The following is a 56508-nucleotide window of genomic DNA, read 5'->3' as shown; positions in this document are numbered from 1 at the left end:
ATCCTAAAGGTCTGTATAAGAAAGCACGTGCCGGAGAAATCCCGAACTTCACAGGTATTAGTTCAGTGTACGAAGCGCCTCTGAGCCCTGAGATTGATCTACCTGCAGGTGAGAAGACACTCGATGAATTGGTCGAACTGTGTATTGATGCGTTGGAGAAGCGAAATATTTTAGCCAATTGAGATCGTTGGTACGACTAAGGCTGTTCACTTACTTATCGACTTATTCATGACTGATAAGTAGTGCAGCCTTAGTTTACCGAGACAAGAAACCTATCCTCTAGATTCTCTTTATTCCTCTTAATACTTCACTTCTTACACCGTCTATTTTAGCTCCGTCGAGTGTCTAGACGGTGTAATTTACGCTGCTTTTCACTTCTGTCTGTACTGTGAATTTCTGGCTCAATAGTGCAATCAGTTGATCGTAATACTGCGTGTTTGGCTTGTTACCGAGCAAGGTACAAAGCTCATTGCCTGTAGGGCTGAATCGGTAGTAAACCAGCTTCACGCCTTTTGATAATGGTGCCAGTGACATGCTCTTACCTTGATAGGTTAGGTGCAGGGCTGGATCGAAATCAATCTCTCCGGATTCTAATTCTGTGCCCAGAATAATCCCGAGCTCTATCAAGTGGAGCAAGCTGGAGTAGGGCAGGTTGTGCCCACCAAGGTTGATGGTGTTGGTGGTGTCCCTTTTGCCAAAGTTGAATAGCCCAGCATGAGATTTAAAGCCGAGTAAGAGCTTTCTGCTGTTATCGCTACCAAAACTGCAGCCTAATGAAGCTGCTCTTTGTAAGGTCAGTGCTTCCTTTGGCGTCATGTCTTTTAAGATTTGCAGTGCCTTCATCGACGTCGAGCCTGGGTTGGTGACTTCTCGTTTCAGTACTTGAGCCCATAGCCTCTGCATCGATGTATTGTGGATCTCTTGTGCCATGTCGAAGAAACGGTATAGCCAGTCCTGATCCGGGTCTCCAGCCGCTTCATCCTTACATGAAGAGTGCGCCAACTTTAGAATCTGTTCTAGGTTCTTTTGGCGAAGCTCTCTACGTTTTTTCTCTCGCAATAGTGCCCGTTCGATAAGCGTACTCTCAGCTTTATCCTTTGGCTTGGCACTATGACTAATTAAGGAATCGAGGCCGAAGCTTTGTGCGATGTGCAGCATTCTGCTGGCACTGTCGGCAATATGAGGCTTTTTCTCATGCTTATTCTGTGTGTCGCTAGCATGCTCAATGATCACTGGCTGTTTGGTTTTTGACATAAGAGTACCGTTAGGAGACGACTCAAAACCAATCGTAGTAAATAATTGCTCAGCCTAGCTTGTTAAAACGCTTGATAACTGAGCTACAATTTTTGATTGTAGAATAACTACTTATCAAAAAGCTCCGCCTTGTTCTCAAGGCTTTTTCCTACGCTATTTCTGAACACTTACTTATTGTGATTGGTATAACTGTCTAAAATGTAACTCTTTATCTTATTGGTGGCTAGATTTTGCGAGCATAGTTGAAGGTTTCAACAAAATTTTACTTTTGTTAATGATAATAAAATGTTAAATTTGTTGTAATTCTCAAGGAGGAGTTATGAATCAAGTCAATGATAACAAGCTGAAGAAACAGCTTAGTATAGGGTTATTACTCGCGATTTATGTCGCTGTTCTAGCTTACTTATCTAATTACATCGCGTAATTCAGAAGAAAATTATCGTTATTAAACTGTTATTGAATGATCACACTCGTTCAGTGACGGCAGCTCATCCTTGAGCCACCCTTCTAATGACTACATGTCGTCATACTCTTCAATCGCAGTACCTTCAATAAGATAACCGGTTTGCGCTAAGTCATGGCTGATTGACTCAGTTTTCAGCGTTCCGACCAAATAGATCACATCCCATAACTGCTGTATTGGTGCACCTTTCGGGAACTTCACGTAGATGATTTGGTTCGGTGGCGGCGGTGGCACGTGGATACATGCGCCAAAGTACGGTACCAGCAGAAACTCAGTGATCATATTCTCATCACCTTCCAATGGAATCACAAAGCCAGGAATCTTCACTGTGCTGCCATTCAGCTCTGGGCGAACAGCACCAAGTGTCGATTGTTGAGGTTTGTCCATACTATTGTGGTCAACCATCGGCATACCAAATGAATCTAGCTGAGCACGTTCTGATTCTGGAATCAAATCAATCCATTCAAGTGTTAATACCGATTCGTCATTCTGAGTGGTTTCAGCGTGAGCTGTACTGATAAATGGGAACAGAAGTAGCCCAAGTATCAGTAGGAATTTGCGTTGCATCGTAGGTTCCTATTTTAGATTCGAATCGTCATGCCATCAGACAATGACTGGCGGTAAGCCCTGAAAGCGGGAATAAAGCCGATAATGATTCCAGCAACTTGTACCAGCATAAGCAGTTTCCACTCATGCGGTGTGATTGCGGATATCGATATGTTGATACCATAACTTTGTTGCACAATAGGAGCAACCACTGCGATCAGCGCAAACAATACTGCAACACCTAATGTAATGCCAAGGAAGGTTAGCGCACTGGCTTCACTGATCAGTAAACCAAACACATGACGAGGTCTTGCGCCCATCGCACGTAGGATGGCCATCTCTCGGCGCCTTTCTTGCAAGCTAGTGAGTAGGCTACTGAGCATGCCCAATAAACCGGCGACGACAACAAACCCTGAAACAATCAGTAGTGCTTGTTCTGCTACAGCCATCATTCCCCACAATTCGTGAAGCGCAATGCCCGGCATAATGGCGCTTAAAGGTTCTTGGCGGTAGTTATTGATTTCTCGTTGCAGTGCGAAGGTTTGAATCTTCGAATTCAGCCCGAGCATCATCGCGGTAATCTGCTTCGGTTGGAAATCAAAAGTCTTTAAGGTTTCGGCATCCGGCGTATGTCCTAGGTTAGCACCTGACTCCCAGCCAACATGAATCGCTTCAATAGCCTCTAACGAAACGTGTACGGTTTTATCTACTGGTGTCCCGGTTGGCGCGAGTATTCCCACAATTTTGAAGGGCAGATTATCGTGACGGCTAAACGCAACATCACTGATACCGTGCGCAAGAATGATTTGATCACCGATTTTGTAATCGAGCTTCTTCGCAACATCGGCACCAATCACTACATCAAATAGCTGTTCAAATTCTTTACCTTGTTGGAAAGTAAGTAATTGCTTACTTCCATAGCGATAGTTTTCAAAGTAACTATGATTTGTACCCATCACACGGAAGCCTTTGTGTGAATCGCCCAATGATATTGGTATCGCCCACTTTACTGCGTTGTGCTGGCTAAATTCTTCATAGCTTTTCCAGTCGATGTTGTTGGTCGCATTACCGATTCTGAATACTGAGTAAAGCAGCAGGTTGACCTGACCAGAACGGCCACCAACGATAAGGTCAGTACCTGAAATCGTATTGGCGAAGCTGCTTTTTGCTTCGGTTCTAACGCGTTCTACGCCGAGCAAGAGAATGACAGATACCGCCACCGTGAGAATGGTGAGAATAGCCGTGGCTTTACGGTTGAGTACGCTTTTTAAGGCTAAGTGAGTAATTACTTTCATACGACAACCTTAGCTTGGTTAACGGTTTTTAAATCTATGGTTCGAGTAAATAATTTTTCTAGTGTTGGATCATGGCTAACAAAGATAAGAGTAGAACCTGCCTGGTTGGCTTGTTCTAACAACAGTTCGATAAAAGCTTCTCGGTTGTCATGATCCAAAGCCGAGGTTGGCTCGTCGGCAATAATGATTTTGGGTTGGCCGATCAAAGCACGAGCGGCAGCAACACGTTGTTGTTGACCGATGCTCAACTCAGTAACGGGCTTGTCCATTAAAGCTTGAGGTAGCTTTAATCGGAGTAACAACTCTCGAGCCGTCTCTTGTAAGCTTTTCTGGCTTTCAGCGACTTGCTGTTTACGAATCTGTGAAAACTGGCAAGGAAGCGTCACGTTATCGATAACTGATAGATAAGGAAGCAGGTTAAATTGTTGGAAAATATAACCAATATGATCGGCTCTGAATTTATCTCTTTGACGAGGTGTAAGCTGAGTGAGGTCTTGATCAAGGATAGAGACTTCTCCTTGCTCAGCTTGGTTGATTCCGGTCAGTAGCCCTAACAAAGTTGATTTTCCACAACCACTTGGCCCTTTAATAAAAAGGTGTTCTTGGGCTTGGATGTGAAGAGAGGGGATCTCTAGCGTTGGTGGTAATTCAGGCTTCCAACGAAAGCTGATATTTTCGAGTTTGACCACAAGTGATGAACTGTCAGAAGACATGCTAGCTCCAATAATTAAAGCGGTGTATCTACTGGACAGTAATTTGAAACATAAATTCCCAGGAACACACCGATTTGAACAGCCAAGTAAGCGATGACTTACCTGGCTGTTTATTTTACGTTTAATCCGATCTAGGAGTGATTAGAATCGGAAACTAATACGCTCTGCGTTAAGCACTTCTTGTACTTGAGCTGTGTCTGTTAGTAGGTTCACCGTCATTTTTTCAGTGTTGCTGAACTTAGAGAACCACTGAGTGCTAACTGTGTCTAGCTTAGCAACATCTGAACATTCATAGTGGTACTCAACAGTGAACTCACCGTGGCCACCTTCTGAGTGATCGTGGCCTTCATGATCGTGGTGGTCGTGACCTTCGTGGTCATCATGATCGTGCTCAGCGTGGTCATGGTCTTTGTGGTCATCATGATCGTGTTCAGCGTGTTCAGCGTGGTCATGGTCTTTGTGGTCGTCATGATCGTGTTCAGCGTGATCATGGTCTTTGTGGTCGCCATGACCGTGTTCCGCATGGTCATGGCCTTCATGGTCGTCATGACCGCCTTCTAAGGTGTTTGCTACTGACTTGAACTTCAGAGTACAACTCGCATTGTTAAAACTAAACAGCTCTTCTGGCTTGTTTAATTGTGCGATAGCCTGTTCAAACACTTTCTTCTGTTCTGCAGTTTTTGGAGCATGTTCAAACCCAACCACATCTGCGCCTGGAGCTGTTACTTCAACAAGCAATTCTTGCCCATCTTGCGCGATGTTTACTTCAACTTGGCCATGTACGTGTGCATCATGAGAGCGGAATTCTTCGTTAGCTAGAGCATTTGTAGAGACAGTCATGCCGATAACAACGGCTAAAAAAGTAGGTTTCATGTTTTTTCCTGAATAAAGGTTGATTAAAAAGTAGTGGTAATTAAGCGATATTTACAGGAGGTGAGCGTGCCAAATAAGCGAAATATAGCCGCTGTAGTGAAGTTACTGACTCTGTAATAGCGACAGTAAATTCCGAATGGAACTCTGGAATCTGTGGTAGTGAGTGCGCTGTGATGAACTGATTAAGCGAAAACAGCTCACAATGGTGTGAAGTGTGGTGCTCTGGTGCGATATCCACAATGTGTGTTGCGGCTAACACGCTTAACATGAGCATAAGCCCAAGCAAGAAGCCTGTTTTGCGTTTCACATTGTTGGGTGTGTTTTGCCACATCAGGATGATTAACCACAGAATTAAAAAAAGGATACTGTTATAATATAACAATATCCTTTGGTTAGGTCTCGAAAAAGACGCGAATATCTTATTAAAGGCTCGCTTTAATCAACTCAATGACTTGAGTGACTTCTGATTCGTTTAATGCACCTTCTTTTACAAACAAGATTTTACCTTGCTTGTCTTGAACGATAATCGCTGAGCTTTCTTCTTTTAGAGCCCATGTTGACGCAACGGCGCCGTCTTCATCTAGGACCATAGAAGACCATGGAAATTCTTCTTTGCTGCTTTCGGCAGAGGACTTAACAAAAGACCCAGTACCCCAAATCGCATCATCTTGGTTGATGATAGTGGTGGTTTGGTAGTTGTCTTCTGAGAATTTCGATGCGGTAATGGCTGCCATCAGTGGTGCGTTGAGCTCTTTAGAGCTGCTGCGGCCAGCGATAGCTTGAACGACGCGAACTTTACCTAGAAGATCATTGGTTGCCCAAGCTTGATATCCAGTATTTCCGTCGTTTAGAACAATCTCACCATAGTTACTCACATCGACGGCAGGCAGGGTAGCGCCTACTGATAGGTTGTGAGCATTGGCGAAGAGTGGAGAGGCTGCGGCTAGAAAAGCCAGTAGAGTTTTGTTTTTCATTATATTTTTGTTCCGCTTATTGGTTTGCACAGGAAGTATAATATGAAATTTGAAAAATGCCTCTTTAACTTTTTTATCGTACGACGTAGAAAGAAGTTGCAGGCTTGTTACCAAAAGGTATAATGCATCAATATCAAGATGAACAATAGATTATCTTGCTGTTTGCTAAAGGAATTAGCGATTAAATGTGCTTTGAACAGCGACGCTGTTCAGGTATGTGACTGTAGTACTCAAATGGAATTGAGGTTGTATTATGTTAAGAAAATTTTCTACTTACCGTCCACGTCAGGTGGCGCGTTTCGTTAAAGTCCTGTTCAAAGGCCAATTTGCTATTGAAGGTGTTGGAGAGTTTCGCTTCGACCAAGGCAAGGTGCTACTTCCTGAAGTTTCAGACAAACAAAAGCTCACTATTTTTAAAGAAGTTAACGGCACCATTGCAGCGTTGCCGGTGTAACTGAGCTTTATCGATTTGTCTTGCACCGAATAGATTAACAATGAAAAGGGCTTCCTGATGGAAGCCCTTTTTTTAATGGATGTTGTTCTAGCTTGTATGCCTAACGCACATTATTGCGGAGGGAAGCAGACACCCGTACCGCCCAACCCGCAATACCCATTCGGATTTTTAGCTAGGTATTGTTGGTGGTAGGTTTCTGCGAAAAAATATTTTCCAGCAGGCAGAACTTCCGTCGTGATCTCGTTGCCTAAAGATTCAGTCATTGCTCGTTGATATTCACGTTTAGAGTGCTCAGCGATAGATTGTTGTTCTTCACTGAAGGTGTAAATCGCAGAACGGTACTGAGTCCCTAAATCGTTGCCTTGGCGCATCCCTTGAGTTGGGTCATGACGCTCCCAAAAGGTTTCAAGTATTCGAGCTAGAGAGGTTTGTTCACTATCAAATATGACACGAACGACCTCGGTATGGCCGGTTTGCCCAGTACATACTTGTTCATAAGTGGGATTAACTGTGTATCCGCCAGCGTAACCAACGGATGTTGAAATAACGCCATCCAATTGCCAAAACAAACGCTCAGCTCCCCAGAAGCACCCCATACCAAACAGGACTTCTTGTTGAGAGCCCGTGGGTGCATCGAGCAGGTCGGTTTGATTGACGAAATGGCGCTCAGTGATTCGAATTGGGTCAGCATTTCCCGGTAGTGCGGTTGCTGCAGAAACCAGTTGTTGTTTGTTTAGCATGTTATATTCCTTTTCGCATACGTTTACCGCGCTGGCTTTTATTTAACGTGGGTTCATATTAACTGTTGGTCAATATTGAATAAGTCTTTAAATTAGACCGTGTTATTCCAGGATTTATTACAGACTCAATGCCTATTTAGCGGTATTATTTCTTTTCACTTATTAACGTATTGATAACTTCTTCACCAATTAAACATGATAAGAAAAACTTTACCAGTTCTGATTGGCACTCTATTGTCATCGACGCTCGCTTTCGCTGACGTTTCCCTTGAAATCAAAGGGCTAGATGGAGCGCTTGAGGATAATGTTGATGCTTATCTGAGTGCGATCCCTGAAGAAGAGTATTCGGTTTCACTAAGATTCCAATCCCGCTTGGAATCTATGATTAAAGAAGCCCTGAATGCGTTAGGCTACTACCACCCTAAAATCACATTTACTCACTCCGAAGATGATACCGAAATGACCGTTACGGTTGAGCCGGGAGAGCCTGTTGTTATTTATACTTCAGATATCGTTCTAACTGGTGAAGCCAAGGATGACCCAGACTTTTTAGCCTTGATAGCGAAGAGTAGCTTGTCTAAAGGTTCGACTCTGAATCATGGTAATTATGACTCTTTGAAATCGTCGATCCGCAACCTTGGCTTAGCGAAAGGCTACTTCGATGGTGCTTATGATCTTAGTAAGCTAGAAGTCGCTCCTGAATTGAACCGCGCTTATGTTCGTCTTCATTATAACAGTGGTATCCGCTATCACTTTGGTACTACTCAGGTTACTGGTAGCCAGATAGAAGAAGATAAGGTGCAGTCACTTAAACCATTTGAGGATGGCGAACCTTACTCAATCACCAAAGTCGGTGAGTACAACCAAAACCTGTCCAATACGGATTGGTTCTCCTCGGTATTTGTTGAACCAGATTTAAGCCAGTTAGGCGAAGGCCGAGAGATCCCGATGAAGGTTAGCCTTGCTCCGCAAGCTCGTAACCAAATCGAAACGGGTATCGGTGTATCCACCGACCTTGGCGTAAAAGGCACTCTGAAGTGGAAAAAACCTTGGGTTAATGAACAAGGCCATAGCTTCAATAGCAGCCTGTCGATTTCTAAACCTGAACAGACGATTACCGCTACCTATAAAATCCCTCTGGATGACGTGCTGAACGACTACTATCAAGTTAAGTACGGTATGAAAAACTTGGATAATCGTGATACCAAGAGTTTGGAGTCAAACTTAGCGCTAGAAAGATATTGGCGACTGGATAACGGTTGGCAACGCACGGTCTTCATTCGATACTTGGTCGAAAACTATGAGCAAGGTTTGCAGGATGATTTAGCGCAATTTGTGCTGCCGGGTATCTCTTTCTCACGCACTCGAACGCGAGGCGGTTCGATGCCGATGTGGGGCGATAAACAAACCATTATGGTTGAAGCGGGTGATGATACCTTGTTATCTGAAACTAAGGTTGTTCGTTTTCAAGGTCAAACCGCTTGGATTCGAAGCATTGGCGACAATCACCGAGGCTTAACTCGACTTCAATTTGGCGGCAACTTTGCCGACGAGTTTGATAAGCTATCTCCCTCCCTAAGATTCTTTGCTGGTGGTGACAATAGCATTCGTGGTTATGGTTATGAATCGATCTCTCCTCGAGATGAAAGTGGCGCACTAACGGGTGCCAAATTCATTGCAACCAGCTCGTTTGAATACCAATACCGCTTGGTTGGAAACTGGTGGGGCGCAGCATTCTACGACATTGGTGATGCCTTCAATGATAAACCTGAATGGAAACATGGTACCGGCGTCGGGGTTCGTTGGGCGTCGCCCGTCGGCCCTGTGAGCTTAGATTTTGCTTGGGGTCTAGATGCAGCAAAAGGTGATGAGTTCCAGTTACACTTTAGTTTAGGGCCAGAATTATGATCAAAGTGATGGGCAAGTGCATCAAGTGGACGTCGATCTCATTGACGTCTATTTTGCTGTTGTTGATAGCCTTGCTAGGTTTTGTTTTGTTCACCAATCCAGGGTTGAACACTGTGTTGTGGGGCGCTGAAAAAGCGTTGCCACAGCTTAAAGTGGAAAGCACTAAAGGGGCTCTGTTCCCGAGCTTTACGCTTAATAATGTTCAGTTTAAAGATGACAGCCTGCATATAGACACCAAAGTTCAAAAGCTGAACTTGGCGATTAATCCTCGCTGTCTGCTCGACCCTAAGTTGTGTGTCGATCGTTTAGCGATTCAAGGATTGGACTTCGCATTTACTGAACTGCCTCCGGCCTCTACAGAAGAAACAGAACCTACTCCGCCCGTAACATCGGTAAAAACACCGTTGCCAATCGTAATCAACCGTATCGCTTTGTCTGATATCAAGTTGAATATCTTAGGGCATGAAATTGAATGGAGCTTGTTCTCTACGGCTTTGAGTATGCAGGGCGAAAAGCTAACTGTATCGCCAACCTTATTCAATGATCTTAAGGTTAAACTCGCTGAGTCGACAGAAGAACCGCAAGCAGAAAAGGTTGAGCCAAAAGCTGCCGTTAAAACGGCTATCGAATTGCCGGAAGTCTGGATTCCTCTGCAGGTTGTGTTGGAGCGTTTTGACCTCAACCATTTCACCTTAGAACAAGAAACACCAATCGTTGTTAACCACCTTGGGCTAGAAGCTCGCGCGGGCAAACACACGGTTGATGTTTCAACTCTCGAACTCGATATGCCACAAGCAAGCGCCAATCTAACCACGAAGGTTGAGCTCAAGGGCGGTTACCCGCTAGAACTTTCTTTGGATGCGTTGGTGAAAGAAACCGACCTTGTTGGGCAGAAGTTGTCTCTGAAAGCACAAGGCAGCGTGGCTAAGCTAAACCTAGACTCCCAATTTTCTGAGCTGATTGAGGCAAAGTTGTCTGGGGATATTCAACCCTTAGAACCGACTCTGCCATTTGACCTTCTTTTAGAGGGCGGACAAGCACAGTGGCCCCTTACCGGAAAAAGCGATTACCAAGCGACAATTGAGCAATTTAAAGCTGATGGCTCACTAGATGGTTTTAATGTTCTTCTTAAAGGTGAAGCCGATGGTAAGGAAATCCCTGAATTAGCCATCGATCTACAGGGTAAAGGCACGACGGAACAAATTGTTCTCGAGCGTCTAAAGCTCAACACGCTAGGCGGTGAGCTTAACGGTGTCGTTAAAGCGAACTGGAAGAGTCTCGTTAACTGGCAAGCTGACGTGACACTCAAAGATATTCAACCGGGTCTGCAGTGGCCAGAAGCTGAGGGCAACATTAGTGGAAACATCGTCACCTCAGGTGAGTTGACTGAAGCGGGCGGCTGGGCGATTGAACTGCCTAAATTGGATATTGAAGGGATCTTGCGAGAATACCCTCTGGATATCGAAGGTCAGTTGTCAGCGTCGGATCGCAGCGCGAGCGGTGAACCAAAACTGAAAACCAGTGGTTTGAGCTTAGCTCACGGTGTTAACTCGATTAAGGCTCAGGGTGAGCTTGATAAGAAATGGGACATGGGTGTTGAGATTCACTTCCCTGAGCTTGTAAAAAGCGTCCCTGATTTGAAAGGTAAAGTGATTGGTAACATCCAGCTCAGTGGTCCAACGAAAAAGCCTGAAGTCGATCTCGCTCTAAATGTGGATAAGGTAGATTGGAATAACGAAGCAACACTAGAATCCTTGTCGCTTAATGGTTCTGTGGTTCCTCTGCCATTGCCTGAAGCTCAAGCTGATCTTGAATTAAAAGCTAACAACCTAACCTATCAAGATCAGAGCGTAAAAAGCATTGATCTCACGGTGAGTGGTGGTGAGAAGAAACACACAGTGACACTTGATGTGATATCCGACATCATGTCTACAAGCTTAGCTATTTCCGGAGAGTTGATTCAAAAGCCTTCTCTTATTTGGTATGGATCGTTAGACAGAGTCAAAATCACCACTCAGCAAGGTCCTTGGGTGTTAGATCAACCTGTCGCGATAAATGCGGATGTTGATAAACAGTTTGCCGATGTTCAAGCGCACTGTTGGAAACAATCGGGTTCGAGCGTGTGTTTGGATGAAGACGTTCGTGTCGGAAAATCGGGTGAGGCCAAGGTAGCCATCAATCAATTCGATTTCGAGCAGATTAAAGCCTTTGTGCCTAAAGAGACGCAATTACAGGGCTTAGTCAATGCGACTGCTCATGCAAAGTGGTCTGAACAAGATGAGCCTGAAGTCACGGTAAGCGTTGATATGCCGAAAGGTCAGGTTGTTCAACAAGTGGGTGAGCCAATCACACTGGGTTGGGAAAGCGTTGCATTGAATGCCCAACTGAAAGACAACAAACTGGATGCCGATTTTAAGTTGGATGTTTCCGACAATGGTGACCTGTCTGGCACGGTGTCGTTACCGGATATTCTTGCCGAAGACAAAATGGTCGATGCGGCAATTAAGCTGACCACGTTCCATCTTGATTTCTTACAACCAATTCTAGGTGAATACAGCTTATTGAAAGCCGACCTTGAGAGTGATCTTCAAGTTAAAGGCTCTCTGATGCACCCTCAAGTCTTTGGTCAATTCTCTGTTGATGGTATTCAAGTCAAAGGCGATGTTACGCCTGTTGATGTGAAAGATGGCCGCATCGACCTCGACTTTGATGGTTATAGTGCAAAACTGGATGCGAATGTCGAAACACCTGATGGTCACCTTGATATTGAGGGAACCGGAGATTGGCAAGATCTTAAAGCATGGCATTCGAACGTTAGAGTTTTCGCTGATGAGTTGATGGTTGATATCCCACCGATGGTTAAGGTGAAGGTCGTACCTGATATGACTATTGATGTCACACCAGATCTGGCGAAAATCACCGGTGATATTGCATTACCATGGGGACGAATTGTTGTTGAAGATTTACCACCGTCAGCGGTTGGCGTCTCTTCTGATCAGGTTATTTTGAATAAAGATCTAGAGCCAGAAAACGAAGATACGATTCCATTCAATGTGATGACGAATATTAATATCTCCATTGGTGATGACTTTAAACTGTCTGCCTTCGGTCTTGAAGGTGATTTGGTCGGTAAGCTCAACGTGGCTCAAAAAGACCAAGGTCCATTTATTACAGGTGAAGTGAACATCGTCGATGGTACTTACCAATCATTCGGGCAAGACCTCTTGATCGAAGAGGGTAAGATCCTAATGAATGGACCACCGGATCAGCCATACGTAGCCATCAACGCGATTCGTAATCCTGATAATACTCAGGATGACGTGACCGCTGGTATTCGAGTGACTGGCCCTGCGACAGAGCCTACCATCGAGATTTATTCTGACCCAGCGATGCCACAAGCGAACGCACTGTCTTATATTTTGCGTGGCCAAGATATCGACGGTGAGTCGAGCGGTTCGATGACAACGACTTTAATCGGTTTGAGTTTAGCGAAGAGTGGTAAGGTTGTTGGTGAAATCGGTGAAGCCTTTGGTGTAAAGGACTTGCAATTGGATACTGCAGGCTCTGGCGATGACTCTCAAGTGACGGTAAGTGGTTACATCCTGCCTGGCTTACAGGTGAAGTATGGTGTGGGTATCTTTAACTCGTTAGGTGAGTTTACCGTTCGTTATAGATTGATGCAGGATCTCTATGTTGAAGCTGTTTCTGGCCTAGACAGTGCTGTGGATCTTCTCTATCAATTTGAGTTCGAGTAGAGCCGTATGGGAGGGCATATGCAGCATCTTGTTTTTGTCTATGGAACCTTGAGGCAAGGTCAGTCCAATCACCATTATTTGCAGGGCTGCGATTTATTAGGGCAGTTTGATACACCTAAGGAATACGCACTTTTTGATTTAGGTGCCTATCCGGCGATGATTTTGGGAAAGAAAAGTGTCGCTGGTGAGGTCTATATCATTAACGACGAAATTTTAGAGTCGCTCGATCGGCTAGAAGATGTTCCTGTTGAGTATCGTCGCGAGCAAATAGAGACTATATTTGGATTAGCATGGGTATATTTGTATCAGCTTGATCTAACAGCTAATAAAGAAATACTTTCGGGTAACTGGTGTCAGCGGAACAATGATTCCTAACTAGTTAATCACCTTACGAGACAACAAAAAGCCAGCACTGAGGTGCTGGCTTTTTAATAGCGTTAGTTTGAGAATGAAATGAGAGGGTTACTCAGGGTTCAGCTCAAGAAACTCTTCTACTTTACGTACCATTTTTGTTGAACCAACGAAGAAAGGCACACGTTGGTGCAGCTCAGTTGGTTTGATATCCATGATACGCTGTGCACCGTCTGATGCAATACCGCCAGCTTGCTCCATAAGGAAAGCAATAGGGTTGCATTCATAAAGCAAACGCAATTTACCTTGAGGGTGGCTCTCTGTACTTGGGTATAAGTAGATGCCGCCTTTTAGCAAGTTACGGTGGAAATCAGACACAAGAGAACCAATGTAACGTGACGTGTAAGGGCGGTTATCGCTTGGCTCGCTTTCCTGACAGTATTTGATGTACTTCTTAACACCGGTTGGGAAGCGGATGTAGTTACCTTCGTTGATCGAGTAGATCTTGCCTTCGTCTGGAATCATCATGTTTTCATGAGATAGACAGAAAGTACCCAGAGATGGATCGTAGGTGAAACCATTTACGCCAGCACCAGTTGTGTAAACCAGCATGGTTGAAGAACCGTAAATTACGTAGCCGGCAGCTACCTGTTTGTGACCTGGTTGCAGGAAGTCTTCTTGAGTCGGTGGTGTTCCGATTGGAGAGACACGGCGGTAGATAGAGAAAATCGTACCAACCGATACATTTACATCGATATTTGATGAACCATCAAGTGGGTCCATCAACACGACGTATTTTGCGTTTTTGTTGAGCTCTTTATTGAAGGCAACCGCTTCGTCTTCTTCTTCACTTGCAACACCACAAACTTGGTCACGAGCTTCTAGAGCCGCTTTAAATTTGTCGTTCGCATAAAGGTCTAGCTTCTGCTGCTCTTCACCTTGAACGTTGTCTGTACCAACAGCGCCAGTGATGTCGACTAGGCCAGCCTTGTTGATCTCACGGTTAACAATTTTTGCAGCAAGTCGAATAGACGACAAAAGGGATGATAGATCACCGCTTGCATGGGGGAAGTCACTCTGTTTCTCAACAATGAACTCACCAAGGGTGCGCATCTCAGACATGTTATTTCCTTAAACTTCTCTCAATATTAGGGGGGATTTGAGCACTGTAGATTCGGCCTCTTGAGTGGGCTTTATTCATCTAGACGCTTACCTAAATTCTAAAGGTTAGATCTTTTTAATGGTAATGAACTAAGCGACACAGATCTCACTTACTATGTCGACTCAATTTGTTTTGCATTGCCGCTCGCTTTTAATCGCCATTTAATGATAATGAGTGCAAGCCGTTTTAATTAGGCATTGTTTATTTAGCCAAGCGTTTGGAAGCAATTTATGCATATTCATATCTTAGGAATTTGTGGCACCTTCATGGGTGGTGCTGCGGTATTGGCTCGTCAATTAGGTCACAAGGTTACGGGTAGTGACGCGAATGTTTACCCACCAATGAGCACCTTGTTGGAATCACAAGGGATTGAAATTATTGAAGGGTTCGACCCTAGCCAATTAGAACCAAGGCCAGATCTCGTGGTTATCGGTAACGCAATGAGCCGCGGTAATCCGTGTGTTGAGTATGTGTTGGATAACAACCTTAGATACACCTCTGGTCCTCAGTGGTTGCAAGAGTTCTTACTGCATAACCGTTGGGTGTTAGCGGTATCGGGAACGCACGGTAAGACCACGACATCAAGCATGTTGGCTTGGATCTTGGAAGACTGTGGCTATGCACCGGGCTTCTTAGTTGGCGGAGTGTTGGGTAACTTTGGTATCTCTGCTCGCCTTGGTGAAAGCATGTTCTTCGTGGTAGAAGCCGACGAATACGACAGTGCTTTTTTCGATAAACGATCTAAGTTCGTTCATTACCACCCAAGAACCTTAGTGATGAATAACCTAGAGTTCGATCATGCGGACATCTTTGACGATCTTGAAGCGATTAAGCGACAATTTCATCATTTGGTGCGTACTGTGCCAAGCAATGGTCGCATTTTCTCACCTAAGCAAGACAGCGCTATTGAAGATGTTCTAGCTCGCGGTTGCTGGAGTGAAACTGAATCGAGTGGCGAGCAAGGCGACTGGGATGCCAAGAAACTGGTCAAAGATGGCTCTCAATTTGAGGTTTACTTCCAAAATGAATGTGTTGGAACCGTAAATTGGGATTTAGTGGGCGACCACAACGTAAATAATGCTTTGATGGCGATTGCAGCTGCACGTCATGTGGGCGTGACACCTGACCTTGCTTGTGAATCACTAGCTACCTTTATTAATACTAAGCGCCGTTTGGAGTTTAAAGGCGAGGTGGCAGGTGTGTCTGTTTATGATGATTTTGCTCATCACCCAACGGCGATTGAACTTACGCTCGGCGGCTTACGTAATAAGGTCGACTCGAAAAAAATCATTGCCGTTTTAGAGCCTCGTTCCGCCACCATGAAACGTGGTGTGCATAAAGAAACCTTGGCTGATTCGCTTAAACAAGCGGATTCTACCTACTTATTCCAACCGGATAACATTGATTGGTCAGTTCAAGATGTTGCAGACGCTTGTCACCAACCGGCACACGTGAGTGATGACATGGATGCATTCGTTGCTAAAATTGTCTCAGAGGCACAAGCTGGCGACCAAATTTTGGTAATGAGTAATGGTGGCTTTGGTGGCATTCATCAAAAACTGTTGGATGGATTGGCACTCAAAGGCTAACGGCATCCACGACCTTATAATTTGAAGTAATTGAGAACATGACAAAACACGATAAAGCGATAACCCTTGCTTTCACTGGCGCATCCGGTGCGCCTTATGGCCTGCGTTTACTTGAATGCCTTTTGGCAGCCGATTATCAGGTCTACTTGCTGATTTCATCGGCAGCGCGAGTGGTATTGGCGACCGAGCATGAACTTAAGTTACCTGCTGGGCCAGATGCGGCGAAACAAGCTTTGGTTAAACATCTTGGCTGCGACCCTGAAAAGCTGGTGGTGTGTGGCAAAGATGATTGGTTCTCGCCGGTTGCCTCTGGTTCAGCAGCACCTAAACAGATGGTCGTTTGTCCATGTTCAGCGGGAAGCTTGGCTTCGATTGCTCATGGTCTATCAGATAACCTGATTGAGCGAGCAGCAGACGTAGTCATGAAAGAGCGAGGCCAATTGTTGTTGGTGGTTCGCGAGACGCCATTTTCGACGCTTCATCTCGAGAACATGCACAAACTTTCGACCATAGGCGTAACGATCATGCCTGCAGCTCCGGGTTTTTATCATCAACCCAAGTCAATTGAAGATCTGGTCGACTTTATGGTGGCGCGTATTCTAGATCACCTTGGTATCGAACAAGGTTTAGTGCCACGTTGGGGTTACGATCAACGTAATTGATCCAAACTTGATAGCTTATTGTTAAAAATCAAATTACAATTCTGAACACTCATCGGGGAGCGAACCATTCAAATAATGAATGCGAGCTGAGATCAAGCAGGTGCTTGGGACCCGTAAACCTGAACCAGATAATGCTGGCGTAGGAATTGAGTTAGGAACAACCTCTACCGTTCTCCTCCCTCAAACCTGTGCCGCTCAGACCATGGAGAGCGTCCAGTGAAATTCACATTAACTACCCTTGCTGTTACTACAGCTATTTCTTTTTCTGCCTTTGCTGCAGACAACACTTTGACTGTATACACCTATGACTCTTTTGCTGCGGATTGGGGCCCTCGTCCTGCCGTTGAAAAAGCATTCGAAGAGAAGTGTGGTTGTGATGTGAATTTTGTCGCTCTAGAAGATGGCGTGTCTATTCTGAACCGTTTACGTCTTGAGGGCGGCAACAGCAAAGCCGATATCTTGCTAGGTCTCGACAACAACCTGATGGCTGAAGCGAAAGCGACGGGCTTATTGGCTGAGCATAATGTTGATACGTCATCGGTAACGCTTCCTAATGGTTGGAACGACAGCACTTTTGTACCCTATGACTTTGGCTACTTTGCTTTTGTTTACAATAAAGAGAAACTGGAAAACCCGCCGAAGAGCTTGAAAGAACTGGTTGAGCAGCGTGATGATCTTAAGGTCATCTACCAAGATCCACGTACATCAACACCAGGCCAAGGCATGATGCTTTGGATGAAATCAGTATACGGTGATGAAGCGACAGCAGCATGGAAGAAGCTTGCTCAGAAAACAGTGACTGTAACCAAAGGCTGGTCTGAAGCTTACTCTATGTTCCTAGAAGGCGAGTCGGATTTAGTGTTGTCTTATACAACGTCTCCGGCTTACCACATTATTGCTGAAAGCGATTCTAAGTATGCAGCAGCAAGCTTCGAAGAAGGGCATTACACTCAAGTGGAAGTGGCCGCTAAGGTTAAAGGCAGCAAGAACGAAAAGCTTGCTGATGAGTTTATGGCGTTTATCCTAAGTGAAGAATTCCAATCGGCGATGCCAACAGGCAACTGGATGTACCCAGTGACCGATATTGAGCTTCCAAAAGGGTTCGAGCAACTTACGGTTCCTCAGAAAGCGCTAAGCTTTACGCCCGAAGAAATTGCAGCTAAGCGTAAGCCATGGATTCGTGAATGGCAGAGTGCACTTACTTTTTAATTTGCTTTTAAAAAATTAGCTTTCTAACTTTCTGTATTTAAAGGTTTGTTCGATGTTAACTGAGCGAACCATTTACGGTAAAAAATCAATCTATGATAAAGAAAACACCTAAGGTTGGGATTTGGGTAGCGATACTCATTACCGCCTTCGTGGTTTCAGCAGTTGGGGCATTGCTTAGCAATGCCCCTTCTCTTGATATCAGCCAAGTATGGTCCGATCCCTACTATTGGCATGTAACGAAATTCAGTTTTTATCAGGCGACACTCTCAACGGTGCTGAGTGTTGGCTTTGCTATACCTATTGCTCATGCGCTGTGTCGTAGACAATTTTTTGGACGCGCTTTGTTGTTAAGGCTGTTCGCGTCGACCTTAGTCCTGCCAGTGTTAGTGGGTGTATTTGGCTTACTTGCGATCTATGGCAATAGTGGTTGGTTAGCTAAGTTTTTGGCGAACTTCGATATTGAATTGCCATTTTCCATATACGGATTGAATGGTATTTTGCTGGCGCACGTTTTCTTCAACTTGCCTTATGCCAGTCGCTTACTTCTGCAAGCGTTAGATACCGTGCCTGCCGAGCAACACAAGCTTTGTGCTCACTTGGGTATGAGTCATTGGAACAAATTCAGATGGGTTGAATGGCCTCGCTTAAGACAGCAATTACCACATGTGTGTGGCTTAGTCTTCATGTTGTGTTTTACCAGCTTTGCTACCGTGATGGCGCTAGGCGGTGGACCTAAATCAACCACTATCGAGCTCGCTATTTATCAGGCGATTAAATTCGACTTTGACCTTCAAGCTGGTGCCTTGCTCGCGATATGGCAAATGCTGCTGTGTGGTGTGCTAGCGGTGAGCATTCAACGCCTATCGAAGCCTATTTCAGTGACGGCCAGTCAGTTGTCTGAAGAGAAATATTTGGTTAAGGACAGCTGGTGGTCAAAAGCTTGGGATAGCTTTTGGATCATCATAGTCTCAATGCTGGTATTGCCGCCATTAGCTATGGTTATCGTCAATGGAATTAACTCGCAGGCATTAACCGTACTCAGCAGCGAGCCGTTTTGGGCGGCGTTAATGACCTCGGTTAAAGTCGCGTCATTAGCAAGTGTTATCGCAGTTGGTATTGGTATCGCCATACTACTGACTAGCCGAGCATGGCGTTTACAGAACAAGAATTTTCGAGCCGATAAAATCGAGCTGATTGGCACTATTATCTTGGTGACTCCGGGGCTGGTGATCAGTACGGGTATCTTCTTATTACTGCGTTCATTCACCGATGTATTCAGTTTAGCTTTCTTTATCGTGATTGCCGTCAACAGCTTAATGGCGCTGCCTTACGTAATTAAAACCCTAGCTCAACCTATGCTGCATTTGTCTCAGCAGTACCAGTATGTGTGTGCAAGCTTGGGTATGACAGGTTTCACGCGTTTTAGGTTAGTGGAGTGGCGAGCATTGCGTAAGCCGATGGCGCAAGCCTTCTCGATTAGCTTTATGTTGGCGATGGGTGACTTAAGCGCGATTGCTTTGTTTGGTAGCCAAGATTTTAGAACTCTGCCTTTGTACCTATTCCAATTGTTAGGCAGCTATCAAATGGAAGCGGCGGCGGTAGTTTCTGTGAGCTTACTGTTACTGAGTGTCGGCAGTTTTAGCTTAATAGAATTCTTATTTACTCGAAGATCTAAGCTCGATGCTAAAGAATTAAGGAACCGATGATGTTAGTGATGAAAGATGTGGATTACCACTATCACAGAGAGTTGTTTAGCTTTGATTTTCAAGCTGAGCAGGGCGATATTGTTGCGCTTATGGGGCCGAGTGGTGCGGGTAAGTCTACACTGTTGGCGCTAGTTGCTGGTTTCATCGAGCCTACATCGGGTGAGATATCAGTGGCTGGGCAGTCGCTTATTGGTAAAGAAGCACATCAGCGTCCGTTGGCGATGTTGTTTCAAGAGCACAACCTGTTTGCTCACCTTACGGTGCGAGAAAATATTGGTTTAGGTCTGCATCCAGGTTTAAAGCTTACTGCAACCCAAAAGCAAGCTGTGGAGCAAGCCGCAGCGCAAGTTGGCGTCGCTGAGTATTTGGATAGGTTGCCTGAGCACTTATCCGGCGGTCAACGCCAGCGTGTTGCGTTAGCGCGTTGTTTTGTCCAACCTCATGATATTTGGCTGCTTGATGAACCTTTCTCTGCGCTTGATCCTTTGCTGCGTGAAGAGATGCTTAGCTTAGTGAAGCGATTAGCGGCAGAGCGAAATATTACGGTCTTGATGGTGACTCACCATTTAGGTGACGCACGCAGTATCGCGAATAAGTTTGTGTTTGTGGCGCTAGGTAAGGTGTTGGTTGAAGACTCGATAGAGGCACTGACGGCGGATCATCCACAGACAGAATTAAGCTCATTTGTTAAAGCGGGTGAGTGACGACTCATCACTCCTGTGAGTATTTATTGATATTGAGTGCTTCTTGATATCGAGTACGTCAAAAACAAAAAGACCTAGCATGTGCTAGGTCTTTTATTGTCTTACAGAATAAAGCGACAAAGATTAGTCTTCTAGCTTTAGCTCTTTTAAGATTTGGAAGATTTCACGAGAAGCCTTTGCTGGCTTGTTCGCTGATTTCTCTTTGTTAGCTTGGCGAGCTAGCTGACGAAGACGCTGACGGTCTGCTTCAGGGTACATGTCCATGACTTCTGAAATGGCAGCATCGCCTTCAGCAACAACGCGATCACGCAGTTGCTCAAGCTTGTGCAGTTCAGCGGTTGCTTGCGAGTGCTTGTTACGTACTTTATCCAAAGCCGCTTGAATTGGCTCAGGATCAACATTGCGCATTACTTTACCAATGTATTGAAGTTGACGGCGCTTCGCTTCATTTTTAAAGCGTTGTGCATCTTTAATCGCTTGTGCCAAATCTTCAGACAGAGGAAACTTGTCTAATACAGAAGGCTTCAGGGAAACAAGTTCTTCCCCCAGTTTTTGTAGCGCTTCCATGTCGGTTTTCATTTCTGTCTTACTTACCCAGATGATTTCTTCTTCTGGTTCCCATGGGGCTTTTTGGTTTTTGCGAGCCATCTTTTCTGCCTATGTCACTATCTCAAACGAATATATTGCCTATTTTAGCAAGAATCTTGGGGAGAAAGCGAAATTCTTGTTATCCTACGTAATATTGACCTAAAAAATTAGAATAGATATGGATGTAAAACAGCAAGTCGCCCAGCAAAGAGTTGAGCTAGAAGCCGCAGTAGCTAAAGCGTTGGATATGGCATCAGTGAGTGCAGACGCAGCTGAGGTCGCTATTACTAAGTCAACGGGTTTAAGTGTTTCAACACGTATGTGTGAAGTGGAAAACGTTGAATTTAATAGTGATGGTGCGCTAGGTATTACTGTTTATCGCGGCCAGAAAAAAGGCAGCGCATCTACATCTGATCTGAGTGAAAAGGCGATTGCTCAAACCGTCGCGGCCGCACTTGATATCGCTCAGTACACTTCTGAAGACCCATTTGCCGGTCCTGCGGCAAAAGAATACATGGTAAAAGAAATTCCAGATTTGGATCTTTTTCACCCTGATGAACCAAACCCTGACTATGCCGCTGAGATTGCGATTGCTGCTGAGAAGCAAGCGTTAGCTTATAGCGATAAGATCAAACAGAGTGATGGCGCAAGCTACGACAGCCACTATGGCGTTAAGGTTTATGGTAACAGCCATGGCTTACTAGCAAGCTATGCTTCTAGTCGTCATAGCACGAGCTGCTGTGTAATTGGACAAGGCGCTAACGGTGAGATGGAGCGTGACTACAGCTACACCGTTGCACGTCACCGTGACGAGCTGTGGACGCCTGAGCGTGTAGGTCAAGAAGCTGCAGAAAAGACCATTAGCCGTTTGGATGCGAAAAAGCTACCAACAGGCCAGTACCCAATTATGTTCGCTAATGATGTGGCAACTGGCTTGATTGGTCACCTTGTTATGGCGATCAGTGGCGGTAACCTTTACCGCAAGTCGTCATTCCTATTGGATCATCTCGGTCAGAAAATCCTACCTGACTGGTTTAACATTTCTGAGCGACCACATATCTTGCGTGGTTTGGCTTCAAGCCCATTCGATAGCGAAGGTGTGTTCACTCAAGATCGTGAAATCATCACTGACGGTGTGCTAGCAACTTACCTACTAACGAGCTATGCCGCACGTAAGATGGATATGACGCCAACCGGTCATGCTGGTGGTATTCATAACTGGTTCGTTAAATCGACCGGTCAAAACTTTGAGCAGATGCTAAAAGAGTTGGGTACTGGCTTCCTAGTCACTGAAGTGATGGGCCAAGGCGTAAACACCGTAACGGGTGATTATTCACGTGGCGCTGCAGGTTTCTGGGTTGAAAACGGAGAGATCCAATACCCAGTATCAGAAGTAACAATCGCAGGTAACCTAAAAGACATGTTTACTCAGATTGTTGCTGTGGGTAACGACGTAGAAACACGTTCGCAAATTCAAACGGGTTCTATCCTGCTTGAGTCGATGAAAGTCGCGGGTGAGTAATTCAATTAAAGCGAATCTGATGAATTAAAAAAGGGAGCCGTGGCTCCCTTTTTGTTTTCTGTATTTCGCCAAAAATTGGCTAACTGCTTATGCTAACTAGATCAGTATGGTCGCTAAGCCTAGGAACACCGATAGGCCAATAACATCGGTTACTGTGGTCAGTGCCATACCGCCAGCAAGGGCTGGATCGATATTCATCTTCTTCAACATCACTGGGATAGTTACACCAGCAATACCTGCGACAATCAAGTTGGTCATCATCGCCGCTGAGATGATGCCTCCCAGTATCCAGTTACCTTTCCAAGCCACCACGATACCACCAATGATAACGGCCCATAGAACGCCGTTTAGGAAGCCGATGGCTGCCTCTTTGAGTAGCAGTTCGCGTTTGTTACTGTCACCGATATGACCGAGTGCCAAACCACGAATCACCAGAGCAACGGTTTGGTTACCCGCAACACCCCCCATCGAAGGCACGATAGTCATCAGAACCGCAATCGCTGCCATTTGATCGAGCGTTGCTTCAAACATGTTTGATACAGATGCTGCCGCCAGTGCTGCGAGTACGTTAGCACCAAGCCACACACTACGACGACGAGCAGATTTTACGACCGGTGCGAAGGTATCTTCGTCATCGTCCATACCCGCCATACTCATCATTGAGTGTTCGGCATCTTCACGGATAACATCAACCACGTCATCGATGGTGATACGACCAACAAGGTGCTGGTTACTATCGATGACAGGCGCAGAAACCCAGTTACGACGTTCAAACAGGCTCGCGATATCTGACGCACTGGTTTCTACCGCGATCGCTTCGTCGGCATCATCCATCACTTCTGAAACAGGGACATCAGGTTGAGTCGTTACTAGCGTGGTAAGTGATAGGTTACCGATAAGACGTTCTTCTTCATCAATAACATACAGAGCATCAGTTGCATCCGGCAGTTCGCCACGCATACGCATGTAGCGCAATACAACGTCAACATCGACATCACCACGAATCGTGATTACGTCGGTGTTCATGATCGCACCCGCTGAATCTTCAGGGTACGACAGGGCAGTTTCAACTAATGCACGATCGACGGAGTCCATTTGAGAAAGGACTTCGCGAGAAACATCGTCGGGTAGGCTTCGAAGTACGTACGCGACGTCATCGGTTTCCATACCTTCGGTTGCTTCTGCCAAGGTCTCAGGTGCCATTTTCGACACAAGAGCATCTTTGACGTCTTCGTTTAGTTCATCAAGAATTTCACCGTAGTCTTCAGGATCGGTGAGTTGCCAGAGTACGTCACGACTTTTGCGAGGGGAGGCTTCTAAAAGGTGTGCAATATCTTCAGGCTCCATGTCCTGAAGTTGTCGGCGTACGTGAACAAATCGGCCGTTTTCTAGGGCTTCGCTGACTTCTTGGAGGGTTTGGTGAGCTTGGTCGAATTCTAATTGCTCTGCCATATTTTCCTCCTATCTCATTATTCTTACAATGCTTGGAATAGTAACTTAATTCTAGGGCTTATTTAAATCATAAACTTAGATAGAACTAAGATTTAATATTGGTTGGTTCGTTGTTTGAGTCTTAGGCGTTGTGAGTGAAGCGTTTTCGCTACTCACCCTCATCAAACTTGTCTTCAATGAGATGACAGACGGCATCCAGTGCTTGCTGTGAATCGGTACCTGCAGCTTGAATCGTAATATGTTGCCCTTGCGCTGATTCCAGCATAAGTAACCCCATTACGCTGTCTGCTGTTGCTGTTTTATCTTCTTCGCTATGGATAGTGATGGTTGCATCAAAGCTTTGTGCAAGCTCAACCAACTTTACGGCTGCTCTAGCGTGAAGACCCAAGCGATTTTGGATCAGTACAGTTCGAGTTAATTCCATGGTTAGCCCTGTTGGTGCTTCTCTAGGGAGGCGTGTCTGATTTGAACTTGATGGCCAAGTTGCTCAAAGTACTCACCAATTTTCTGGGTTAGATAAACCGAGCGGTGTTTGCCGCCAGTACAGCCAATCGCGACCGTTAGGTAACTGCGATTGTTCTTCTCTAACATTGGTAACCACTGTTCAACAAAGCCTTGGATCTGTTGCTTGAGTTCCAGAACTTCTGAGTGTTCTTCTAGAAAGGAGTGAATTGGTGCATCTAGCCCGGTTAGTGGTCGTAGTGCAGGTTCCCAGTGAGGGTTCGGCAAAAAGCGAACATCAAACACGTAGTCGGCATCACTTGGCAAGCCATACTTAAAACCGAAAGATTGAAAGACGATGATCAGCTCTTGCTTCTCTTTGCCTTCAACTTTAAATCGAACCTTTTCACTCAATTCGTAGAGGTTGCAGTCACTGCTGTCGATCACAATGCGGGCGTGCTCTGCGAGAGGTGTCAGAAGTGTCTTCTCTAAATCAATCGCTTGCTCAAGAGAGAGCTTTTCTTGGCCAATTGATAAAGGGTGGATTCTGCGGGTTTCGCTGTAGCGCTTAAGGAGTGTCTGCTTGCTGGCATCGAGGAACAATACATCAACATCGATGTTTGTAGCTGACTCGAGTTGCTCGAGCGTGTCGGTGACTAACTGAGGCTCTTTCGGTAGGTTACGTATATCAATACTTACCGCAACGTTTTGGTTGCTTTCGCGTACCGATTCGACAAAGTTGTTGAGCAGGTTTACTGGTAGATTATCGACACAGTAATACCCCAAGTCTTCTAGGACTCGTAACGCAACACTTTTACCGGCCCCTGATTGGCCACTAACCACGATTAATCGCATGTTATTGCTCGCAAGTTGGCACTTGAATCATGATGTCGTAAAGCTCTTGATCGCTCTGAGCATTACGCAGCTGTTTAAGAGTCTGCTTGTCGTTTAGTCGTTCTGCCATACAAGAAAGGGTTTTTAGATGCTCTTTGCATTGTTCACTCGGAACAAGCAGGGCAAATAGTAGGTCGACAGGACGATTATCAATCGCATCAAATTCGATAGGATCTTGGCATTGTAGTAATACAGCTATCGCTTTATCACTGACATTCATACGAGCATGGGGAATCGCGATACCATTACCAATACCGGTACTGCCCATCTTCTCACGGCTCAACATACACTCAAATAGCTCTGTTGAATCTTGACCGCAGCTCTCAGCTGCTATCTGGCTGATGAGCTCAAGGGCTCTTTTTTTGCTTGTGCATTGGACTGCACTTTTGGTGCAGTCCAATGAAAGTACTTCGCTTAATTGCATGTTAGTGACTACTTAGCTTTTCTTTGTGCTTGTTGAGTTGGCGGACGAGTTTATCAACCAATGAATCAATCGCGGCATACATGCTTTCATCTGTTGCTGTCGCATGGATTTCCCCCTGATTTATATGCAGGGTAGCTTCTGCGATTTGATTGATTTTCTCAACTTTTAAAACAACCTGAACGCTATTGATATGATCAAAGAAGCGCTCAAGTTTGTCGAATTTGGTGTGAACATAGTCTTGCATTGAATCGGTAAGATCAACGTGATGGCCTTGAATATTGATTTGCATAGACTTTCCTTTTCAGTTGGTTGCCTGATCATAGTTGCTAAGTAACTAGCGACTAAATGAGCTTATAGCAGGCGTTTACGCTGACTCGATGGGGCAATGCCCAGAGACTCACGGTATTTCGCTATGGTACGTCTAGCTACCTGAATTCCTTGGTCAGCCAGTAAAGCAGCAATCTTACTATCACTTAGAGGCTTCGCGGTATTTTCCGCTGCGACAAGCTTCTTGATGAGTGCGCGAATTGCTGTAGATGAACATTCACCGCCATTGTCAGTGCTGACATGGCTTGAGAAAAAGTATTTGAGCTCGAAGATGCCACGTGGCGTATGCATGAATTTTTGAGTCGTCACACGAGAGATCGTGGATTCGTGCATATCAACAGCTAACGCAACATCATTAAGAACCATTGGCTTCATCGCTTCTTCGCCATGTTCGAAGAAATCACGCTGATGTTCAACAATGCATCGCGCAACTTTGAGTAGCGTCTCATTTCGGCTCTCTAGGCTTTTAATTAACCACTTTGCTTCTTGCAAATTTGAGCGGATGTATTGATTGTCGGCGCTGTTGCCTTTACTGCCCAGATCAGCGTACTGCTGATTCACTTTCAACTTAGGCACGCTATCAGGGTTAATGGTCACTAACCATTTGCCAAGGTCTTTGAAGACAGATACATCTGGAACCACATACTCAGTTTCATCCGGAGTAATCTTACTGCCAGGACGAGGGTCCAGCTGTTGAATCAGTTGCAAAACTTCACGTAGTTCTGCTTCTTTCAACTTGGTCTCTTTGATAACCAGTTTGTAATCGCGATTGCCGAGTTGGTCGATATGGCTAGTAAGTACTAACTTAGCTTCGTTAAGCCAAGGCGTATCTTGGGGAAAGGTTGCCAGTTGCAGTAACAAGCAATCTTGCAGGTTGACTGAACCGACACCTAGCGGATCAAACTGCTGAATTCGTTTACGTACCGCTTCAATTTCATCAAGCTCGATCTCTTCATTGTCGAAGTTTTCAAGGATGTCTTCACAAGTTACAGTGAGGTAGCCGTAGTCGTCGATGGCATCGATTAATGCAAAAGCGATGCTTCGGTCGGTGTCAGTGAATGGCGTTAAGTCGAGTTGCCAAAGTAGGTAATCGTGCAGGCTTTGAGTGGTTTCGCCTTGATAAACCGGCATGTCGTCATCAATCGCAATACCCGTGTTACCGGTGTTCGCGCTGTAGACGTCTTCCCAAGTTGTGTCGATTTCTAGTTCGTTGCCAATCTCTGATTTTTCGATTAAGTCTGAGCTATCAGGTAAGTCTTGCTCTGTGGCTTCAACAGTTTCTTTTTCGTCACTGCTAGGTTTTTCTTCCGATGTTGGCGTATCTTCATTGCCTTCTTCGACATCGAGTAGTGGGTTAGATTCAAGTGCTTCTTGAATCTCTTGCTGCAAATCTAAAGTAGACAATTGCAACAAACGAATCGCTTGCTGCAATTGAGGAGTCATTGCTAACTGTTGGCCTAGCTTAAGTTGTAATGAGGGTTTCATTCAGTGTGACTTACCTAGTTATTATTCTTAGAACTCTCGATACTCTCTATATAATCATAGACGGAATTGTTCGCCTAGATAAACTTGTTTAACTTGTTCGTTATTGAGAACATCTTCAGGAGTACCCTCAGCGATCAGGTGTCCTTGGCTTACGATGTAAGCTTTTTCACACACGTCTAATGTTTCACGAACGTTGTGGTCGGTAATCAAAACGCCCAAGCCGCGATCACGCAGGTGAACAATGATTTTTTTGATATCGATTACTGAGATCGGGTCAACACCGGCGAATGGTTCATCCAATAGAATGAACTGCGGGTTTGCTGCTAGTGCACGAGCAATCTCTACACGACGACGCTCACCACCCGACAGAGCCATACCATTGCTGGTGCGGATATGTTGGATGTGGAACTCTTCTAGCAGGTCTTCCAGCTTATCTTGGCGTTGTTCGTTGGTCATTTCATCACGGGTTTGTAAAACCGCCATGATGTTGTTCTCTACGGACAACTTACGGAAAATCGATGCTTCTTGAGGCAGGTAACCGATACCAAGACGAGAGCGGCTGTGCATTGGTAAGATACTGATGTCTCGGTCATCAATGCTGATGGTACCTTCATCACGCGCCACCAAACCAACAATCATATAGAAAGATGTGGTTTTACCTGCACCGTTAGGCCCAAGCAGACCGACGATCTGGCCTGACTCTACCTGTAAGCTTACATCGGTAACAACCTTACGTTTACTGTAGGTTTTCGCTAGGTTTTTTGCTTTAAGAACAGCCATCGTTACTTATTCACTTCCGTTGGTTGTAAAACCGTTGACACTCGTTTGTTTTCACCACTGTCAGCGACTAATTTCTGAGAGCCGATCTGGTAAGTGATCTTAGAACCGCGAATGATGCTGCCATCTTGAGATAACATCGCATTCTTAGTCATGATCAGTCGGTCGGCAACAAGCTGGTAGTGCAGGTCGTCAGCTTCACCGTAGAGTGTCTTACCGTCGTCAGTAAGCTGAGAGAAGGTTGCTGGCTTACCGAAGCCTTGAATTTCTTCAATCTCACCGTTTACGGCGTTACGAGTAACAATAACCTTATCGGCATTGATATTGATGCTGCCTTGTTTAAGGTTCACATCACCAAGGAAAGTCACTTGGTTACTTTTCATATCCAATTGCTGGCTGTCTGAGTCAATGTAGACAGGTTGCTCACTATCCGAAGACAGAGCATAGACATTAGGTGCCGCAAGGGTCAAAGCGAATAAACTAAGGTGTAAGAGTTTCATATCTACCTTGAACAGAATTAAAGAGGGTTGCATTGTTGGTACCGAAGTTACCTTTCATTGCTTGTCCCTCAGTTTCAAAAAATGTACCGATCATATGGACCGGAGTCTCTGAATAAAAATCTCGGCTAGGCAGCTCAACAACCATTTTATCTGTGGTCATTGTATCGAAGCTGGCTTCTGGCAACAGGTTCTTTGCCACGACGTTGTCATAAAACGTGACAACTTGATTCTCATCCATAATCGCGCGATCAGCGGTGACTTGCCATTCAATCGTGTGCCCTTCACGGAATACCGAAAGAACTGGGTTTTGAAAGTGCGTATCGCCAACTACTGAGTAGTGTTCTAAATACGTCGATTCAACCTGATAGCTGCGAATACCGCTTTCGTCGTAGCTAATGTTGTTCAGGCTTTTGCCACTAAACGCGGGCAGCTCCAAATTTGGAGCCACTTGTATCGTTGATGTTTGCTCTTTGTCGTACAAGTAATAGGTCGACCAAGAGGCAATAAATATGAGTATTAAATAGATAATACGAGTAAAACTCATATGCTTAAACCTTTATGCACGTCGAGTTCATTTCTTGCTTGTAAAATAAGGTCACAGACTTCACGTACCGCGCCATGACCACCGTTAATGGTTGTCACGTAGTTTGCACGCTTTGCAAGTAGCGGGTGCCCATCTGCCACACAGACCTTCAAGCCAACTTTTTCCATTACAGGCCAGTCAATCAGATCGTCTCCGATGTAACCTGTATTTTCAGGGTTTACAGAAAGCTTATCGCAAATATCTTGGTATGCCTTAACTTTATCGTCTTGACCTTGATAAATCAGCTTAATGCCTAGAGCGGTCATACGATTCTCAACAATTTGAGATTTGCGACCCGTGATGATCGCGATTTCAATGCCTGCGTTCATCAGTGATTTGATACCGTAACCGTCACGAGTGTGGAAGGTTTTCAGCTCTTCACCGTTGTTGCCCATGTAGATGCGACCATCAGAGAAGACACCATCGACATCGCAAATCAGCAGTTTGATCTCTTTTGCAATCGCAAATACATCTGAATTAACAGTGCCGTATAGAGTTTCGACTGTCTGTGTCATTACATTACTCCTGCTTTCAGTAAGTCATGCATGTTTAACGCTCCTACTAATTTACCTTCTTGGCATAACATCAGGCCATTGATGCTCTTCGCTTGCATCAAGTTTAAGCCCTCAACCGCGAGCATGTTTGGCTCGGCTACCGTCGGGTTTAGCGTCATCACATCACCGATCTGCGTGTTATGGATATCAACGCGTTTGTCTAAGATACGGCGTAAATCACCATCGGTAAAAATACCGGCCATTTGGCCATCTTCACCAACGATTGCTGTCATGCCTAAGCCTTTCTGAGATATCTCTAGTAGAGCGTCTCTTACTAGTGCGTCGGGTGCTACAACAGGAAGTGAATCGCCTGTGTGCATGATGTCGTCGAGCTTCAACAGCAGCTGACGACCTAAAGCGCCGCCAGGATGAGACAGGGCAAAGTCTTGAGCGGTGAAGCCTCGAGCCTGCAAAAGTGCAACGGCTAATGCATCACCCATGACCAAAGTCGCCGTGGTGCTTGTTGTTGGTGCTAAGCCCAGCGGACAAGCTTCTTCCGGTACTGAAATTTGTAAATGGATATCAGACAGGGTTGCCATGTTTGATGCTGGCTTGCCTGTCATGCTGATGATCTTGATGCTCAGACGCTTTAACACAGGAAATAGGCTGAGGATTTCTCCCGATTCGCCGGAGTTGGATATTGCAATCACAATATCACCAGGTTCGATCATGCCTAAGTCGCCATGCGCCGCTTCGCCTGGGTGAACAAAGAAAGCCGATGTCCCGGTACTTGCCAATGTTGCTGCGATTTTGTTGCCAATGTGGCCTGATTTACCCATGCCCATCACAACGACTTTGCCTTTGTTGTTCAGGATAAGGTCGCAAGCTTTACAAAAATCATCATTAAAATATTGGTCTAATTGAGTGAGACCTGCAACTTCGGTTTCCAAAACTTGTTTTGCAACGCTGCGGTAATCAAATGGCTGAGACATCAAATACTCCAAGTACGGGAAGTTAAATCAACAATTAAGCCGACATGTTCATTAATAGGTAACTTTGGTAGGCCACGAACGTCACAATTAACACGCCGCCTTCAATACGATTCACACTACGAGATTTTCCTAGTGCCATCACAACAAGTAGTAGCGATACGCCTAGCATTACCCAGAAGTCACGACCCATAGCGAACTCGCTCAAGATCGAAGGGTTTAGGATGCCCGGGATACCCATAACAGCAAGGATGTTGAATACGTTTGAACCAATGATATTACCTACAGCCATATCATCTTCACCCTTCATAACGCCGGCTAGTGATGCTGCAAGTTCAGGAAGGCTAGTACCAACAGCAATGATGGTTAAACCAATGACAAGGTCGCTCATGCCGAAGAACTTCGCGATGATCACAGCGTTATCTACCAGCATATCAGCAGCTAAAGGTAGGACGATTAGACCAATCACGACCCACATTGCAGCCTTAGGGTTACTTACGCCTTCAGGGATCTCTGATTCTTGCTCATCAAGGAAAGCATCGCCGTTCTTTTTCTCGCTGCGGCTGATTTGCAACATAGCAAACAAAAACGCGGCAAAAAGAACAAACAACAACACGCCTTCATAGAAGCCTAAATGGTTATCCCACAATAGGGCGCCCGCTAGCAGAGTGACACCGATCATTAATGGTAGTTCACGACGAATCACGCCTGAGCTAATCGATAACGGCTTGATAAGGGCTGTAATACCTAAAATCAGCGCGATGTTGGCGATGTTAGAGCCCAGTACGTTGCCTACAGCTGTATCTGTTTTGCCATCAAGGGCTGCTGTCGCAGAAACCATCATTTCAGGAGCCGAAGACCCCATTGCTAAGATCGTCATACCGATAACTAGTGGTGAAATACCGAAGTTGCGAGCAAGAGCAGCGGCACCGTAAACCAGCTTATCTGCACTCCACACCAAAAAACCTAGACCGATAATAAGAAACGCAATCGCTTCAAGCATGATGATTCCTAAAAAATTAATAAAAACGGAGAATTAACCGCTAATTTTGACCTGTTGCTAGATAAAAGGGAAGTCACTCGGCAAATTAATTACCAGTTAGCAGGCAAGAAAGAGAGATCAATAGATAATTTCCTAATGCTTTCAAATCCCTGCATAGATTCCTGTTTAATATGAATTAATTGAACAGTGCTTTTAATTCTAAAGTAGACTCATTATTATTGCAGCCATAATTGGCGTTTTTTAAAGCAAGGAAACAACAAAAATATGTTGAACACTGAGCTTGTGAAAGTTAAGAACCTCAGCTTCTCACGCGGTGACCGCGTTATCTTTGATGACATCAGTTTAGAGGTGCCTCAAGGCAAGATAACCGCCATCATGGGGCCGTCTGGGATCGGCAAAACGACTTTACTGCGTTTGATCGGTGGGCAACTGCCGCCAGATGAAGGCGAAGTTTGGTTTGATGGTGACAATATCCCTGCATTATCACGTCGAAAGCTATATCAAGCACGTAAGAAAATGAGCATGCTATTCCAATCGGGTGCGCTTTTTACGGATCTCAATGTCTTTGATAATGTGGCGTTTCCGCTGCGAGAGCACACTGAACTTAATGAAAAATTCATTCGTACCATCGTATTACTTAAGCTTGAAGCGGTAGGATTACGTGGTGCTGCGCAATTGATGCCGAGTGAGTTGTCTGGCGGAATGGCTAGGCGTGCCGCACTGGCGCGCGCAATCGCACTGGATCCAGAACTTATCATGTACGATGAGCCGTTTGTTGGCCAAGATCCCATCACCATGGGCGTATTGGTTGAATTGATACGAAATCTCAATCAAGCCTTGGGCTTAACCTCGATTGTTGTTTCTCACGATGTGCCAGAGGTGATGAGTATTGCTGATTGGGTTTACCTCATGGCAGATAGCAAGATTATTGCCGCTGGAACACCTGATGAGTTGTACAACAATAGCGATCCGAGAGTGCAGCAATTTTTGCAAGGCGAAGCCGATGGTCCAGTACCATTTAGATTCCCTGCGAAGAGCTTAGAAAAGGATTTGTTTTAATATGATTGTTAAAACTATTGCGGGTGTCGGTAAGCGTACACTTGCGAGCTGTGAGTCATTTGGTCGAGCAAGCCTGATGTTATTTGGGGCTTTGTTTGGCATCCCGCGACTAAAAAACTTCCCCTTATTAGTAAAACAACTTTATAGCGTTGGCGTTCAGTCATTGGCTATTATTTTAGTTTCGGGTCTGTTTATCGGCATGGTGCTCAGCCTGCAGGGCTATGTCGTGTTAATTGACTACGGCGCTGAGGGAAACCTTGGTCAAATGGTCGCGCTTTCACTGTTGCGTGAGTTGGGGCCTGTGGTGACTGCGTTATTATTTGCAGGTCGAGCCGGTTCAGCACTCACGGCAGAGATTGGGTTAATGAAGGCAACAGAGCAGATCTCAAGCCTTGAGATGATGGCCGTTGACCCTCTTAAACGCATTATTGCACCACGTCTTTGGGCCGGGCTTATCTCAATGCCATTGCTTGCTATGATTTTTATGGCGGTAGGTATTTGGGGCGGTCAACTGGTTGGTGTTGATTGGAAAGGCATTGATCACGGCAGTTTCTGGTCTGCGATGCAGTCTTCAGTAGAACTTGGCCGAGATATTGGTAACAGCATGATCAAATGTATGGTCTTCGCTATCACCGTAACTTGGATCGCACTTTTCAATGGTTATGACGCAGTACCGACTTCAGAAGGTATCAGTCAGGCAACCACACGCACTGTAGTGCACTCTTCTCTAGCGGTACTAGGGCTAGATTTTGTTCTTACCGCATTGATGTTTGGGAATTAATCATGCAACAAACTCGAAAATTAGAATTATGGGTCGGCACCTTTGTTATTGCCGGAATTTGCGCAATCTTAATCATGATCTTTCAAGTCGCTGACGTAAAAGGCATAGGTTCGAACCATACTTACAATCTAAAAGCGACCTTTGACAACATTGGCAGCCTAAAAGTTCGTTCTCCAGTGAAAGTGGGTGGCGTCGTTGTTGGACGAGTTAAAAGCATTGAGCTTGATACCGAGAGCTACCTTCCTGTCGTTGAACTGTCTATTGACGGGAAGTACTCACAATTTCCAGATACCTCTAGTGCTCAAATTTTAACATCTGGCTTAATTGGTGAGCAGTACATTAGTCTGGTTCCAGGCTTCATTTTTGATGATGAAGAGATGTTGGTCGATGGTGATTCGATTGAAGACACTAAGTCAGCATTGGTACTAGAAGATTTGATTGGCCAAGTGCTGTATAGCGTTGGTGGTTCTAATGACAGCGAAGCTAAGGAATAAGATAATGTTGAAAACTATTAGTTATTTAAAAGCTATTGGTTACTTGAAATCAATGTTTATGGCGGCAATGGCGTTGCTTATTTCTACCCAAGCCTTTGCTGCAGAATCGATTGACCGTACTCAGCCTTACCAGATGATGACTCAAGTTGCCGAAGTGGCATTTGAGCGTTTGAAGAGTGAACAAGACAACATCCACCAAGATCCAGAGTTATTGAAGGTCATCGTGGAAGAAGAGTTGATGCCTTATGTGAATGCACAATATGCAGCTCTTAAGTTACTTGGACCAAACTTGAAAGGCGCGGATAGAAAAGACGTGGGCGTGTTTATCGATTCATTCCGTAAATACCTTGTTTCTTCTTATGCCCAAGTGCTGACTCAATACACAGATCAGACGATTGAATTTGGTCCAGAACCAAAAATCAAAGCGGATAGCCGCATTACCAGTATCAAGGTCGACATCATCGATACGCCGCGACCAAACATTAAGCTTGAATTTAAGCTTCGCAAAGACAAGAAATCTGGCGAGTGGAAAGCATTTGATATGGTTGCCGAAGGTATTAGTTTGTTGTCGAGCAAGCAATCGGAGTGGAATACTAAGATTCGTCAAGAAGGCATCTTACAAGTTGCAGACGAACTAGAGAAATTAGCCGCACAACCGATTCGTTTTGAGAGTAACAAATAATGAGCCATTCTCAATGGCAAGCACTAAGCTCTAAAGAGTATCAACTGTTCGGTGATTTAGACCGAGACAGTGTCCCTGCAATCTGGCGTATATTGGAAAAGTGGCAAACGACGGAATCGAGCGTTGAAATTGACCTTAGCCATATAAACCGAGTCGATTCAGCAGGAATGGTGATGCTAATTCACTTATTAGAGCATGCAAAAAATCAAAACTGTCATATAATGCTCAGTTTCGTGCCAGAACAATTACGAACGTTGTTCCAATTGAGCAATATCCAGCCAATGATGGCAGAACACATAAAAAATTAGGCAGGAGCTATTTGTGGACAGCACAAAAGTACAAGAATTATTAGCAGAAGCACTGAACCTTCAGGAAATTTTCGTGAAAGGGGAAGGCAGTCATTACGAAGTTGTTGCGGTTGATCCATGTTTTGACGGCATGAATCGAGTTAAGAAGCAGCAACTAATCTACGGCCCACTAATGGAATACATTCAACGCAATGACATCCATGCTCTTTCTATTAAGGCTTTCACGCCGGAAGAGTGGGAACGTGATAAGAAACTGATGTCACTTTAAGGTTTATGATGGAAAAGTTTCGAGTTATTGGATCGGATAAGCCGCTAAGCGGTGAAGTGACGATCTCAGGCGCAAAAAATGCAGCGCTACCTATCTTATTTGCTTCAATTCTTGCTGAAGAGCCAGTTGAAGTAAGTAACGTTCCTCACCTACGTGACATCGATACTACGATGGAACTGCTTAAGCGTTTAGGCGCAAAAGTATCGCGTAATGGTAGTGTTCATGTCGATGGCAGCGAAATTAATGAATTTTGTGCGCCTTACGATTTAGTGAAAACAATGCGTGCTTCTATCTGGGCTTTAGGTCCTCTAGTCGCTCGTTTTGGTGAAGGCCAAGTGTCACTTCCAGGCGGTTGTGCAATTGGTGCTCGACCTGTTGATCTGCATATCCACGGCCTAGAGCAACTAGGTGCGACCATTAAGTTGGAAGATGGTTATGTGAAAGCAAGTGTTGATGGCCGTCTGAAAGGCGCGCACATCGTGATGGATAAAGTAAGTGTGGGTGCCACCATTACTATCATGTGTGCAGCAACGCTAGCGGAAGGAACAACAGTACTCGATAACTCAGCGCGTGAGCCTGAGATTGTTGATACGGCTGACTTCCTAAACAAACTGGGTGCTAAAATTTCTGGCGCAGGTACAGATACGATTACTATCGAAGGCGTTGAACGTCTTGGTGGTGGCCAACACTCTGTGGTTGCTGACCGTATTGAAACAGGTACTTTCCTGGTTGCTGCTGCTGTTTCTGGCGGTAAAGTGGTTTGTCGCAACACCAACGCTCATCTTCTTGAAGCTGCCTTAGCGAAGCTTGAAGAAGCGGGTGCGAAGGTTGAAACGGGCGAAGACTGGATCAGTCTTGATATGACGGGTCGTGAACTGAAAGCGGTGAAAATCGTAACGGCACCTCACCCTGGTTTCCCAACCGACATGCAAGCACAGTTTACTCTGCTTAACATGATGGCGAAGGGCAGTGGTGTTATCACTGAGACTATCTTTGAAAACCGTTTTATGCACATTCCTGAGTTACAGCGAATGGGTGCAAAAGCGGAAATCGAAGGTAACACGGCTATCTGTGGTGAAACGGAAAAACTGAGCGGCGCTCAAGTAATGGCAACGGACCTTCGCGCATCTGCGAGCCTTGTTATTGCTGGCTGTATTGCTCAAGGTGAAACCATCGTTGACCGTATTTATCACATCGATCGTGGCTACGATAAGATTGAAGATAAATTGTCAGCCTTAGGCGCAAACATTACACGATTTAGTGAGTCGAACTAACCTAGGTTAGTGGATTCATGAATCAGTAAGATGAAAACATAAAAGTCGGAACCTTGGTTTCGGCTTTTTTATAGTTGTATTTACCGCGAGTAAATCTATTGCTCATTTTTGCGCGAATAGATGAATCAACTTGGCGGTCGGTGAGGAACAAAATGATAGCAATATTACGTATTTTCGCAGTGGCGATATTTGCGATTCTTATGTTTGTATTTGGTTGTGGTTACTGCCTATTAAGTCCACGCAACCCGAAACACGTATTTACCTTTGGCCGTTATTTCGGTCGCATGTCGAAGATCTTCGGCATGAAGTTAGAGCTTCGCATCCCAGAAGATGCCTACTCTCGCGGCCAACATGTTTATGTGGCGAACCACCAAAACAGCTGGGATCTATTCACGATTTCATCAGCGGTAACGCCAAAAGTGGTAACTGTTGGTAAGAAAAGCCTAGTGTGGATGCCTCTATTTGGTCAGCTTTACTGGTTGACGGGTAACATCCTAATTGACCGTGCTAACCGTAGCAAAGCGGTAGGTACGATTGATCAGGTCGTGACGAGTCTAAAAGAGAGCGATGTTTCAGTTTGGATGTTCCCTGAAGGCACTCGTTCTCGTGGCCGTGGTCTGCTGCCATTCAAAACAGGTGCATTCCATGCTGCGATTGGTGCTGGCTTGCCTATCGTCCCTATCGTGTGTAGCTCAACCGGTGGCGTGAAGCTAAACCGTTGGAACAATGGTCACGTGATTGTTGAAATGCTGCCACCAATCAGCACTGAAGGCTACGACAAGTCTAATGTTCGTGAACTGGCTAACCTAGCTCGTGAGCAGATGGCTGCGAAACTTGAAGAGTTAGACAAAGAAGTGGTTGAGCTTAATAAAAAGTAATTATCTAAGCGAAACGATGAACAATAAAAAAGGTTGCCAACTGGGCAACCTTTTTTTGTATCTAATAAACACCCAGTATTACGCTAAGTCGTTTATTAGAAGGTGTTTAATCTAAAGATTAAAACCTATTTGCGAACCGCAATAGCTTCGATCTCGATACCTACATCTTTTGGCAGACGAGCTACTTCAACACATGAACGTGCAGGGTAGTTTGCAACGCCGTGCTCATCGAAGAATTTACCGTAAACTTCGTTTACTGTGCCGAAGTCGTTTAGGTCTTTAACGAATACCGTTAGTTTTACGATGTCTTTTACAGTCAGGCCTGAAGCTTCAACAACCGCTTGAACGTTGTCTAGAGATTGGCGAGCTTGCTCTGCGATATCAGCAGATACTTCACCAGTTGCTGGATTTACTGGGATTTGACCAGAAGTCAGTACCATGTTGCCAAGGTCAACGCCTTGTACGTATGGGCCGATTGCAGCTGGAGCAGATTCTGTGTGAAGTACTTTAGTCATTGGTTTATTCCATCAGTTATTAGATAAAAATCAATTTTCAGTGTGCCTTCAAACTTTGGATAGGTAAAGCGCAAAATACCCCGCACAGGCGAGGTATTTGATAGTTTTTACATTCGGTCTTCTTTGCAGTATGACGTTATCTTTCTGTCACGATCTCGCGAGAGAAGACTTTTTCGCAATACTTACACTTCAATCGAATATCTTCTTTCTTTTCAAAGATCTTAAAGCTACTTTCAACCGGTTCATTGTGAGTAATACAGTTAGTATTTGGACACTCGAACACATCGTTGATTTGCTCAGGAAGTTCTAGTGGTAGCTTCTTAACTACTTCGTAATCTTCTATTTGGTTCACTGTTGCATGAGGCGCATAAAGTGCCAGCTTGCTCGCCTGTTCTTCTGTGATAAACACATTCTCAATCTTGAGCAGGTCTTTTCCGCCCAGTGCAGAAGACGGTAGATTCAGGCCAATCGTCACGCGCTGATGAGAGTTGTGCATGTCGAACAGTTTTAGCACCTTGATCCCGATATTGGCTGGGATATGGTCGATAACAGTACCGTTTCTGATTGCTTCAACTTGTAATTGAGTCTCTTTAGACATGATATCTCTCCTCTACAGCGTTTCGTTAAGAACAAGGGCTAGCAATGCTTCACGGGCGTAAACACCATTCTCTGCTTGCTGGAAGTAGTAAGCGTAAGGTGTTTTATCGACATCGACAGTAATTTCATCAACGCGAGGAAGAGGGTGCAGAACCTTCAGGTTATCGCGTGCATTTTCCAGCATCGAAGCGGTCAGGATGTATGCGGATTTTATGTGCGCGTATTCTGACTCATCGAAGCGCTCTTTTTGAACTCGAGTCATGTACAAGACATCGAGCTCAGGAATCACATCTTCCATGTCCGTCAATAGTTGGTACTTGATGCCCGCTTCATCAAGCTCTTCGCAAATGTAGTCTGGCATCGCTAGAGCTTCTGGAGCCACGAAGTAGAAACAGATGTTGTCGAACTTCGCTAGTGCTTGAGTCAATGAGTGAACCGTACGGCCGTACTTAAGGTCACCAACGAATGCAACGTTTAGGTTGTCGAGGCGGCCTTGTGTCTCAGCGATAGAGAATAGGTCTAGTAACGTTTGTGTTGGGTGTTGGTTTGCGCCGTCACCTGCGTTAATAACAGGTACACCGTTTGAGAACTCAGAAGCCAGACGCGCTGCGCCTTCTTGAGGGTGACGCATCACGTAAGCGTCAACGTATGAAGAGATAACCTGTACCGAGTCCGCTAGCGTTTCGCCTTTCTTTGCCAAAGAAGTGTTACCACCACTGTCGAAACCAATCACATCACCACCGATGCGTTGAATCGCAGTTTCAAAAGAGAGACGAGTTCGTGTAGAAGGTTCGAAGAAGCAGCTGGCAACAACTTTGTTCTTGATGAGTTCTGGGTTTGGTTCAGCCTTTAGCTGACCTGCCGTTTGAACAATTAATTCTAGCTCTTCACGAGAAAGCTCTGGAATTGAGATGATGTGCTTTTGATAGAGCGAGTTCGCCATGATCTTCTTCCCCACAATAATGTATTGGCCATAAAAAAGCCCCCCATAATGGGAGGCTTTAAAAAAGTGCTGAAAAGCAGAATAGACGGCCTGGTAAGCATCTTAGCTTACGAGCAATATTTGGTGTTTTCACAATATTACTATGTGTTTTCACAATATCATTATGTTTTATCACAACATTGCTTGGCGTCATTTTCACTACTCTCAGACAAATTGCCGAGAATTATACGCTTTCAATTTGTGAGCGCAAGCGATTACATCAAGCTTTTGTTTACTTTCAGTATTCGCTATTGACCCAGTGTCGCAACCATTACTGCTTTGATGGTATGCATGCGATTCTCAGCTTCATCAAACACAATTGAGTAATCCGATTCAAAGACTTCATCAGTAACTTCTAAACCGTTCATTCCATACTTATCTGCGACTTGTTGGCCGATCACGGTTTCATTGTTGTGGAAAGCAGGTAAGCAGTGCATGAATTTCACTTGAGGGTTACCAGTGAGCTTAATAACATCCATATTCACTTGATAAGGCGTCATAACCGCAACACGCTCGTCCCAAGCTTCTGGCGCCTCGCCCATCGAAACCCAAACATCGGTATAAAGGAAATCACAGCCTTTCACGCCTTCGGCAACGTCTTCTGTCAGCGTGATTTTGGCACCTGTACTTTGCGCGATAGCTTGGCACTCTTCGACAAGCTGCTCTTCTGGCCAGAACGCTTTAGGCGCGACAAGGCGAATATCCATGCCCATCTTCGCGGCACCGACTAACAGAGAGTTACCCATGTTATTACGTGCATCGCCTAGATAAGCAAAGCTGATTTGGTGTAGATGCTTCCCGCGGCCATGCTCAAGCATAGTGAGGAAATCAGCCAAGATTTGAGTAGGGTGGAACTCATCGGTTAAGCCGTTCCAAACAGGCACGCCAGCATAAGCGCCTAAGTCTTCAACGATACTTTGGCCAAAACCACGATATTCGATACCATCGTACATACGCCCTAATACACGCGCCGTATCTTTCATTGATTCTTTTTGACCAATCTGAGAACCAGAAGGACCAAGGTAAGAGACTTGAGCACCTTGATCAAAGGCGGCCACTTCAAACGCACATCGTGTTCGAGTTGATGCTTTCTCGAAGATCAAAGCAATGTTTTTGCCGTTGAGTTTCTTCTGTTCCGTACCTGCATACTTAGCTTTTTTTAGGTCAGCAGACAGGTCGAGTAAAAACTGAATCTCTTTAGGAGTAAAGTCGAGAAGTTTTAGAAAGTTACGATTGCGAAGATTAAAGGCCATCTCTCGCTCCTTGCGTATATAGAATCAATGAAGAACTTAGTTAAACATAAAAATGCTATATTTGTGAATATTTATTTTATTAATTTGATAAAAAAGGCCAGTAAATGAATACTGGCCTAGATGAGTTATTGTATTTTTACTCTATTGAGTTATCAGCTTAGATACCGTCTCTTTCGATAGGGCAACTCATACAGCGCGCGCCGCCACGACCACGGCCTAGCTCGTTGCCAGGAATCGTTAGAACTTCGATACCCGCTTTGTCGTATTTCTCATTGGTGTAAACATTACGTTCATAACCAATCACGGTACCTGGTTTCACTGTCAGTACGTTGTTTGCGTCATTCCACTGTTCACGCTCAGCTTCGTAGTTATCACCGCCGGTTGTGATGATCTTCAGTTGATCAAGGCCTAGCGCGCCTTCAATAGCTGAGAGGTAGTTTTCAGCTTTCTCGACACGCATTTCGCCATTTTCTTTTGGCGTTAAGCGCCAAGTGTCTAGGTCTTTACGCACGATCTCTGGATAGACAGAGAACGTGTCGATATCCATGTGTGTCATCACCGTATCAAGGTGCATACAAGAGCGGTGTTTTGGTAGATCGATCGCAATCACTTCGCTCGCTTGGCCTGATCTAAATAGGCTAGCCGCTAGGTTTTCGACACCTTGTGGTTTAGTACGCTCTGAAATACCAACCAGTACCGCACCTTTACCGATAACCAGTACGTCACCGCCTTCAATGTTAGCGTTGTCGTAGTGAAGGTCTTCATCACCAAAGTACTTAATGAAATCTTGACCTGCGAACACTGGGTGCCAGCGGTAGATAGCACGCAGATGATTCGTTTCACGTTGACGTGCAGGCTTCATCATCGGGTTAAGCGATACACCGCCGTAAACCCAGCAAGAGGTATCTCGCGTAAATAGGTGGTTAGGCAGTGGCTCGATAACGAAATCGAGTGGTCGATGCATTTTAGGCAGCATCGATGATGATTTGATAGGAAGCTCAGAGTAGGCCAAGCCACCGAGTAAGATCGTTGCTAGATGCTCATTATCCATTTGAGCAAGGTAGTTTCTTAAGTCACGGGCGAAAGTCGGCCCATAACGGAAATCTGAGATTTGAGTATTCAGCAACCACTCACGAGCCTGAGATACGTCAAGCGTCTCTACTAGCAGGTCGTGCAGCAGTAGCACTTCTACGTCTTGGCTGCGCAGCGTTTCTGCAAAGGCATCATGTTCTTCACCAGCGGCTTCAACGGCAAGTACATCATCAAATAGAAGATCATGACAGTTTGAAGGGGTGAGGTGGGTGAGTGCTCTTTCAGGTCTATTTAGGAGAACTCGTCTCAATTGACCGACTTCGGAGCCAACGTACAGCTTACTCATTTTGCATCCTTACTATTAATCCAGCGTCTATTTATGACAAGCTTGTCCGTAATATGCAAGTTTTGTAGATTGAGTTAATACAAGGTATTTGGCTAATAATTGGTCATAAAACCTGTTGTTCTTAATTTTATACAGATTAAATTCCAACTAACTGGCTATCGAACGGAACAACGTTTTTGAGGATCTATGCTCAATTGATGGCTTGTTAGAATTGAATTTTGCTTATTAATCGTGATTTTTTATTCACTATTATGCACTTTTTGATAACAAGCTGAGGATTTATGCACCCCAAAAGCGGTTTAGCCTATGCACCTAACGTGACTAATCACGCAAGTTTTATTCAGTAAGCCCTAAAGTGGCCACAAAAACGAAATGCTAAAATACGAGCCAGTTAATAAAATGTTGAAAATTTGTTTCTGTGATTTTGATTTCACTTTTGAATTGATATTGGCTCTGCGATCTCGCGATAAACTTACCTTTCTAGGCCTGATCTGGGTGGCTTTTCTGGACGATCCGTGCCATATTTCGTGGCAATCAAATTTGATCTTTTCATAGTCAACACTCTGGAGCAGACACATGTCTCACGAAGATGAATATCTATCAGTAGCGGAATTAATTGAATTTCAAAAGGAAGAGACTCGCGACATCATTACAGCATTAATTGAAGATGGTAGCGATCCTGAAGCTCTATACGATATCGAGCATCACCTATTTGCTGAAGATTTCGATGTGCTTGAGAAAGCGGTTGTTGAAGCATTCAAAATGGGCTTTGAAGTGCTTGAAGCTGAAGAGACAGAAGACGAAGATGGCAATAAGCTACTTTGTTGTGATGCAACGATGCAATGTACTCTGAATGCAGAAGCGATTGATGAGCAAGTTGAGAAGCTTGTAAACCTTGCAGAGAAGTTTGACATTATCTACGACGGTTGGGGCACTTACTACGAAGGTGAAGATGCTATCTACCCAGACGAAGATGATGAAGGCGAAGAGTAATTCTTTCCCAATTTTAAAAAATGCCAGCCTCGAGCTGGCATTTTTTACCCTCAGAAAAATAAATGTCTTTATATGCATTCATTCATTATAATGCGGTCAAAATTGATCTAGCTCAAGGAATGATATGCGGTTGCTTCTCGATGGTCTTTGGCAAATTTCGCCACTGACGGATCTCTCTATCCCACAAGATGACATCACTTTTCCGGCTCCGTTAAGCTCAAAGCTACCTGATAGCTTGAGTGAAAATGAAATTGCAGAGCAAGAGTGGCACCTGATGCACGACATCGAAGTAGATGACGCTATGTTGGCGTGTCCATTTGTTGAGTTAGTGATGGCCGGGGTCGATTACTTTGCTGAAGTTCGACTTAATGGTGTGGCTGTTTTTGATTGTGATGGTAGCCAAGCTGAATACCGTAAAGATATCCGTCCTTATATGCAGTCCGGCCGAAACCGTTTCGAGATCCTTTTCCTTGAAGAAGAGGAGAGCCTGTTACTTGAAGAGGATATGGATCCGTCTATCTCTTCACAGGCTATCGCTAAATCTGATTCACGCATCGGGATTTGGCAAGCGCCATACCTGCAGTTCGTTCGAAACGTCAAGCTAGAGCAAGTTGTTACAGAGCAGATTTGGCACCACGGTGGTGGCTGTGAGTTTAAAGTGGATGTTATCTATCAAACGCTAAAGGCGGGGTTAGTATCGGCATCCATCAAGTTTAATGGTATGACACTCGTAATGCCGATCGATGTGCGCGCAGAACATACTGGCGTCGTGTTCCAGGTTGAGGCGCCTATCATTTTTGATATTGAGAACCCTAACCCTAAGCATCTATACCCATTAGAAGTGGTACTTGATGGGCAAGAAGAGAGTTCTTTTGTTGCCTTGAACCCAACCTCTTGCGTCAGTAACTTTCTACGTTAACTCCGTATATTTTAGCGCTATCTTCTTTCGCTATAGCGACGCATTCTGCTTATAACGACTTGGCCATGACAACCTCACAAGCGTCGTGGCCTGTTTCTCCCCAAGCTGAGTCAAGATGCTCAAACCCAAGCTTCTCATAGAGTTTGACCGCAGCACCCAAGCACTCCGTCGTTTCTAAATACATGTGTTGATACCCAAGTTGTTTGGCTTGCTTTAAGCTCAAAGCGACAATTCGCTTGGCTAGGCCATGCCCTCGAGTTTGCGGTAAGAAGTACATCTTTTGCAGCTCACACACATTGGGTTTACCTGCTAGAGGGGCAAAGCCACCGCCTCCGACGATCTTTCCGTTGTGTTCGATAACCCAGTACATTGCATTCGCTTGGCTATAGACAGAGTACATATCATCGAGTGTTGGGTCGGCTACGCCATAACCTTTATCTTCTGTGAGTCCATGCTCAGCCGAAACTTGGCGAATGATTTGTGCGATGCTTGGGTTGTCTTGCGGTGTAATGGGTCTAAGGGTGAACTCAGCAATTTGTTCCATGATCTGCCTATGAAAGGGTCACTAATATGTGACCCAATATATGGTGACTAAGCATGTTGGTGCAAACAGAATTGTTGTTGTGCCATTTGGTCGCCTGATTTACGTAACCAGACTTTCTCGTGGAAGTAGTAAGCAACGGTATTTAAAGTTGGCTCTAGCAAAGCCATCACGCCGCCTATGAAAGCATCTCCAGTCAACAAGTAGACAACGGTAAAGGCAACACTAAAGTGGATGGTAGCAAAGCTTGCTGTTTTTAATTTGGTCATCCACTGGCGAGCTTTAAGAGCTGGAACTTGAGCCCACGCCTTTTCATGAAAATAGAAGGCAACAGTATTCACAGAGGGCTCAATCATAGCGATTAAGCTACCAATTAAGATGTCGCCTGTTAGTACATAAGCGACACTAAATGCGATAGTAAAATGTAATGCAGCAAAGGTTAGTGTCTTTTTCATGATAATTACTCAGTCGTTGTGTTGTTTTGATAGGTCTATTATTGAGAATTATTATCATTAAGTATAATGGGAAGTAGAGATTAATTTGATAGATGAAACCTATCAATCAGTGCGGCTAGAGTGAGAAGCATTGGAATATTGGAATCAGGGACATAAAAAAAGGCTGGTCACCAAGACCAACCTTTCTATTTAGACCGAGAAGTTTGAAGCCTTCTCGTTCACTCGGTTTTAAAGCGCAGCGATTGTCGCTTTTTGCTCTTCAAGCTTAACAAGAGTTTCCTTGTAGCCTTCAAGCTTTTCACGCTCTTTCGCGATAACTGCTTCTGGTGCTTTAGCAACGAAACCTTCGTTACCTAGCTTACCTTCGATACGTTTAATCTCGCCGTGAGTCTTAGCGACTTCTTTATCTAGACGAGCAAGCTCTGCATCTTTGTCGATAAGGCCCGCCATTGGGATCATCAACTCAGATTTGCCAACCAGTTTAGTTGCACAAGCAGGAGTCTCTTCACCATCAGCTAGAACTTTAATATCGTCTAGCTTAGCTAGAGAAGTAAGAACGATCTTGTTCGCTTCGATACGAGCGGCATCTTTCTCATCAGCAACCTTGATCATTACTTCTAAGCCTTGGCTTGGTGCAATGTCGTATTCCGCACGTAGGTTACGGATAGCGGTGATGAAAGTCTTAACCCATTCGATGTCGTCAACGATCTCAGCATTGAAGTTAGCTTCATTAAACTGAGGAAGCGCTTGAGTCATGATCGTCTCGCCTTCAACGCCATCTACTAGCGGCTTAACGCTCTGCCAGATAGATTCAGTGATGTAAGGAAGAACAGGGTGAGCAAGACGCAGAGTCTTCTCAAGAACCGTGATAAGCGTGTAACGAGTCGCTTGTTGTTGAGCTTCAGTACCTTTCCAAAGAACAGGTTTAGTTAGCTCTAAGTACCAGTCACAGAATTGGTTCCAGATGAATTCGTAAAGCGTGTTTGCTGCCATGTCTAGACGGTAGTTGTCTAGGTGAGCATTAAACTCTTTCGCTGCAACTTCAAACTGAGATTCAATCCACTTATCTGCTAGAGAGAATTCCATGTTTGCACGGTCTTCTACAGACAGTGACATGCCACAGTCGTGCTCTTCTGTGTTCATTAGTACGTAACGGCTTGCGTTCCATAGCTTGTTACAGAAGTTACGGTAACCTTCAAGACGCTTCATATCCCAGTTGATGTCACGGCCAGTTGAAGCCATAGCAGCAAGAGTGAAACGTAGCGCATCAGTACCGTATGGTTCGATACCGTTTTCGAAAGTCTTACGTGTCGCTTTTTCGATCTTAGCAGCCAGTTTAGGTTGCATCATGTTGCCACAACGCTTTTCTACTAGCTCTTCAAGGCCGATGCCATCAATCATGTCGATTGGGTCAAGTACGTTACCTTTCGACTTAGACATCTTGTCGCCGTTTTCATCACGGATAAGACCCGTCATGTAAACAGTTTTGAAAGGTACTTGAGCCTTGCCATCTTCGTCTTTCACGAAGTGCATGGTCATCATGATCATACGAGCAACCCAGAAGAAGATAATATCAAAACCAGATACTAGTACTTCAGATGGGTGGAATGTTTTCAGTGCTTCAGTATCTTCAGGCCAGCCTTGTGTGCCGAACGTCCAAAGTGCAGAAGAGAACCAAGTATCCAGTACGTCGTCGTCTTGCTTAAGCACAACAACAGGCGCTAGGTTGTTCTTTTCACGAACTTCTTCTTCAGTGCGACCTACGTAAACTTTACCATCGTTGTCGTACCATGCTGGGATACGATGTCCCCACCAAAGTTGACGAGAGATACACCAGTCTTGCACGTCACGCATCCACGCGAAGTACATGTTTTCGTACTGCTTAGGTACGAATTGGATTTGACCATCTTCAACGGCTTTAACTGCTGGCTCTGCAAGAGGAGCTGTGCGCACGTACCATTGGTCAGTCAGCATTGGTTCGATAACCACGCCACCACGGTCGCCGTAAGGGACAGTTAGGTCGTGATCTTTGATCTCTTCAAGAAGACCAAGCTCATCGAATTCAGCAACGATAGCTTTACGTGCAGCAAAACGCTCCATGCCTTGGTACTTAGCAGGGATATCTGTTGAGTAAACATCGCATTCTTCGCCGTTCGTTGTGAAGACTTCCGCAGCATCACGGATATCAGCGTTGAACGTTAGGATGTTGATCATCGGTAGGTTGTTGCGCTTACCCACTTCGTAATCGTTAAAGTCATGAGCTGGAGTGATCTTCACACAACCCGTGCCTTTTTCCATGTCTGCGTGCTCATCGCCTACGATAGGGATAAGACGGTTTACAACAGGAAGTAGGATTTCTTTGCCGATAAGATCTTTGTAACGAGGATCTTCTGGGTTAACAGCAACACCAGTATCGCCAAGCATGGTTTCTGGACGTGTAGTCGCAACAACGATGTAGTCTTTACCATCAGCCGTTTTAACACCGTTCGCTAGCGGGTAGCGGAAGTGCCACATGAAACCTTTTTTGTCTTTGTTTTCAACTTCAAGATCCGAGATTGCAGTGTGCAGTTTAGGATCCCAGTTTACTAGACGCTTACCACGGTAGATTAGGTCTTCTTCGTATAGACGAACAAACACTTCTTGAGTCGCAGCCGATAGGCCGTCATCCATAGTGAATCGTTCACGATCCCAATCTACAGATGCACCAAGACGACGAAGTTGTTGAGTGATCGTGCCACCTGATTCGCCTTTCCATTCCCAGATCTTGTCGATGAAAGCTTCACGGCCGTAGTCGTGTTTTGTTTTGCCTTCTTCGGCAGCAATCTTACGCTCAACAACCATTTGAGTTGCGATACCAGCGTGGTCAGTACCCACTTGCCAAAGCGTGTTTTTGCCTTTCATACGTTGAGCACGGATAAGCGTATCCATGATCGTATCTTGGAACGCGTGACCCATGTGTAGGCTGCCAGTGACGTTCGGTGGCGGGATCATGATGCTGTAAGCTTCTTTTGATGTGTCACCGTGTGGCTTAAAGTAGCCTTTCTCTTCCCAAGTCTTATACAGAGCTTGTTCGATTGATGTTGGGTTGTATGTCTTTTCCATAGTGCTCTTAAACGGATACTGTGAATGGTTAATCGTGGTCAAACTTCATAAGTGAAGCTTCTTGAATCTAAATCCAAAGATAGCTTTAACTATGAGGTTTGACTATGGATGTTGAATCTCGATAGTTTGTAGCTGATATCTAGCTTGACGGTAAATTTTATACCTTTCTCGAGCGAGTTGCTTAGCTTTTTCTTCGCAAGGGACGAAGTCTATCACCTGAGCAAAGGCGTTCGCAAAGGTTGTATGATTATCGGCCAGATTAATTACTAGCTGACGATTCCAATTATGTTTTACGCCTTGATAGCCAATTTCGATGTTGGTTGAATACTTCGGGCCTTCGCCAACCAAGTTGTGCGCAATAAAATCACAGGGTTCGACTTGCCAGAAAACTTCAGCAATACGCTCGGCATGCTCTTTGTCATTACAGTTGAGATAAAGTTTAGCGCCTTGTTTTGCAAAGTGCTGAGCAAGAAACAGCACATAGTGAGCAAAACCATCTTCGCTGGCTTGCGGGCTGTCTGAAGGCACAATGTAAAATGTAGCAGTCTGCATACTTAATACTCGAACTGAAAATCGTGGATATCAATGTTACTTGGTTAACAGGGTCTAACAAATAGCGCTTATTAAAAAAGGGCCCGTAGGCCCTTTTTATTATTTTGAAGATTGCTCTTCAGTCTCTTGGCCGCTGCGGTTCAATAAGAATTGGACTAGCATTGAGACAGGACGACCTGTCGAGCCTTTCGCTGCGCCTGACTTCCAAGCTGTACCAGCACTGTCGATGTGTGCCCAGTGGTACTTCTTAGTGAATTTAGACAGGAAACAACCAGCAGTGATTGTGCCGCCAGGACGGCCACCGATGTTCGCCATATCAGCGAATGGGCTGTTTAGCTGCTCATGGTACTCGTCTGCCATTGGTAGACGCCATGCACGGTCACTTGCTTGCTCTGAAGCATTAACAAGTTCGTGAGAAAGTGGGTTGTGGTTCGATAGAACGCCACTGATGTGGTGACCTAGAGCGATAACACATGCGCCAGTTAGCGTAGCAACATCGACAACACAGTCAGGTTCAAAACGCTCAACGTAAGTTAGAGCATCACATAGAACCAAGCGACCTTCAGCATCAGTGTTGAGTACTTCAACCGTTTGGCCTGACATTGTCGTTAGGATATCACCTGGACGGTAAGCATTGCTGCCCGGCATGTTTTCACAACCGGCTAGGATACCAACCACGTTAATAGGCAGGTTCAGCTTAGCCAGTGCTTTCATTGTACCGAATACAGACGCCGCACCACACATGTCGTACTTCATCTCATCCATGCCTTCACCAGGCTTAAGCGAGATACCGCCTGAATCGAAAGTCAGACCTTTACCTACTAATACAATCGGCTTCGCATCTGGATCCGGAGCGCCTTTGTATTCCATGATAGACATCATCGATTCATTTTTAGAGCCACGGCCAACTGCTAGGTATGATGTCATACCCAGTTTTTCCATCTCTTCTTCGCCAATGATCTTAGTCTTCACTGTCTCGTAATCGTCGGCTAAACGACGAGCTTGAGAAGCAAGGTAAGCAGGGTTTGCGATGTTTGGTGGCATGTTGCCTAGATCTTTAGACGCTTTTACACCTGAAGCAATAGCAAGGCCGTGAGAGATTGCTTTCTCACCCAGGCTCAATTCGCGACGTGTTGGTACATTGAATACCAATTTACGTAGTGGGCGACGAGTCTCTGGCTTGTTGCTCTTGAATTGGTCAAATGTGTAAAGACCATCTTTAGTCGCTTCTACCGCTTGGCGAACTTTCCAATAAGTGTCGCGACCTTTAACGTGAAGTTCTGTAAGGAAACATACAGCTTCCATAGAACCTGTTTCGTTTAGTGTACTGATGGTTTTTTGGATAATTTCTTTGTATTGACGCTCGCCTAGCTCACGTTCTTTACCACAGCCTACCAGTAGAACACGTTCTGAAAGTACACCAGGTACTTGATGCAGTAGTAGCATCTGGCCAGGTTTACCCTCTAGATCACCGCGACGAAGCAGTGAACTAATGTAGCCATCGCTAATCTTATCTAATTGCTCGGCTACTGGAGAAAGGCGGCGCGGTTCGAATACACCGACAACGATACATGCGCTGCGCTGTTTCTCTGGGCTGCCACTTTTTACACTGAACTCCATGCGTACTCCTACATCCTGAAGACAAATCGAACTAAATGTTAGATAATGGGTTCTTACTTGTTGGATCCTATAATGGAACTAACCTTAAAGAAGAACGCTAACACTTAGCTAAAAATTTAAAAAAATAAAAGGTTCAACGGGAAATTATAGTGATTCAATCAAAAAAACAAGTTTTGTATAGGTAATTTGAGCGTGATTATTGTTAGATATTTGATCCGCGAGACAATCAAGAGCCAATTTGCGATCTTTTTTGTTCTCTTTCTCGTGTTTCTCAGCCAAAAATTCATCAGTGTTTTAGCGGATGCCTCTGATGGTGATATCCCTGCGAGTCTTATATTGTCGATTGTTGGCTTAAATATGCCAGCGATGGGCCTATTGATGCTTCCACTCAGTATCTATATTGGTATTTTGCTTACTTTTGGCCGCCTTTACGCTGAAAGTGAAATAGTGGTCATGAACGCCACCGGTATCGGTAATAAATTCCTGATCCAATCTGCGCTTTACCTCGCTTTAATTACGGCATCTGTTGCAGCCTTTAACTCATTTTGGTTATCTCCTTGGTCACAAGACAAAGTTGAACAAATGTATGAAGAAGTAGCTGCACAGAACAGCGTTGATTTGCTACCAAAAGGTAAGTTTGAAGGTACGCCGGATGGCTCTTCTGTCGTGTTTATTGATGATATCGACGGTAATAAGTTAGAAAACGTGTTCGTAGCTCAAATGCGTCCGCGTGATTCTGTACTGCCAAGTGTGATGTTCTCGAAGTCAGGTGATGTAAAAGAGCTCAGTGATGGTCGCCAAGTGATCGTAATGTACGATGGTACTCGTCATGAAGGCATTCCGACTCGCCTCGACTACAGGGTGACGCACTTTGAAGAATACGAAGGCCTGATTGGTCAGCGTGAAGTTGAGAAGAAAGGTCGAGACTGGGAAGCGATCCCTACGCTTGAACTGATTGGTAACTCAAATAATAGTGCGAAAGCAGAGTTGCAGTGGCGTATTTCTTTGGTACTTTGTATTCCATTGTTGACCATGCTTGTCGTGCCACTGTCTGCGGTAAACCCTCGACAAGGTCGTTTTGCGAAAATCGGCCCAGCAATACTGATTTATCTCACCTATTTCTTAGCAATCAGTGCAACCAAGTCTTCAATCGAAGAGGGGAGCATTCCTGCGGTAATCGGCATGTGGCCAATCAATGCGTTATTGTTATTTGTCGCGATTGGTGCCAACTTTATGGATAGCGTGCCAGTAAGGCGTTTGAAAGAAAAATTCAAGAATAAGAGGTTGGCTTAAGCCGTGTTTAAGATTCTCGATTTATATATAGGCAGAACCATCATCGCAACGACGTCACTGGTATTGGTGACGTTTGTTGGTCTCTCTGGGATCATCAAATATGTAGAACAGCTAAGAAAAGTTGGCCGTGGTACATACGATCTATTACAAGCGCTGTATTTCGTTTTATTGAGTATCCCTCGTGATATCGAAATGTTCTTTCCAATGGCTGCATTGCTTGGCGCATTGATAGGGCTTGGTATGCTTGCTGCAAGTTCTGAGCTTGTCGTTATGCAGGCAGCTGGTTTCTCTAAGTTAGATATCGGCCTATCAGTACTTAAAACAGCTATTCCACTGATGATCGTGGTGACATTGCTTGGTCAATGGGGAGCACCGCAAGCGCAGAAAATGGCTCGTGATTTAAGAACTATCTCGATTGCTGGTGGTAATATTATTTCGACGCAAAGTGGTGTCTGGGCTCGTGATGCCAATGACTTCATCTTCATTGTCAAAATCGATGACCAGAAGCTATATGGAATGAACATGTGGCGCTTTGATGAAAACAAGGCACTTAAAACCGCTATTTATTCTGACGAAGTTGATTACGTTGGAGACAACGTGTGGACGATGAAGGATGTAGAGATCACGTCTTTTGAAAACGAACTTCAAATTACTAAAGAAAGTTTACCGACTTACTCTTGGGAAACGTCATTAGCTCCAGATAAGTTGGCGATAGTAACGGTTAAACCAGAAGAGCTATCGTTAAGTGGGTTGTATGATTATGTTTCTTATCTGAAGGCGTCAGAGCAAGATGCATCACGCTATGAATTGGCGCTGTGGAGAAAGATAACCCAGCCAATTTCGATCGCGGTTATGATGTTGATGGCACTGTCGTTTATCTTTGGTCCTTTGCGTAGTGTGACCATGGGTGCGAGGATTTTGTCAGGTGTTATTGCTGGCTTTACCTTCTATATATCCAGTGAGTTCTTTGGCCCAGTGAGTTTGGTTTATCAAATACCACCCGCCTTTGGCGCAATAGCCCCGAGCGTGGTGTTCCTTGGAATTGCCATCATGCTCTTGAGGCGGAAACTGTAAATAGTAAAAAGGAAGGCATAACGCCTTCCTTTTTTGATCTTGATTGGAGCTAACTTAAATCACATTATCGTGCTTGTGGTAACACAACGACTTCGGTCTTTGCCCAGATATCGTGAAAGCCACGTTTTTCAGGATCGAATGGAACACATAGGTTTGCCAGTCCAAAACCTGAAGTACCTAAACGAATCAGCGCCTGAGTTACTGTGATCGCTGAGCCATCTTTGTTTTGAACGCGCAGCTTCCAAGCTCTCATGCCGAGAGTTTGACCAGCTCTAGTCCAGAAGAACACGAAGAAATATACCCAAACGGCGACTAAGTAAAAGGTATATGCAGGGCTCCAAATCGGATGGTTGGTTAAGAAGTCACTAACATCGGCATAACCGCTGTGGTTAAAAATGCCGAGAGCCATGAGCGCGTGCAGTAGAGCGACAATGACGCCAGCCGCCAACATTTCAATAGCGATTACGATCAGAGCGTCGTAGAACAAGGCACCAAATCGGCGCATGACTCCTGCTGGTGGCAGAGTGTTTGTTGATGTCATGTGTTATTACTTCTTTAAAAATTGAGGCGTCAGAATATAGTTTAAGGCTTAGCCTGAAAAGAGACATGACGCACAGCTTATGACTTAGTGGCGAAATTATCGGCAAACACACATGAATTCAAGTTTTTATACTTGCCACATCAGTTCGCATACGTATAATGCCAAATATCGAAAGGGCAATGCCCCAAGATAATGCCGGTATGGTGAAATTGGTATACACGACGGATTCAAAATCCGTTGCCTTCGGGCGTGGCGGTTCAAGTCCGCCTACCGGTACCAAACATAGAAAGGTCGCTTTTATAGCGACCTTTCGTCGTTTTGGGCGTTTGTGAATTTTAAATCCAGCGTGTCGGCTTGGATGCAAGCCCAGCCAAGTCACCTACCGGCACCATATTTAAATGACAAAGCCTAGATGAAAATCGGGGCTTTGTTGTATCTGGGGTATAGGAAGCATTGCCTTCACGGTGGCGGCAAGAATGCCTGTCCAATCAGTCCGCCTATCGGTACCAAACATAGAAAGGTCGCTTTTATAGCGACCTTTCTATGTTTTGGACGTATGTGAATTTGAAATCCGGCGTGTCGTTGCAGTTGCTCTTCAATCAGACAGATCTTGATGTTTCACTCCTAAATCTCATAATTTCCCTTCGCTATTCGATCTGATAATGAATTAATTATCTTAAATCATGATGTTACCTGTCATTCTCTTTTCTATTGTCTATGTTTAAAGGACTAACAGAGGAGATAGATATGCTGACAGTAACCCCTTACTTGTTTTTTGATGGTCGTTGTAATGAAGCGTTGGATTTTTATCACAAGTGTTTTGGTGGTGTGGTTTTATCTAAGCAGCTTTTTAGTGATGCACCACAGGTAATCGAGGGCGCTCAACCTGATTGGGTTATGCATGCTGAGTTCGAAGCGTTTGGTATGAAGCTGATGATGTCTGATGGTGTTAAGGCAAAAGAACTTGAAGGCAACAATCTCGCTCTCTCTCTTGTGACTGAAGATACCGCGACTCAAGAACAAATCTTTGAAAAGCTCAAGAAGGGAGGGCGGATAATGACTCCACTCGCAGATACTTTTTGGGGGGCTCGATTTGGCAAAGTAGAAGATAAATTCGGTATACGCTGGATGGTGCACTGCGACTCTTTAAGTTGAGCCTGTGAAATTGGATAGTGAAATTGCTGCTTGGTTTTATTAGAATTATAAATAGAGATTAATCATCAATATTATATATAAAAATGGGCAGCATAAAGATTACCGTAGATCGCATTCAGCCCGGTCTGCATATACGACTCCCCGTAAAATGGAATGAACACCCATTTTTATTCAACAGCTTTAAAATCAAAGATGACGCTCAAGTAAAAGTAATTCGACATCTTGGGATTAAGCACGTCTATATAAACCTGAGTCAAAGTGATACCTCACCTTTACCTGTTAATCACGTAGGTGAACAAGAAGTCGATATTGATTCACAGGTAAGCCTTGAAACGGAAAGAATGTGGAAAGATAAGCATGAGCGTATCGAAACCCTTAGCTCTTACCGCCGCAGGGTGAGTCATTGTGAGAGAGAGTTTGAACGTTCGCTTGCTCGAATGCGATCTGTGATGACCAAGATCCGTAACAGACCTTTAGATGCGGTAGGGGAGGTTAAGGCTCTTGTTGATGATATCGTTGAAACTCTAGTGAGCGATGATAACGTCACCTTGCACCTTATGAATGCTAAAGCAGATTTCGAAGATATTTACTTTCATACTCTAAATGTTTCGGTTGTTGCACTGATGATAGGAAAGGCCAAAGGCTATAACACACAGCAATTGAAAGACCTCTCATTCGCAGCGTTGTTTCACGATGTAGGCAAGATCAAAATACCAGTCGCGATACTAAGAAAGCAGAGTGCACTAACGGTGCCAGAAGAGAACTACCTGAAGCTTCATACTAAATACGGTGCGGATATTGTATCGGCAATTGATGACTTTCCTGAAAGTGCTAAAAAGGTGATCGCTCAACATCATGAGATGAATGATGGTTCTGGCTACCCCGAGGGCTTAAAAGAACATGAGATTGATGAATTTGCCAAGATAGTCGCCGTGGCTAATGCATTTGATAACCTTTGCCATGGTAAAACGCAATCTCAACAAATGATCCCGTATTTGGCACTGTCCCACCTATATAAGAGCTGCAAGCATCTATATAGCCAAGATAACTTGGGGCTGTTAGTTAAGTTCATGGGAGTCTATCCACCAGGAACTGTAGTACAGCTTTCAAATGACTCGATTGGGATTGTGATATCCGTTAACGCTAAACATATGCTTTATCCAAATGTACTTATCTATGATCCTAGCGTGCCAAGAACCCAAGCTCCGATCATTGACCTCTTTATTAAAGAGATCAAAATCGTTAATGCCGTTCATCCAAGCAAATTACCTGAACAAGTTCGAGAGTATCTAAACCCTAGGGCTCGTTTATCTTACTTTTTTGATAGTGGAGAGTAGTTATCCACAGGTCGTTGTGGGTAATTTGTTCGAAACTTGGGGTGAAAGTGGTATAAATAAGCCCTTGGTTGAAATGTCTTCGCTTAACCTCTTTTTTTAATAAAAAACGCATTTATTGCTTGCCAATATGAGCGGCATCTCTATAATGCCGCCTCACTGACACGGCAGACGCCACAAGGCTTCAGCGAGAAATGTTAGTAAGGCAACTAGCTTTAAGCGATGATTCGCTTCTACTTTTAGAAAGTAGGAATTAATTCCAAATAAGTGTTTGACACTGAGAATTAAATCGCTAGAATGGCCGCCTCTTCCGAAGTGATGTAAGTCACAACGAAGAGAAGCTCTTTAACAATTTAAACCTATCAATCTGTGTGGGCACTCGTTGATGAATATCAAAACGTTTTATCTTCCCTTTTTTAAAGAGAAGTAAAACAGATTCCTCGGAATCAAATTTGGTTTCAATGAACTGAGTGACCAATACGAATAACTACTTTCTCTTGTAGAAAGAAGGTATTTGGCACAGTCAATTCATTATCTTTCTGTTGGAAAGATAATAGCTTTAGAATTACTTTTTGTAGTTTTGAAGTCAGTATTCATTGAGCCGACAAAATCTTAAATTGAAG

Annotated in this window: 58 protein-coding genes, 1 tRNA gene and 1 riboswitch (1 of these 60 only partly in view); of the genes, 26 read left to right on the top strand and 33 right to left on the bottom strand. The window is 44.7% G+C overall.

What is annotated here, in order from left to right:
* Positions 1 to 182, top strand: the 3' end of a protein-coding gene (cysC, locus tag AB4329_RS03305) for an adenylyl-sulfate kinase (protein ID WP_102427911.1). 439 nt of this gene lie to the left of the window's left edge; the window shows 182 of its 621 coding nt (coding positions 440-621); its start codon lies off the left edge, out of view; it ends in the stop codon at positions 180 to 182.
* A gap of 163 nt (positions 183 to 345) precedes the next feature.
* Here the strand turns inward: cysC and AB4329_RS03300 are convergent, their stop codons facing one another.
* The 7 genes from AB4329_RS03300 to AB4329_RS03270 all read right to left on the bottom strand — a co-directional run bounded on the left by AB4329_RS03300 (position 346) and on the right by AB4329_RS03270 (position 6118).
* A complete protein-coding gene (locus AB4329_RS03300; RefSeq protein ID WP_372137660.1) occupies positions 346 to 1254 on the bottom strand; it encodes a TIGR03899 family protein in 909 nt (302 codons plus the stop codon).
* 514 nt (positions 1255 to 1768) lie between these two features.
* Positions 1769 to 2284, bottom strand: a complete 516-nt coding sequence (locus tag AB4329_RS03295) for a DUF3299 domain-containing protein (RefSeq protein WP_017058892.1) — start codon at positions 2282 to 2284, stop codon at positions 1769 to 1771.
* Positions 2285 to 2298: 14 nt separating this feature from the next.
* Positions 2299 to 3558 (bottom strand): ABC transporter permease, encoded by a 1260-nt coding sequence (locus AB4329_RS03290; RefSeq protein ID WP_171733238.1) that lies wholly within the window; start codon positions 3556 to 3558, stop codon positions 2299 to 2301.
* Positions 3555 to 4271: an ABC transporter ATP-binding protein gene (locus AB4329_RS03285; protein WP_017058894.1), complete on the bottom strand. Its 717-nt coding sequence runs from the start codon at positions 4269 to 4271 to the stop codon at positions 3555 to 3557. The genes AB4329_RS03290 and AB4329_RS03285 overlap by 4 nt, the downstream gene beginning before the upstream one ends.
* Positions 4272 to 4412: 141 nt before the next feature.
* Entirely contained in the window at positions 4413 to 5144 is a 732-nt protein-coding gene (locus AB4329_RS03280; RefSeq protein WP_372137659.1) for a DUF2796 domain-containing protein, read from the bottom strand.
* Between the two features lie 40 nt (positions 5145 to 5184).
* Positions 5185 to 5475, bottom strand: coding sequence for a DUF2607 family protein (locus AB4329_RS03275; protein ID WP_017063722.1), 291 nt, complete (start codon positions 5473 to 5475; stop codon positions 5185 to 5187).
* Positions 5476 to 5566: 91 nt separating this feature from the next.
* Positions 5567 to 6118: a YtfJ family protein gene (locus AB4329_RS03270; RefSeq protein ID WP_372137658.1), complete on the bottom strand. Its 552-nt coding sequence runs from the start codon at positions 6116 to 6118 to the stop codon at positions 5567 to 5569.
* 253 nt (positions 6119 to 6371) lie between these two features.
* Between AB4329_RS03270 and AB4329_RS03265 the strand changes: the two genes are divergently transcribed.
* Positions 6372 to 6572: a DUF1107 family protein gene (locus AB4329_RS03265; RefSeq protein ID WP_017058898.1), complete on the top strand. Its 201-nt coding sequence runs from the start codon at positions 6372 to 6374 to the stop codon at positions 6570 to 6572.
* A 110-nt stretch (positions 6573 to 6682) separates the two neighbouring features.
* On the opposite strand, the gene msrA is transcribed toward AB4329_RS03265, so the two are convergent.
* Positions 6683 to 7312 carry a peptide-methionine (S)-S-oxide reductase MsrA gene (gene msrA / locus AB4329_RS03260; protein WP_017058899.1) on the bottom strand — a complete coding sequence of 210 codons (630 nt, stop codon included), beginning with the start codon at positions 7310 to 7312 and terminating at the stop codon, positions 6683 to 6685.
* A gap of 195 nt (positions 7313 to 7507) precedes the next feature.
* Here msrA and AB4329_RS03255 point away from each other — a divergent pair, with 195 nt between their 5' ends.
* Genes AB4329_RS03255 through AB4329_RS03245 form a run of 3 tightly spaced genes read left to right on the top strand, consistent with a single transcriptional unit; the run spans position 7508 to position 13350 of the window.
* Positions 7508 to 9220, top strand: coding sequence for an autotransporter assembly complex family protein (locus AB4329_RS03255; RefSeq protein WP_065584316.1), 1713 nt, complete (start codon positions 7508 to 7510; stop codon positions 9218 to 9220).
* Entirely contained in the window at positions 9217 to 12975 is a 3759-nt protein-coding gene (locus AB4329_RS03250; RefSeq protein ID WP_372137657.1) for a translocation/assembly module TamB domain-containing protein, read from the top strand. Before AB4329_RS03255 ends, AB4329_RS03250 begins: the two co-directional genes overlap by 4 nt.
* Positions 12976 to 12993: 18 nt before the next feature.
* Positions 12994 to 13350, top strand: coding sequence for a gamma-glutamylcyclotransferase (locus tag AB4329_RS03245; RefSeq protein ID WP_017069403.1), 357 nt, complete (start codon positions 12994 to 12996; stop codon positions 13348 to 13350).
* A gap of 87 nt (positions 13351 to 13437) precedes the next feature.
* Here AB4329_RS03245 and fbp read toward each other — a convergent pair whose 3' ends face one another.
* Positions 13438 to 14448 (bottom strand): class 1 fructose-bisphosphatase, encoded by a 1011-nt coding sequence (gene fbp / locus AB4329_RS03240; RefSeq protein ID WP_008220458.1) that lies wholly within the window; start codon positions 14446 to 14448, stop codon positions 13438 to 13440.
* A 270-nt stretch (positions 14449 to 14718) separates the two neighbouring features.
* Between fbp and mpl the strand changes: the two genes are divergently transcribed.
* The 5 genes from mpl (at position 14719) to thiQ (ending at position 20358) form a co-directional block, all read left to right on the top strand.
* Positions 14719 to 16077: a UDP-N-acetylmuramate:L-alanyl-gamma-D-glutamyl-meso-diaminopimelate ligase gene (gene mpl, locus AB4329_RS03235; RefSeq protein ID WP_372137656.1), complete on the top strand. Its 1359-nt coding sequence runs from the start codon at positions 14719 to 14721 to the stop codon at positions 16075 to 16077.
* 38 nt (positions 16078 to 16115) lie between these two features.
* Positions 16116 to 16739, top strand: coding sequence for a flavin prenyltransferase UbiX (locus AB4329_RS03230; RefSeq protein WP_372137655.1), 624 nt, complete (start codon positions 16116 to 16118; stop codon positions 16737 to 16739).
* A gap of 43 nt (positions 16740 to 16782) precedes the next feature.
* A riboswitch (TPP riboswitch) is annotated at positions 16783 to 16902 on the top strand.
* Between the two features lie 53 nt (positions 16903 to 16955).
* Complete coding sequence (gene thiB, locus AB4329_RS03225) at positions 16956 to 17948, top strand: thiamine ABC transporter substrate binding subunit (protein ID WP_372137654.1); 993 nt, start codon at positions 16956 to 16958, stop codon at positions 17946 to 17948.
* Positions 17949 to 18040: 92 nt separating this feature from the next.
* Positions 18041 to 19654: a thiamine/thiamine pyrophosphate ABC transporter permease ThiP gene (gene thiP / locus AB4329_RS03220; RefSeq protein ID WP_372137653.1), complete on the top strand. Its 1614-nt coding sequence runs from the start codon at positions 18041 to 18043 to the stop codon at positions 19652 to 19654.
* Positions 19654 to 20358 carry a thiamine ABC transporter ATP-binding protein gene (gene thiQ, locus AB4329_RS03215; RefSeq protein ID WP_017071293.1) on the top strand — a complete coding sequence of 235 codons (705 nt, stop codon included), beginning with the start codon at positions 19654 to 19656 and terminating at the stop codon, positions 20356 to 20358. Before thiP ends, thiQ begins: the two co-directional genes overlap by 1 nt.
* A 123-nt stretch (positions 20359 to 20481) precedes the next feature.
* Here the strand turns inward: thiQ and yjgA are convergent, their stop codons facing one another.
* Positions 20482 to 21006 (bottom strand): ribosome biogenesis factor YjgA, encoded by a 525-nt coding sequence (gene yjgA / locus AB4329_RS03210; protein ID WP_017069408.1) that lies wholly within the window; start codon positions 21004 to 21006, stop codon positions 20482 to 20484.
* Between the two features lie 118 nt (positions 21007 to 21124).
* Here yjgA and pmbA point away from each other — a divergent pair, with 118 nt between their 5' ends.
* Entirely contained in the window at positions 21125 to 22468 is a 1344-nt protein-coding gene (pmbA, locus tag AB4329_RS03205; RefSeq protein ID WP_017058910.1) for a metalloprotease PmbA, read from the top strand.
* Between the two features lie 96 nt (positions 22469 to 22564).
* Here pmbA and mgtE read toward each other — a convergent pair whose 3' ends face one another.
* The 12 genes from mgtE to AB4329_RS03145 all read right to left on the bottom strand — a co-directional run bounded on the left by mgtE (position 22565) and on the right by AB4329_RS03145 (position 31837).
* Positions 22565 to 23920, bottom strand: a complete 1356-nt coding sequence (mgtE, locus tag AB4329_RS03200; RefSeq protein WP_017058911.1) for a magnesium transporter — start codon at positions 23918 to 23920, stop codon at positions 22565 to 22567.
* Between the two features lie 148 nt (positions 23921 to 24068).
* Positions 24069 to 24344 carry an HPr family phosphocarrier protein gene (locus AB4329_RS03195; RefSeq protein WP_017066670.1) on the bottom strand — a complete coding sequence of 92 codons (276 nt, stop codon included), beginning with the start codon at positions 24342 to 24344 and terminating at the stop codon, positions 24069 to 24071.
* A 2-nt stretch (positions 24345 to 24346) separates the two neighbouring features.
* Positions 24347 to 25216 carry an RNase adapter RapZ gene (gene rapZ / locus AB4329_RS03190; RefSeq protein ID WP_372137652.1) on the bottom strand — a complete coding sequence of 290 codons (870 nt, stop codon included), beginning with the start codon at positions 25214 to 25216 and terminating at the stop codon, positions 24347 to 24349.
* Position 25217: 1 nt separating this feature from the next.
* A complete protein-coding gene (ptsN, locus tag AB4329_RS03185; RefSeq protein ID WP_004738707.1) occupies positions 25218 to 25679 on the bottom strand; it encodes a PTS IIA-like nitrogen regulatory protein PtsN in 462 nt (153 codons plus the stop codon).
* 1 nt (position 25680) lies between these two features.
* On the bottom strand, positions 25681 to 25968 hold the full coding sequence (hpf, locus tag AB4329_RS03180; protein WP_009847742.1) for a ribosome hibernation promoting factor: 288 nt from the start codon (positions 25966 to 25968) through the stop codon (positions 25681 to 25683).
* A gap of 62 nt (positions 25969 to 26030) precedes the next feature.
* Positions 26031 to 27491, bottom strand: coding sequence for an RNA polymerase factor sigma-54 (locus AB4329_RS03175; RefSeq protein WP_017058913.1), 1461 nt, complete (start codon positions 27489 to 27491; stop codon positions 26031 to 26033).
* Between the two features lie 54 nt (positions 27492 to 27545).
* Positions 27546 to 28271 (bottom strand): LPS export ABC transporter ATP-binding protein, encoded by a 726-nt coding sequence (gene lptB, locus AB4329_RS03170; protein WP_004735304.1) that lies wholly within the window; start codon positions 28269 to 28271, stop codon positions 27546 to 27548.
* Positions 28272 to 28273: 2 nt separating this feature from the next.
* Positions 28274 to 28768, bottom strand: a complete 495-nt coding sequence (lptA, locus tag AB4329_RS03165; RefSeq protein ID WP_017058914.1) for a lipopolysaccharide transport periplasmic protein LptA — start codon at positions 28766 to 28768, stop codon at positions 28274 to 28276.
* On the bottom strand, positions 28749 to 29312 hold the full coding sequence (lptC, locus tag AB4329_RS03160; protein WP_004735306.1) for an LPS export ABC transporter periplasmic protein LptC: 564 nt from the start codon (positions 29310 to 29312) through the stop codon (positions 28749 to 28751). Before lptC ends, lptA begins: the two co-directional genes overlap by 20 nt.
* Positions 29309 to 29866 (bottom strand): 3-deoxy-manno-octulosonate-8-phosphatase KdsC, encoded by a 558-nt coding sequence (gene kdsC, locus AB4329_RS03155; RefSeq protein WP_017058916.1) that lies wholly within the window; start codon positions 29864 to 29866, stop codon positions 29309 to 29311. The genes lptC and kdsC overlap by 4 nt, the downstream gene beginning before the upstream one ends.
* Positions 29866 to 30837 (bottom strand): arabinose-5-phosphate isomerase KdsD, encoded by a 972-nt coding sequence (gene kdsD, locus AB4329_RS03150; protein WP_017058917.1) that lies wholly within the window; start codon positions 30835 to 30837, stop codon positions 29866 to 29868. The genes kdsC and kdsD overlap by 1 nt, the downstream gene beginning before the upstream one ends.
* Before the next feature lie 34 nt (positions 30838 to 30871).
* Positions 30872 to 31837, bottom strand: a complete 966-nt coding sequence (locus tag AB4329_RS03145; RefSeq protein ID WP_017063737.1) for a calcium/sodium antiporter — start codon at positions 31835 to 31837, stop codon at positions 30872 to 30874.
* A 264-nt stretch (positions 31838 to 32101) separates the two neighbouring features.
* Here AB4329_RS03145 and mlaF point away from each other — a divergent pair, with 264 nt between their 5' ends.
* The 8 genes from mlaF to AB4329_RS03105 all read left to right on the top strand — a co-directional run bounded on the left by mlaF (position 32102) and on the right by AB4329_RS03105 (position 37581).
* The gene (mlaF, locus tag AB4329_RS03140) at positions 32102 to 32896 is read left to right on the top strand and encodes a phospholipid ABC transporter ATP-binding protein MlaF (protein WP_017058919.1); all 795 of its coding nucleotides are present in this window, start codon (positions 32102 to 32104) and stop codon (positions 32894 to 32896) included.
* A gap of 1 nt (position 32897) precedes the next feature.
* Complete coding sequence (gene mlaE / locus AB4329_RS03135; protein ID WP_017058920.1) at positions 32898 to 33677, top strand: lipid asymmetry maintenance ABC transporter permease subunit MlaE; 780 nt, start codon at positions 32898 to 32900, stop codon at positions 33675 to 33677.
* 2 nt (positions 33678 to 33679) lie between these two features.
* Positions 33680 to 34171, top strand: coding sequence for an outer membrane lipid asymmetry maintenance protein MlaD (gene mlaD, locus AB4329_RS03130; protein WP_017058921.1), 492 nt, complete (start codon positions 33680 to 33682; stop codon positions 34169 to 34171).
* A 52-nt stretch (positions 34172 to 34223) separates the two neighbouring features.
* Positions 34224 to 34853, top strand: coding sequence for a phospholipid-binding protein MlaC (locus AB4329_RS03125; RefSeq protein WP_120459707.1), 630 nt, complete (start codon positions 34224 to 34226; stop codon positions 34851 to 34853).
* Positions 34853 to 35161 carry a lipid asymmetry maintenance protein MlaB gene (locus tag AB4329_RS03120; protein WP_017058923.1) on the top strand — a complete coding sequence of 103 codons (309 nt, stop codon included), beginning with the start codon at positions 34853 to 34855 and terminating at the stop codon, positions 35159 to 35161. The genes AB4329_RS03125 and AB4329_RS03120 overlap by 1 nt, the downstream gene beginning before the upstream one ends.
* Positions 35162 to 35174: 13 nt before the next feature.
* Positions 35175 to 35429, top strand: a complete 255-nt coding sequence (gene ibaG, locus AB4329_RS03115) for a BolA family iron metabolism protein IbaG (RefSeq protein ID WP_017058924.1) — start codon at positions 35175 to 35177, stop codon at positions 35427 to 35429.
* Between the two features lie 8 nt (positions 35430 to 35437).
* A complete protein-coding gene (gene murA / locus AB4329_RS03110; protein ID WP_017058925.1) occupies positions 35438 to 36703 on the top strand; it encodes a UDP-N-acetylglucosamine 1-carboxyvinyltransferase in 1266 nt (421 codons plus the stop codon).
* Between the two features lie 152 nt (positions 36704 to 36855).
* Positions 36856 to 37581, top strand: a complete 726-nt coding sequence (locus AB4329_RS03105) for a 1-acylglycerol-3-phosphate O-acyltransferase (protein WP_372132843.1) — start codon at positions 36856 to 36858, stop codon at positions 37579 to 37581.
* Positions 37582 to 37706: 125 nt separating this feature from the next.
* Here the strand turns inward: AB4329_RS03105 and AB4329_RS03100 are convergent, their stop codons facing one another.
* The 5 genes from AB4329_RS03100 to arcA form a co-directional block, all read right to left on the bottom strand.
* Positions 37707 to 38096 (bottom strand): RidA family protein, encoded by a 390-nt coding sequence (locus tag AB4329_RS03100; RefSeq protein ID WP_004735319.1) that lies wholly within the window; start codon positions 38094 to 38096, stop codon positions 37707 to 37709.
* Positions 38097 to 38232: 136 nt separating this feature from the next.
* Positions 38233 to 38694, bottom strand: a complete 462-nt coding sequence (gene pyrI / locus AB4329_RS03095; RefSeq protein WP_372137651.1) for an aspartate carbamoyltransferase regulatory subunit — start codon at positions 38692 to 38694, stop codon at positions 38233 to 38235.
* A 12-nt stretch (positions 38695 to 38706) separates the two neighbouring features.
* Positions 38707 to 39636, bottom strand: a complete 930-nt coding sequence (gene pyrB, locus AB4329_RS03090) for an aspartate carbamoyltransferase (protein WP_012604860.1) — start codon at positions 39634 to 39636, stop codon at positions 38707 to 38709.
* A gap of 287 nt (positions 39637 to 39923) precedes the next feature.
* Positions 39924 to 40928: an ornithine carbamoyltransferase gene (locus AB4329_RS03085; protein ID WP_019821479.1), complete on the bottom strand. Its 1005-nt coding sequence runs from the start codon at positions 40926 to 40928 to the stop codon at positions 39924 to 39926.
* A gap of 157 nt (positions 40929 to 41085) precedes the next feature.
* Positions 41086 to 42306 carry an arginine deiminase gene (arcA, locus tag AB4329_RS03080; protein ID WP_248339207.1) on the bottom strand — a complete coding sequence of 407 codons (1221 nt, stop codon included), beginning with the start codon at positions 42304 to 42306 and terminating at the stop codon, positions 41086 to 41088.
* 576 nt (positions 42307 to 42882) lie between these two features.
* Between arcA and rraB the strand changes: the two genes are divergently transcribed.
* Entirely contained in the window at positions 42883 to 43299 is a 417-nt protein-coding gene (rraB, locus tag AB4329_RS03075) for a ribonuclease E inhibitor RraB (RefSeq protein ID WP_017058930.1), read from the top strand.
* Between the two features lie 124 nt (positions 43300 to 43423).
* The gene (locus AB4329_RS03070) at positions 43424 to 44218 is read left to right on the top strand and encodes a glycosyl hydrolase 2 galactose-binding domain-containing protein (protein ID WP_248369768.1); all 795 of its coding nucleotides are present in this window, start codon (positions 43424 to 43426) and stop codon (positions 44216 to 44218) included.
* Positions 44219 to 44267: 49 nt separating this feature from the next.
* Here AB4329_RS03070 and AB4329_RS03065 read toward each other — a convergent pair whose 3' ends face one another.
* The 5 genes from AB4329_RS03065 to pepA all read right to left on the bottom strand — a co-directional run bounded on the left by AB4329_RS03065 (position 44268) and on the right by pepA (position 50488).
* Positions 44268 to 44762, bottom strand: a complete 495-nt coding sequence (locus tag AB4329_RS03065) for a GNAT family N-acetyltransferase (RefSeq protein WP_372137650.1) — start codon at positions 44760 to 44762, stop codon at positions 44268 to 44270.
* Positions 44763 to 44809: 47 nt separating this feature from the next.
* A complete protein-coding gene (locus AB4329_RS03060) occupies positions 44810 to 45214 on the bottom strand; it encodes a DUF2061 domain-containing protein (protein WP_017058933.1) in 405 nt (134 codons plus the stop codon).
* Between the two features lie 228 nt (positions 45215 to 45442).
* Complete coding sequence (locus AB4329_RS03055) at positions 45443 to 48316, bottom strand: valine--tRNA ligase (protein WP_136973690.1); 2874 nt, start codon at positions 48314 to 48316, stop codon at positions 45443 to 45445.
* A gap of 102 nt (positions 48317 to 48418) precedes the next feature.
* Positions 48419 to 48868: a DNA polymerase III subunit chi gene (locus AB4329_RS03050; protein WP_017066664.1), complete on the bottom strand. Its 450-nt coding sequence runs from the start codon at positions 48866 to 48868 to the stop codon at positions 48419 to 48421.
* 99 nt (positions 48869 to 48967) lie between these two features.
* Positions 48968 to 50488 (bottom strand): leucyl aminopeptidase, encoded by a 1521-nt coding sequence (pepA, locus tag AB4329_RS03045; RefSeq protein WP_017058936.1) that lies wholly within the window; start codon positions 50486 to 50488, stop codon positions 48968 to 48970.
* Positions 50489 to 50680: 192 nt separating this feature from the next.
* Here pepA and lptF point away from each other — a divergent pair, with 192 nt between their 5' ends.
* Both lptF and lptG read left to right on the top strand, forming a co-directional pair.
* Positions 50681 to 51781: an LPS export ABC transporter permease LptF gene (gene lptF / locus AB4329_RS03040; protein WP_372056172.1), complete on the top strand. Its 1101-nt coding sequence runs from the start codon at positions 50681 to 50683 to the stop codon at positions 51779 to 51781.
* Between the two features lie 3 nt (positions 51782 to 51784).
* Positions 51785 to 52855, top strand: coding sequence for an LPS export ABC transporter permease LptG (gene lptG, locus AB4329_RS03035; protein ID WP_017058938.1), 1071 nt, complete (start codon positions 51785 to 51787; stop codon positions 52853 to 52855).
* Between the two features lie 64 nt (positions 52856 to 52919).
* Here lptG and AB4329_RS03030 read toward each other — a convergent pair whose 3' ends face one another.
* Positions 52920 to 53396, bottom strand: a complete 477-nt coding sequence (locus AB4329_RS03030) for an RDD family protein (RefSeq protein WP_017058939.1) — start codon at positions 53394 to 53396, stop codon at positions 52920 to 52922.
* 194 nt (positions 53397 to 53590) lie between these two features.
* Here AB4329_RS03030 and AB4329_RS03025 point away from each other — a divergent pair.
* The 3 genes from AB4329_RS03025 (at position 53591) to AB4329_RS03015 (ending at position 55888) form a co-directional block, all read left to right on the top strand.
* Positions 53591 to 53675, top strand: a tRNA-Leu gene (locus AB4329_RS03025).
* A 468-nt stretch (positions 53676 to 54143) separates the two neighbouring features.
* Complete coding sequence (locus AB4329_RS03020) at positions 54144 to 54551, top strand: VOC family protein (RefSeq protein ID WP_017055297.1); 408 nt, start codon at positions 54144 to 54146, stop codon at positions 54549 to 54551.
* Between the two features lie 83 nt (positions 54552 to 54634).
* Positions 54635 to 55888 carry an HD-GYP domain-containing protein gene (locus AB4329_RS03015; RefSeq protein ID WP_017063746.1) on the top strand — a complete coding sequence of 418 codons (1254 nt, stop codon included), beginning with the start codon at positions 54635 to 54637 and terminating at the stop codon, positions 55886 to 55888.
* Positions 55889 to 56508: the final 620 nt, after the last annotated feature.

Source organism: Vibrio sp. 10N.261.54.A5 (genome assembly GCF_041471145.1).
GTDB lineage: Bacteria > Pseudomonadota > Gammaproteobacteria > Enterobacterales > Vibrionaceae > Vibrio > Vibrio crassostreae_C.
This window is presented reverse-complemented; position numbering and strand designations above follow the sequence as displayed.

What these genes read in the sequence shown, in the direction of transcription:
- thiP (WP_372137653.1), top strand. Translation starts at nt 18,041, where the DNA reads ATGATAAAGAAAACACCTAAGGTTGGGATTTGGGTAGCGATACTCATT.
- AB4329_RS03230 (WP_372137655.1), top strand. Translation starts at nt 16,116, where the DNA reads ATGACAAAACACGATAAAGCGATAACCCTTGCTTTCACTGGCGCATCC.
- AB4329_RS03085 (WP_019821479.1), bottom strand. Translation starts at nt 40,928, where the DNA reads ATGGCCTTTAATCTTCGCAATCGTAACTTTCTAAAACTTCTCGACTTT.
- AB4329_RS03250 (WP_372137657.1), top strand. Translation starts at nt 9,217, where the DNA reads ATGATCAAAGTGATGGGCAAGTGCATCAAGTGGACGTCGATCTCATTG.
- lptB (WP_004735304.1), bottom strand. Translation starts at nt 28,271, where the DNA reads ATGGCTGTTCTTAAAGCAAAAAACCTAGCGAAAACCTACAGTAAACGT.
- AB4329_RS03145 (WP_017063737.1), bottom strand. Translation starts at nt 31,837, where the DNA reads ATGCTTGAAGCGATTGCGTTTCTTATTATCGGTCTAGGTTTTTTGGTG.
- AB4329_RS03280 (WP_372137659.1), bottom strand. Translation starts at nt 5,144, where the DNA reads ATGAAACCTACTTTTTTAGCCGTTGTTATCGGCATGACTGTCTCTACA.
- AB4329_RS03015 (WP_017063746.1), top strand. Translation starts at nt 54,635, where the DNA reads ATGGGCAGCATAAAGATTACCGTAGATCGCATTCAGCCCGGTCTGCAT.
- yjgA (WP_017069408.1), bottom strand. Translation starts at nt 21,006, where the DNA reads ATGGCTCGCAAAAACCAAAAAGCCCCATGGGAACCAGAAGAAGAAATC.
- AB4329_RS03265 (WP_017058898.1), top strand. Translation starts at nt 6,372, where the DNA reads ATGTTAAGAAAATTTTCTACTTACCGTCCACGTCAGGTGGCGCGTTTC.
- ptsN (WP_004738707.1), bottom strand. Translation starts at nt 25,679, where the DNA reads ATGCAATTAAGCGAAGTACTTTCATTGGACTGCACCAAAAGTGCAGTC.
- kdsD (WP_017058917.1), bottom strand. Translation starts at nt 30,837, where the DNA reads ATGTCTCAGCCATTTGATTACCGCAGCGTTGCAAAACAAGTTTTGGAA.
- mlaF (WP_017058919.1), top strand. Translation starts at nt 32,102, where the DNA reads ATGTTGAACACTGAGCTTGTGAAAGTTAAGAACCTCAGCTTCTCACGC.
- AB4329_RS03060 (WP_017058933.1), bottom strand. Translation starts at nt 45,214, where the DNA reads ATGAAAAAGACACTAACCTTTGCTGCATTACATTTTACTATCGCATTT.
- lptC (WP_004735306.1), bottom strand. Translation starts at nt 29,312, where the DNA reads ATGAGTTTTACTCGTATTATCTATTTAATACTCATATTTATTGCCTCT.
- rraB (WP_017058930.1), top strand. Translation starts at nt 42,883, where the DNA reads ATGTCTCACGAAGATGAATATCTATCAGTAGCGGAATTAATTGAATTT.
- AB4329_RS03100 (WP_004735319.1), bottom strand. Translation starts at nt 38,096, where the DNA reads ATGACTAAAGTACTTCACACAGAATCTGCTCCAGCTGCAATCGGCCCA.
- mgtE (WP_017058911.1), bottom strand. Translation starts at nt 23,920, where the DNA reads ATGGCAGAGCAATTAGAATTCGACCAAGCTCACCAAACCCTCCAAGAA.
- AB4329_RS03295 (WP_017058892.1), bottom strand. Translation starts at nt 2,284, where the DNA reads ATGCAACGCAAATTCCTACTGATACTTGGGCTACTTCTGTTCCCATTT.
- arcA (WP_248339207.1), bottom strand. Translation starts at nt 42,306, where the DNA reads ATGAGTAAGCTGTACGTTGGCTCCGAAGTCGGTCAATTGAGACGAGTT.
- mlaD (WP_017058921.1), top strand. Translation starts at nt 33,680, where the DNA reads ATGCAACAAACTCGAAAATTAGAATTATGGGTCGGCACCTTTGTTATT.
- AB4329_RS03275 (WP_017063722.1), bottom strand. Translation starts at nt 5,475, where the DNA reads ATGTGGCAAAACACACCCAACAATGTGAAACGCAAAACAGGCTTCTTG.
- AB4329_RS03300 (WP_372137660.1), bottom strand. Translation starts at nt 1,254, where the DNA reads ATGTCAAAAACCAAACAGCCAGTGATCATTGAGCATGCTAGCGACACA.
- mpl (WP_372137656.1), top strand. Translation starts at nt 14,719, where the DNA reads ATGCATATTCATATCTTAGGAATTTGTGGCACCTTCATGGGTGGTGCT.
- AB4329_RS03065 (WP_372137650.1), bottom strand. Translation starts at nt 44,762, where the DNA reads ATGGAACAAATTGCTGAGTTCACCCTTAGACCCATTACACCGCAAGAC.
- thiQ (WP_017071293.1), top strand. Translation starts at nt 19,654, where the DNA reads ATGTTAGTGATGAAAGATGTGGATTACCACTATCACAGAGAGTTGTTT.
- lptA (WP_017058914.1), bottom strand. Translation starts at nt 28,768, where the DNA reads ATGAAACTCTTACACCTTAGTTTATTCGCTTTGACCCTTGCGGCACCT.
- AB4329_RS03030 (WP_017058939.1), bottom strand. Translation starts at nt 53,396, where the DNA reads ATGACATCAACAAACACTCTGCCACCAGCAGGAGTCATGCGCCGATTT.
- pyrB (WP_012604860.1), bottom strand. Translation starts at nt 39,636, where the DNA reads ATGGCGAACTCGCTCTATCAAAAGCACATCATCTCAATTCCAGAGCTT.
- AB4329_RS03195 (WP_017066670.1), bottom strand. Translation starts at nt 24,344, where the DNA reads ATGGAATTAACTCGAACTGTACTGATCCAAAATCGCTTGGGTCTTCAC.
- AB4329_RS03070 (WP_248369768.1), top strand. Translation starts at nt 43,424, where the DNA reads ATGCGGTTGCTTCTCGATGGTCTTTGGCAAATTTCGCCACTGACGGAT.
- hpf (WP_009847742.1), bottom strand. Translation starts at nt 25,968, where the DNA reads ATGCAAATCAATATTCAAGGCCATCACGTTGATCTTACCGATTCAATG.
- kdsC (WP_017058916.1), bottom strand. Translation starts at nt 29,866, where the DNA reads ATGACACAGACAGTCGAAACTCTATACGGCACTGTTAATTCAGATGTA.
- AB4329_RS03175 (WP_017058913.1), bottom strand. Translation starts at nt 27,491, where the DNA reads ATGAAACCCTCATTACAACTTAAGCTAGGCCAACAGTTAGCAATGACT.
- murA (WP_017058925.1), top strand. Translation starts at nt 35,438, where the DNA reads ATGGAAAAGTTTCGAGTTATTGGATCGGATAAGCCGCTAAGCGGTGAA.
- AB4329_RS03290 (WP_171733238.1), bottom strand. Translation starts at nt 3,558, where the DNA reads ATGAAAGTAATTACTCACTTAGCCTTAAAAAGCGTACTCAACCGTAAA.
- AB4329_RS03020 (WP_017055297.1), top strand. Translation starts at nt 54,144, where the DNA reads ATGCTGACAGTAACCCCTTACTTGTTTTTTGATGGTCGTTGTAATGAA.
- AB4329_RS03120 (WP_017058923.1), top strand. Translation starts at nt 34,853, where the DNA reads ATGAGCCATTCTCAATGGCAAGCACTAAGCTCTAAAGAGTATCAACTG.
- pmbA (WP_017058910.1), top strand. Translation starts at nt 21,125, where the DNA reads ATGGATGTAAAACAGCAAGTCGCCCAGCAAAGAGTTGAGCTAGAAGCC.
- AB4329_RS03050 (WP_017066664.1), bottom strand. Translation starts at nt 48,868, where the DNA reads ATGCAGACTGCTACATTTTACATTGTGCCTTCAGACAGCCCGCAAGCC.
- AB4329_RS03285 (WP_017058894.1), bottom strand. Translation starts at nt 4,271, where the DNA reads ATGTCTTCTGACAGTTCATCACTTGTGGTCAAACTCGAAAATATCAGC.
- AB4329_RS03105 (WP_372132843.1), top strand. Translation starts at nt 36,856, where the DNA reads ATGATAGCAATATTACGTATTTTCGCAGTGGCGATATTTGCGATTCTT.
- AB4329_RS03125 (WP_120459707.1), top strand. Translation starts at nt 34,224, where the DNA reads ATGTTTATGGCGGCAATGGCGTTGCTTATTTCTACCCAAGCCTTTGCT.
- msrA (WP_017058899.1), bottom strand. Translation starts at nt 7,312, where the DNA reads ATGCTAAACAAACAACAACTGGTTTCTGCAGCAACCGCACTACCGGGA.
- AB4329_RS03270 (WP_372137658.1), bottom strand. Translation starts at nt 6,118, where the DNA reads ATGAAAAACAAAACTCTACTGGCTTTTCTAGCCGCAGCCTCTCCACTC.
- AB4329_RS03255 (WP_065584316.1), top strand. Translation starts at nt 7,508, where the DNA reads ATGATAAGAAAAACTTTACCAGTTCTGATTGGCACTCTATTGTCATCG.
- rapZ (WP_372137652.1), bottom strand. Translation starts at nt 25,216, where the DNA reads ATGCGATTAATCGTGGTTAGTGGCCAATCAGGGGCCGGTAAAAGTGTT.
- mlaE (WP_017058920.1), top strand. Translation starts at nt 32,898, where the DNA reads ATGATTGTTAAAACTATTGCGGGTGTCGGTAAGCGTACACTTGCGAGC.
- pyrI (WP_372137651.1), bottom strand. Translation starts at nt 38,694, where the DNA reads ATGTCTAAAGAGACTCAATTACAAGTTGAAGCAATCAGAAACGGTACT.
- pepA (WP_017058936.1), bottom strand. Translation starts at nt 50,488, where the DNA reads ATGGAGTTCAGTGTAAAAAGTGGCAGCCCAGAGAAACAGCGCAGCGCA.
- fbp (WP_008220458.1), bottom strand. Translation starts at nt 14,448, where the DNA reads ATGTCTGAGATGCGCACCCTTGGTGAGTTCATTGTTGAGAAACAGAGT.
- AB4329_RS03245 (WP_017069403.1), top strand. Translation starts at nt 12,994, where the DNA reads ATGCAGCATCTTGTTTTTGTCTATGGAACCTTGAGGCAAGGTCAGTCC.
- AB4329_RS03055 (WP_136973690.1), bottom strand. Translation starts at nt 48,316, where the DNA reads ATGGAAAAGACATACAACCCAACATCAATCGAACAAGCTCTGTATAAG.